This is a genomic window from Rhizobium sp. WYCCWR 11146, from assembly GCF_013591995.1.
In the GTDB taxonomy this organism is placed as follows: domain Bacteria; phylum Pseudomonadota; class Alphaproteobacteria; order Rhizobiales; family Rhizobiaceae; genus Rhizobium; species Rhizobium indicum.
The window spans coordinates 226,932-283,482 of sequence record NZ_JACCEY010000009.1 but is presented as its reverse complement, the minus strand read 5'-3'; the positions used below and the strand labels follow the sequence as shown (position 1 = coordinate 283,482).

Here is a 56,551-nt window from a genome sequence, read left to right as displayed (position 1 = left end):
CTTGTGATATTGCCGATGCGATGGGAAATGCAGAGCTGCGCGCAAGCACTTCCGATTTCGCGGGCTCTCAATTCCCGGCCATCAGCCAGAGAAGCTCGATGCGCTGGGCTTCCTCGTCGGCATCATCGGCGAACACGGCTTCGGCTTTGACCAGCGCTTGCCGCCGGTCTTCCTGCTGGCGGAAGATGATGATGTCGAGCAGATGCGCTAGGTCGTCATTGCGGGTGAAGAGCTGCGGTTCGGCCTCGACCAGTTCGGAGAGCACGGTGAGATCGTGGATGTGGCCGAGATCCTCGACGAGTTCCTTGGCCGCATCGCGCTTGGCCTTCATCGCGCCCGGCCAGACGTCACGCAAAAGCGCATGGTAGAGCCGATAGTCGTAGGTGCGTTTGCGCAGATCGTGGAAGTCGTCGGCCGATGCCTCGCCGTGGCAAGCCGCAAGCGCGGTCTTGGCCTTCCGCGCGGTACGGCGCCAACTTTTTGCCAGCATGCGTGCATTCTTGCGGTGGCCGCGATCAAAGGAGACGGCGTCCAAGGCGGCGATTGCCTCCTTCAGAACGTCGGAGGTTTCCGCGAGCCGCTGTTCCAGGCCGCTTTCGGCTTCCGCCATCCAATCACGGCGCCCTTCGAGAATGGTGACGATGCGGCCGAGCGCCTCGCTCTCCTCGTTCCCGCGGGCTGCATGCTGCAGATACTGCGCGGTGCCGATGAGGGCTGCAGCATCGCGGATCGCCGAAAGCGAGCGTGCGGCATCGCGCAGCCTCGCATTTTCCTGGGCCTGAAAATCCGGCACCTCGCGGGCCACGAGGCGGTAGAGCGAGCGTAGTCGCTTCAGGTTCTTGCGGAAAGAATGGATCGCCTCATGCGCGCCGTCCGGGCGTTCCCCGAGGACAGTGATAGCGTGTTCCAGCTGCTTGGTCGCAGCGTTACGGAACGCTTCGGTGAAATCGGCGTCAGGCCGAATGCGATAGGCCATGCCTGTCGTGCCCGTATTCTGTGGCAAGGGCCTGGTTGGAATAGCGGAAATCTCCGGTCACTTCGCGGCCGAGCCAGGTGGGCAGGGCCGGATCGTCGGTTTCCGCCGCCATCTCCACCTCGGCAATCACCAGTCCGCGATGCTCGCCGGTAAAGACGTCGACTTCCCAGACGAAGTCCTCATGCGGAACGCGATAGCGCGTCTTCTCGATGACGACGCCGATCGCGTTCTGCAACAGCTCTTCGGCATCGGCGATCGGGATGTCGTATTCGAATTCGTCACGGGTGATGGTGCTGCGGCCGATCTTGATCGTCAGTTTCGCATTCCTGCCGTCGAGGATGCGCACGCGCACGGAACGATCGTCCATCGAGGCAATGTAACCCTGCCTGAAGACAGATTTCGTCTCGACGGCGGAACGCCATCCATCGCTGCGTACAAGAAACTTCCGCTCGATCTCTTTCGCCATGCCGGTGAACCTTTTGTGACGATTGCGGCACGGTAGCCCAATTTCCAAGCATTTCATACCCTTCTCGTCATGCGGTCCGGTTTTATCTCGACAAGGTTCCGCGGGGGCGTTATTCGGGGTCCGAATTCAATCGTTTCAAGGAGGTCGCGCGACCATGGGCGAGAAAACAGAGAAGCTCCTTTCCATCCTGAAACTCCAGCCTGTCGTTCCGGTATTGATCGTCGACGATGCGAAGACGGCGGTGCCGCTGGCCCGCGCGCTCGTCGCGGGCGGCCTGAAGGCGATCGAGATCACCATGCGCACGCCGGCAGCGCTCGAGGCCGTGCGCGCCGTCGCCGCAGAGGTCGAGGGGGCCGAAGTCGGCGCCGGCACGATCCTCAATGTCGCCCATTGGGAAGCCGCCGTCGAGGCCGGTTCGAAATTCATCGTCAGCCCGGGCACGACGCAGGAACTGCTTGATGCCGCTGCCGATTCCGACGTGCCGCTGCTTCCGGGGGCTGCGACCGCCAGCGAAGTCATGGCACTGCGCGAAGAAGGCTACCAAGTGCTGAAATTCTTCCCGGCGGAGCAGGCCGGTGGCGCCGCCTATCTCAAGGCGCTGTCCTCGCCGCTTGCCGGCACGCTGTTCTGCCCGACCGGCGGTATTTCGCTGAAGAACGCCAATGATTATCTCTCGCTGCCGAACGTCATTTGCGTTGGCGGCTCGTGGGTGGCGCCGAAGGAACTGGTCGCGGCCGGCGACTGGGCTGGCATCACCAAGCTCGCGGCAGAGGCGGCGGCGCTGAAGGCCTGAGTTTCGGCTGGGGCGGGTGAGTCTCATGGCTCAATCCCGCTCCCCCTATTTGTATTTCACCCGTCGCAAACCTATGTACTCCTCCAGTTTCAAATAGGGAGATGACGAGGAATGTTCGACGCAAAGAAGCTTCTCGACCAGTTTTTGGGTTCGCAGTTGCCAGGTCTTGGCGGTTCGGTCCGCGACAGGGCCGGTGACGCCGTGCAGACGGCAAAGAACAATCCGCTGGCGACAGGTGCGATTGCAGCCGCGCTTCTCGGCACCAAGACCGGTCGGGGTATTGCCGGCAATGCACTAGCGATCGGCGGTCTTGCCGCGATTGCCGGCCTCGGCTACCAGGCCTACAAGAATTACCAGGCGGGGCAGGCGCCCGCAGCCCCCTCGGATGCACCGTCGGCAAACAATCCGGTCCTTCTGCCGCCGCCTGTCGAATCTGGTTTCGGGCCGACATCGCCTGCCGGCAGCAATGAATTCGTGCTGGTGCTGATCCGCGCGATGATCGCCGCCGCCAAGGCCGACGGTCATATCGACAATGCCGAACGCGCCCTCATCATGGACAAGGTCAAGGCCGCCGACGTCAGCGGCGAGGCTGCGGCCTTCATCGAGCATGAACTCGCTTCGCCGACGGACATCGATGCGCTCGTTGCCGCCGCGACGACGGAAGAACAGCGTGTCGAGCTTTACACCGCCTCGCGGCTCACTATCGAGCCGGATTCGCGTGCCGAGCGCGGTTATCTCGATCTGCTTGCCGGCCGCCTCGGCCTTGCCGACCAGTTGGTGGACCATATCGAGGCGACGGTGTCATCGGCCAAGACGACCTTGTCACAGTGACATCTAAAGCATGTCGCGCAAAAGTGTGCAGCGGTTTTGCGACAACGACATGCGTTGGAAATAAGGCCTAAAGCGCGACGCGCTTTAGGCCGGTTGCCTTTGCCGGGCGGCTGGCCTATCCACTCTTCGGAAAAGAGGAGTGAACATGCGCGATCTTGCAAATTTCAACGGCTGCCCGGCGCCGAAGCCGGTCACGCTGAAGGGCCGCTTCGTCACCGTCCAGCCCTACCGGCGTGAGGAACATCTCCAGGCGTTATGGGATGGCCTCGGTGGCATGGGCATCAACCCGTTGCTTCTCTATTTCGCGCAGGACGATTTCTCCGGTATCAACGATTTCGCCAACTGGCTGGAAACCGTCTATACCAAGTCCGGCTGGCTCACCCATATCTTCCGCGACAACGCCACCGGCAAGATTGTCGGCATGGCGAATTACATGCGCGCCGACCCGGCAAACGGCGTCGTCGAGATCGGCGGGGTGGCGCACGGGGCCGAGATGAAGCGGTCGCCGCTGTCGACCGAGGCGCATTACCTGATGGCTAAGCACGTCTTCGAGGATCTCGGCTACCGCCGCTACGAATGGAAATGCGACAATAAGAACGAGGCGAGCAAGACGACGGCTGCGCGTTACGGCTTCAGCTTCGAAGGGGTCTTCCGCCAGCATATGATCTCCAAGCATCGCAACCGCGATACCGCCTGGTTCTCGATGATCGATGCCGAATGGCCGATGATCAACGATGCCTTCGAAGCCTGGCTCTCGCCGGAGAATTTCGACGCCGAGGGCAACCAGATCCGTCGTCTGCAGGACATCCGCGCCGATCTTGAAAAGGAAAGGCTGGTATGAGCCCAGAAAGCCGCTCGCAGGCGACCGCCGCCGGCATTATCCTGCTCAGTGCCGCCTTGGTTATCTATTTCCTGCCGACCATTGTGCTGTGGATTGGCAATTTCTCGCCGACGCTGGCGATCGTCGTCGGCGTCTGCCTGATCATGGCGTTTTTCGCAGTCTTCTGGCTGCGGGCGCGTTACCAGCGCCGCCGGGGAAAGTAGTTTTATCCCTGCAGCGAGGCCCCGAGCAGCAGGGCGCCCATCAGCATGACAAGCACGGCGCCGAGGATTTCGATGGCATTCCCGACCCAGATCGAGGCGGTCGAGCCGCGTCCGGAGAGGCGGACGGCCGCACTCTTGGCCGTGACGGCAAGTGTGGCAAGCAGCGAAACGGTGATCGCCGTGCCGAGCGACATGGCGGCGACCGAAAGCACGCCGCCGAGATAGAGCCCGTTCAGCAGTGAGAAGGTCATGACCAGCAATGCGCCGGAACAGGGGCGCAGACCGACGGCAACGATCGCCGACCAGGCCTCGCGGGCGCTGAATCTGTCGCCGCCGAGCAGGGCCGGATCGGGCACATGGGCATTGCCGCAGGTCTCGCAGACCATGCCGGGAACGAAGGTATGGCCGGCTTCGACAGGCTGCGCCTTGCCGTTGAAGGCATAGGCTTGGCGTTCGGCCGCGTTGTCCTTCCAGTCGAGCATCATGCTGACCGGACCGGCAGGCGTCGCCATCAGCCGGCGGCGCGGCATGTTGCCCACCAGCGAGCGCAGTTTGCGGAACAGCAACCAGCCGCCGAAGAGGATGACCATGACGAAGCTTGCGATCTCCATCGCGTGGGTCGCCGCCGTCAGCGTAATGCCGGTGCCGCGCAGCACCAGCCAGGCGCCGCCGACCAGCGCCACCGCCACCACGCCCTGGACGAAGGCAGAAATGAAGGAAATCACCACGCCGCGCTTCAGCTCGACCTCATTGGCGATCATGTAGGAGGAGATGACCGCCTTGCCGTGGCCGGGGCCGGCGGCATGGAAGACGCCATAGGCGAAGGAGAGGCCGATCAGCGATGCCAACTGCCAGGGGTCTTGGCGCATCGCCTTCAAGGCGCCGGTCAGTGCCCGATAGAAGGCCTGCTGCTCGTAATTGACGTAGAGAAATAGCGGCGCAAACGGCCCGCCGGTCGGCTGGAAGCTTGGTTCCGCCGTGCCGATGCCGAGCGGCGATTGCGCATGGGCGAGGCTTGCCGCCGTCACGAGCGCGAAGACGGCGGCGGAAAGGATGAGGGGAAGGCGTTTCGTCAGCATGTGACCTCCAGCCGGGTGGCGAAGAGTTTGGACATGTTGGTGCCGGTGGGATCGTTGAAGAAGGCGTCCGTCAGCGACTGCTTGTTTTCCGAGATCACTTGGTCGGCATCCGGCCGCACCACCTGATGTTTGCAAGCCTTGAAGCCGTCTCCGACGATGGCCAGCTCGGTGTCGGTGGGGAAATCGATCGAGGTGTAGAGCGTCGGGTCATAGACGCCGAAGGTGAGCCTGCCCTTGAGCGGCATCTTCTCCACCGGCTTTACCGCAAAGAACATCAGCAGCTGGCCATCCTTGTAGTCGACATGGATGATGTCGGGCTTCTGGACGGTGATGTTCTTCCCGTTGATCGTCAGGTTCATGTAGTAGTCGTAATCGGCAAGAGACTTCTTGACCGTGTTGCCGACCTCGGTCAGTTCGTTCGGCTCCAGCTTCAGGTCGGTGTTCTTGTCGAAATCCATGACCACGGAGGACGAAAAGACCTCGTCGAAGCGCCAGACATTGCGCAGTTCCTCGACACTGCCGTCCTTGCCGGCCACGACTTCGAGGCGCGCTTCCACGAAGATGTGCGGATGCGCAAAGGCGGCGGCCGGCGCCAGCGAAAGAAGCGCGGCCATCAGTATTGTTGAATGTCTCATCTATCCCGCTGCCTTGTTCGCTGCCCCTGACTTCTTGCCAGAAATTGGGACGGAATTGGGACCGGGCTCGGCATCGGCTTCGCGGGGCAGGATGCCACTGCATAATTCCTTAAATCGGAATCGATTCAAGGATAAAATTATGCAGCATTTAAAGTGCTACAGTGTCCTTTGCGCGTCTGAAAAGACGCGCGGCGCTGTAGAGCGGGGCGGAATGTCGCATCGCTTCGCAAGGGCGCCGGCTTACGGATGCTTCTTGAACCAGTTGTGCAGGTAATCGACGAAGATTCTTACCTTGGCCGGCAGGTAGCGCCGGTGCGGGTAGACGGCATAGATGCCGCGGTCGGTCGGGGTGTAATCGTTGAAAAGGGTCACCAGTTCGCCGCTCTCGATCGGCTTGCGGGCGATGAAATCTGGGATGAAGGCTACGCCGATGCCGGCCAGTGCTGCGCGTAATGTCGCATGCGGGCTGTTGACCTCTATCGGTCCGGAAACGGCGACGGCAAACGAGGTGTTGTCAGGATTGTGGAAGCGGATGCTCGCCTGGGTGCGCGCATTGGTATCGACGATGAAGGGGACGCTGGAAAGGGCCGTTGGGTGATCGAGATCGGGATAACGCTCGAGAAATTCAGGGGTGGCGCAGATATGGATGCGGAAATCCGAGATCTTGCGGGCGATCATGCCGGAATCTTCGAGCTTGGTGATGCGGATCGCCACGTCGAAGCCTTCCTCGATCAGATCGACGAACCGGTCGTCGGCGGCGATCTCCAGCGAAAGGTCGGGGTTCTCCTTGGCAAAATCGATCAGCGACTGGCCGACATCGGCATCGACGAAGGTGCGCGGCACCGAGATGCGTAGCCGTCCCTTGAGCTGTGCATTGTTTTCGCGCACGAGATCGGCGAGGTTATCGATCTCCTTCAGAATATCGGAGGCGGTACGGTAATAGGTATGGCCGGCCTCGGTCATCGAGAACTGCCGGGTGGTGCGGTTGAGCAGCAGGGCGCCGAGCTCGTCTTCCAATTCGCGCACATATTTGGAGAGCAGCGCCTTGGAGCGGCCGGTGCGCCGTGCCGCGGCGGAGAAGCCTTCGGCCTCGACGACATCGATGAAGGCGCGTATGCGGGTCAAGGTATCCATGGCACCCCTCAGGCTGTTTCGGAATGTTGAACAAATTGGCTCGTCTTGTTCAATAATTTTTTTAGCCTTGAGATCAAAAAATCGCTTGATTATGAAGGCGAATATTCTTATTTCCCACTCAGCCCAAAGTCGCACGTGCCCATGGGTGTCCGCCGAACCCTCGAATTGGTGAGGAAATCGGTAAGGTACCTGGAATTAACCCCTCCAGTCGCTATTCCGGCCAACCGGAAAATGCGAGGACGCCTGAAGCAACGACGGTGCGGGCCTTTTTGTTCTCTCCCTGCTTTCCATCAGCGGGGGTTACTGAAGAGGCACACCATCATTGCCGGAAGTGCGGTTGGGATTCTCCCTCCAATCCATGGCAGACAAAGCCGAACTTACACCGCATCGCGGCGTTGGTTCACTATCTGCGCATCGAGCGCTTGCTATGGTTCCGGGGTCTCCACCGGCTGGTTCCAATGCGAGCTATCGTATGCCCTTTGTCCTCCGGTTCATGCCGGAGCTCTGGAATTGGAAGAGGGAATCGATATGACCACCCAGCGCATCCGCGACTTTCTCGCAACCCGACGTCCCGACGGTCCCTGCCTCGTGGTTGACCTCGACGTCGTTCGCGACAATTTCCACGCCTTCCGTCACGCCATGCCGGACAGCGCCATCTATTACGCCGTCAAGGCCAACCCGGCCCCGGAAGTGCTGAAGCTGCTCGCAGGCCTCGGCTCCAATTTCGATTGCGCATCCGTTGCCGAAATCGAAATGGCGCTCGAAGCCGGTGCGACCGCCGCCCGCATCTCCTACGGCAACACGATCAAGAAGGAACGTGACGTTGCCCGCGCGCATGCGCTCGGCGTCAGCCTCTTTGCCGTCGACAGCCACGAGGAAGTCGAGAAGATCTCGCGCGCCGCTCCCGGCGCCCGTGTCTTCTGCCGCGTGCTCACGGATGGCGAAGGCGCCGAATGGCCGCTGTCGCGCAAGTTCGGCTGCGTTCCGCAGATGGCTGTCGACGTTCTCGTCTACGCCCATCAGCTTGGCCTGCAGTCCTATGGCGTCTCGTTCCATGTCGGTTCGCAGATGACCAAGGTCGATGCCTGGGATTCGGCGCTTGCCGATGCCAAGCGCGTCTTCGTATCGCTTGCCAAGCAGGGCATCCACCTGCAGATGGTCAACATGGGTGGCGGCTTCCCGACCAAGTACCTGCGTGACGTTCCGTCCGCAGAAGCTTACGGCAAGTCGATCTACCAGGCGCTGCGCACGCATTTCGGCAACCAGATCCCGCAGACGATCATCGAGCCGGGCCGCGGCATGGTCGGCAATGCCGGTGTCATCAAGGCGGAAGTCGTTCTGATTTCGAAGAAGTCGGACAATGACGATGCCCGCTGGGTCTTCCTCGACATCGGCAAGTTCGGCGGTCTCGCCGAGACGATGGACGAAGCCATCCGCTATCCGATCCGCACGGATCACGACAGCGACGAGATGGAGCCCTGCGTCATTGCCGGTCCGACCTGCGATTCGGCCGACGTGCTCTACGAGAAGAACCTCTATCCGCTGCCGATCTCCCTTTCGATCGGCGACGAGGTCCTGATCGAAGGCACCGGCGCCTATACGACGACCTATTCGGCGGTCGCTTTCAACGGTTTCGACCCCTTGAAGGCCTACGTCATCTAAGGTCGTTTCCGCCGGCCCCGTAACCAGCCGGGGCGGCAACTTCACAATTTTCCTTCATCGCCGCTGATAACGGTATTGGGTACGGGAGGCCAAGATGGCCGCTGTTCTTGATTCTGTCCGCGCATTCTTTGCGCCCACCACTTTCGCCATCGACGCCGAAAATCCTTCGGATGTCGTTGCGCGTGAAAACCTGCTCGACCGCGTCATGGGCCCGGATCGCCGCAAGAAGTCGTCGGAGAAGATCCGCCGCAACCGCGTTCCGGCCGAGGGTCTTGCGCTCGTCGCGCGCGATCGCGACGGCCATGTCATCGGCTCGGTGCGGCTCTGGAACATCGAGGCCGGCGTCAATGACGAAGGCACGCCGATCAATGCGCTGCTGCTTGGACCGCTCGCCGTTGCGCCCCATCAAGGCGGCAAGGGGATCGGCTCGGCGCTGATGCGCGCGGCGATCCTCGAAGCGAAGAAGCGCGGACACGGTGCCGTTTTGCTCGTCGGCGATGCTGCCTATTACGAGCGTTTCGGCTTCTTTGCCGAAAAGGCTCGCCATCTCGTCATGCCGGGTCCGTTCGAACGCTCGCGCTTTCTTGCGCTCGAGCTCACGGAAGGCTGGCTTGACGGCGCGGCCGGCATGATCGTCCCCTCGGGACGCATGCTGGCCAGCGCGCCGGTTCGCCGCGCAGCCTAGAACAGGATGATTTTAGGCCGGGTCGGCCTAAAATCTGACTCCTGTTCTAAATTAAAGAGTTAGAGCATGATGTCGTCCGAAAACCGCTTACACTTTTCGGCATCATGCTCTAGCGCATCGACCCGAAAAGACGCACGGACTGTAAGGCTGCGCCGACCGGCCGGCCAGGTTGGGAATTTTCCCCCGGCTGGTAATATCCGCGCCGTTTGACCACGCAGGCAGGCGGGCCTGGTGTGGTTGCGGCGCGGATTGTCTTTCTGGCGGGTGAAGCGGCGCGGTCGCTAGCTCCCCGACGCACGCGGAAACACAATCGCGTGAAATGGGTCGCCGGCACGCGAACATATCGCGGCGATATCCTATCTTGCATCGCATGATCCGCCTTCTTTCCCTTCTGCTTTTCTTCTGCCTGTCGCTTGCCGCTACGGGGCCGGCTGCTGCCCAGAGCACGGCTCCCGCCGTCGGCGGGCTTGGTCCGCGTCTCGATCGCGCGGCGAGCGATCCGGCGATGCGGCCTTTGAAGACGGTGATTGTTGCTCGCGATGGGCGCGTGCTCAGCGAACGTGGGTTCCATGGTCATTCGCCGTCGGAATCGACCAATATCAAATCCGCTTCGAAGTCGATCATCTCGGCGTTGGTCGGCATCGCCATCGACAAAGGCATGCTGACGGGGCCGGATCAGAAGATCGCGCCGATCCTGAAGGCCGATCTCCCTCTAACGCCCGACCCGCGCATCAACGACATCACCATCGGCAATCTTCTCTCGATGCAGGCTGGGCTCGATCGCATGTCGGGGGCGAACTACGGCCGCTGGGTCTCGTCGCGCAACTGGGTGCGCTTTGCGCTGTCGCAGCCTTTCGTCGATCAGCCCGGTGGCGAGATGCTCTATTCCACCGCATCCACGCATCTGCTGTCGGCCATTCTCACCAAGGTCGGCCGGCGGCCGACGCTGGTGTTGGCGCGCGAATGGCTCGGCCCGGTCGACGGTTTCCGCATCGGTGCATGGGAGCGCGATCCGCAGGGCATCTATCTCGGCGGCAATCAGATGGCGATGAGCGCCCTGTCCCTGCTTGCCTTCGGCGAACTCTACCGTAACGGCGGCAAGACCGCCGACGGCCGCCAGATCGTACCTGCCGACTGGATCGCCCAGTCGTGGCAGCAGCGCACCAACTCACGCTTCTCCGGCGATGAATATGGCTATGGCTGGTTCACGCGGCAGATCGGCGGCGAGCAGGTGCACTTCGCCTGGGGTTATGGCGGGCAGATGCTCTACATCGTGCCGTCGCTCGATCTCACCGTCGTCATGACCTCGGAAGAGAGCGGTCCGTCTGCCCGAAATGGCTACAGGGACTTGCTGCACGGTCTGTTGGCGGACATCATCGGCTCGGTGCGGGCCGCTTGACGACAGGGCCGCGTGTCTTTCACACGCGCCAAGGGTGCTGTAGGATTTTGAATGATGCAGCGGGGAAAAACCCGCGATCGTTAAATTTTTAGCGAAGGCTCCAATCAAACCGCAAAACGCTTCCTGTAAGTTCCGCGAGAATTTCGGGAAAGCGCCATGCTGCTGGATCTCAGGACGATCTATTTCATTGTTGCCGTGAGCTGTTTCGTGCTGGGCATTCTCCAGCTTGCAGCCTATGCGACGGGTCGCTTCGAGAGGTGGCCGCTCTGGTGGGGCTTGAGCAACCTTCTTGTCGGCGTCGGCTCGTTTCTCGTCGCGCTGCGCAATCTCGTTCCCTACTCCGTCTCGGTCGACGGCGGCAATATCGTCACCATCGCCGGCTACATGCTGATGTTCTTTGCCGTGCGCGTGTTTTCGGGACGAGCGCTCGACCAGCGCACTTTCTGGCTTGCCATCTTGCTCGTCAGCGTTCCTGTCGTCCTCATCGTCAGCGATCCATCGGCAGTCTCGGCGAGGCTCCTCTACGTCTCCGTCATCTGCTGCCTCTGCGATCTTGCCGTCGCAAGGGAGGCGATCAGCATTGTCCGGCGCGAGAGGCTTTATTCGGCAGCCTTGCTTGTCGGCCTCTACGCCTGCACTGCCGCGATCTTTGCGGTTCGCAGCATTCTCGCGGCGACCGGTGAGATCGGTGGGCCGGATCCTTTCGGCGGCAGTGCAATACACAGCTGGATCGCGGTATCGGCGGTCGCGTTCATCATGCTGCGGAGCATGGCCATGGTGCTGATGGCCGCCGAGCGCAGCCGAAATCAGCTAACCGAACTCGCTCACCACGATCCGCTGACCGGCGCGCTCAATCGCGGTGGCCTTGCCCAGCATCTGCCGGCTCTCGGTTCCCAGCCGGTATCGCTGCTGATCATCGATATCGACCATTTCAAGCAACTGAACGACAGGCATGGCCATGCCGCCGGCGACGACATCCTGCGGCTTTTCGCCAGTGTTGCGAGAGGCATCATGCGCTCCGGCGATCTGCTCGCCCGTCAAGGTGGGGATGAGTTCCTGGCAGTGCTGAAAAACGTTTCCCGGGAAGATGCCGCGGCAATTGCCGAGCGCATCCGTCTCGCCTTCGCCGCCGCCGTCATGCAGCGGCCGGATCTGGCCGTCTTTCCGACGCTGAGCGTCGGCGTTGCCGCGCGTGCGGAAAGCGGTGGAGACTTTGAACGGCTGATGCAGAAGGCCGATGAGGCGCTCTATCGTTCGAAGCGCGAAGGACGCAACCGGGTCGAAGTCTTTGGAGAAAATCAACAAGCTGCGTAGGAACGGGGCAAACTCGTCTATCTCAGAATGATCCTAGATATTCTGGTCCATCGTCTCAGCCGGGATTTCGTCGGCGCGGTGGACGCGCACGAGCGTTGCCGGCACGCCGGCGACCGTGCAATGCTCGGGGACCGGCTTCAGCACGACACTGCCGGCCGCGACTTTGCTGAAGGCACCGATTTCGATATTGCCGAGGATCTTGGCGCCCGCGCCGATCATCACGCCGTGGCGGATCTTCGGGTGGCGGTCGCCGGTCTCCTTGCCGGTGCCGCCGAGCGTGACATTCTGCAGGATCGACACTTCATCCTCGATGACAGCCGTTTCGCCGATGACGATGCCCGAGCCGTGGTCGAGCATGATGGATGCGCCGATCCGTGCCGCCGGATGGATATCCGGGCCGAAAACCAGTGAAACGAGATTGGCGAGCCAGCTGGCGATCTCCTGACGGCCGGCGATCCAGAGCGCATGGGCGATGCGATGCGTCTCAAGCGCATGAAAGCCCTTGAGATTGAGAAGCGCGTGCAGAAATGTCGTGCAGGCCGGATCGCGCTCGCGCACGGCGATGAGATCGGCCTCGACCTTCCGCATGATATCGTCATCAAGTGTGGACAGGATGAGATCGACCAGATCACCCGTTTCCACCTGCGCTACGGAGAGCCGCGCGGCCAGCACGCGGGCGATGATCTCATCGTTGTCGGCAGTGTCCGTTACCTGAGCGGCAAGCAGCCGCTGCAATATCGGCTCGCGCGCGGCAAGCTCGGCCGCCTCGGCGCGGATCACGGTCCAGACGGATGCGTCGCCCAATGGCTGCGGCTGTTGCTCGGCCAAACCGAGGCCGGTCGATTTCGGCATTCCCGTTTCCTTTGTCAGCCTGGGCGTCGCGCAAAGCGCCTCCGTGCGGCTCATGTTTCGCCCGGGCAAGGCATTTGGCAAGCCCTGAGCATATTCTAGCCGCCAGACGGTTGCAGGCGAAGTGTCAGCTCCGGAAGCCGGCGCCAATGGTAGAGCACATCAGGCTCCCGTTCTTCGTTGTCGGCGCCATCGGTCTCCTCCTCGGCGGTAAAACCATGCTGTTCGTAGAAGCTGCGAGCGCCTGCATTACGCTTAAACGTCCAGAGCCTGATCTCGTTCATCTCTTCCTTGGCGCAGCCGAGGAGGGAAGAGCCGATGCCCATGCCCTGGAAACCGGGGAGAACGTAAAGCTGCTCTATCCAGTTGTCGCCATAGGCGATGACGCCGACCAGCCGGTTACCCATGGCAGCGCCAAGGATGGTGCAGTTCGGCAGCAGATGCATGCGCCAGTATTGCTCGTCTTCCTCGGGCGTATGCACATCCGGCAGCCAGGGCAGCCTTTGCCACAGGGCGACACGTCTGATTCCGGCCGCGGCTTGCATGTGATCGGCCGTGAGCGCCACGATTTCAGGTTCCGTCAGGGCGTCGTCCATTGCCGGCAACGGGTCTCAAGCCGAAATATCGATGACACCACAATCGCCGGCTTCGGAACCGAAGGCGAGCAGCTTGCCGTTTTTGCTCCAGCTCATCGCTGTGATCGCACCCTTGCCGGGTCGGCGCAGCAGCGCTTCCTTGCTGTCGGCGATGCGTACGGCCAGGATCATGCCGTCGATGAAGCCGATGGCGAGGATGTCTTCGAGCGGATGGAATTTCACCGCGGTTGCCATGATATTGGCGCGAGTGCCGAGCTCCAGCGGCGCCTTGCCCATCGGCCCATCCTTGCCCTGGAAGGGCCAGACGATTGCCGCGGGCGCGCCTGAAGACGCGAGCCACTTGCCCTTGACCGACCAGGAGAGCGATTTCACCTTGGAGGGGTAGCCGGTCATGCGCATGTGGCGGGCTTCGGTGCCGGGCTTGATATCGAGCTTCCAGCCGTGCAGTGCGTTTTCCTGCATCGAGGTGACGAGGAAATTACCATCAGGCGAGAAGGTGACGCCGGTATGCGCACCCTTCCATTCCAGATCGATCGGCTTGGCATTCATGCCGATCCAGTGCAGCGACACGCCGTTATAACGCGCGGCCGCGATGCGCAGGCCTTTCGGTGCAAAGGCAAGGCCTTCGACCGTGCGCTCTTCGGGGAATTCCTTGGTCGTGCCGTCGGCAAGGCGCACGAGCGAACTCTTGCCGTAGGAATAGGCAACGGCGCCCTGCGGGCCGGCTGCCACTTGCGAAATCCATTTGCGCGGCGCGGTCGCGATCTCGCTGACGCTGCCGTCGGCGGCAATGCGCAGCACCTTGCCGTCTTCGCCGCCCGAAATCAGGCTCTCGCTGTAGGGATCGCGGATGGCGGTGAGCATGCCCTGGTGGGCTTCAGAAACCCTGTCGCCGCCGTCCAGCCGGTGGAATGTACCGTTTGCGCTTGCGAAGAAGGGAACATCACCTAAAAATTCGACGGCCAGAACGTGGCCGTCGAGATCAAGCGGTGCAACTGTCGGCATCAGGCGGCTGCCTCGCAGGCCTTGAAGGAGGTTTCGAGCTTCTCGCGGTCGAGTTCGCGGCCGATGAAGACGAGACGGCTCTCGTGCTTTTCGCCTTCCTTCCACGGCCGCTGATGGTCGCCCTCGATGATCATGTGCACACCCTGAACGACGTAGCGCTCAGGATCGTCCTTGAAGGCGATGATGCCCTTGAGACGCAGAATATTCGGCCCCTGCGTCTGGGTGATCTTCTGGATCCAGGGGAAGAAGCGCTCCGGGTTCATCTGGCCGCCGCGCAGCGACACCGACTGCACCGTCACATCGTGGATCGCCGACATCGCGCCATGGTTATGGGCGCCATGGTGATGATGGTCGTGGCCGTGCTCATCATGCTGATGACCGTGATGATCGTGATCATGGTCATGATGGTGGTGGTCGTGATCGCAATCGGGGCCGCAGACATGGTCGTCATGGCCGTGCTCGAGGAAATGCGGATCGTTTTCGAGCGCGCGTTCCAGGTTGAAGGCGCCCTGATCGAGCACGCGGGCGAGGTCGACGCCAGAGCGGCTGGTCTTGTAAACGCGGGCAGCCGGGTTGATGGCGCGGACGATATCCTCGATCACATCAAGTTCTTCCGGGGTCACGAGGTCGGTCTTGTTGATGATGACGACGTCGGCGAAGGCGATCTGGTCTTCTGCCTCGCGGCTGTCCTTCAGGCGCAGCGGCAGGTGCTTGGCATCGACGAGGGCGACGACGGCGTCGAGCTCGGTCTTGGCGCGCACATCGTCATCCATGAAGAAGGTCTGGGCCACCGGCACCGGATCGGCAAGGCCGGTCGTTTCGACGATGATGCCGTCGAAGCGGCCGGGGCGGCGCATCAGGCCTTCGACGACGCGGATCAGGTCGCCGCGCACCGTGCAGCAGACGCAGCCATTGTTCATCTCGTAGATTTCTTCGTCCGACTCGACGATCAGGTCGTTGTCGATGCCGATTTCGCCGAATTCATTGACGATGACCGCATATTTCTTGCCGTGATTTTCGGAGAGGATGCGGTTGAGCAATGTCGTCTTGCCGGCACCGAGGTAACCGGTGAGCACGGTAACGGGAATGGGCTTCTGGGTGGAGATCGCGTCGGTCATGAGAACCTCTAGGATTAGGCGTGCGGCCGAGCGGCTTGGGATCGGCTGCTTGAACGGTTGGTCTCATATAATGGCTTGAGCGTGGCAGTTCAAAGGGTTTTATAATGTTATAAGATCACATCGTTTGCGCGGCGCAGGCCCACCTTCACCGGAGCTGTTCGACGTCGAAGGCATCGACATCTTCGAGCAGTTCCGTCAGTCCCTTCACCGCATGGGTAATCAGTGCCTCACCCTTCTCTGCCGTCGCGGCCGCGGCGTTGCCCGCAGCGCCTTGCGTGTTGAGATCCGACATCTTCCAGCCAAAGGCGTGCGGCCCGTAGGCGCGCAGATGCTTGAAGCGCACGGCGAATTCCGTCTGTCGCGAGGAAAAGTCCGCCGCCTTCGCCATATCCACCTTATCGGGATGAAGCGCCAGCATCACCGAGGTCTCGATATCGCCGCCATGGATGCCGATCGCCTTTTCCTCCGGCGTGACCACGCCATCCGGCGCGCCGAAACGGGTCCAGCTCGTCGCCACCGCCAGCATGGCAAAGCGGACCCGCGCCTCGGTCGCGACAATGGTCATGACGGGCGAATTGCCGCCATGGGCGTTCAGCATCACGAATTTGCCGATGCCCTGCTTTGCCAGCCCCTCGGCGATGCCGAGCCAGCGGTTTACCGCTTCGTCGAAGGCAAGCGTCTTCGTTCCTTCAACATCCATATGCTCTATGGAATAGCCGACAGATTCGGCGGGCAGGAAGGTGACCGGCAGGCCGGCGGGCAAGGCCATCTTCAATCGTCCGGCGATACCTTCGGCAATCAGGGTGTCGGTTTCGAAGGGCAGATGAGGGCCGTGCTGTTCGTGGGCGCCGAGCGGCAACACGGCGATCAGATGGCGCCCGTCAGGTGCAAAGGCCGGGTTGCTGTCCTCGAAGCGCGGCGAAGGCGTCATCATCCGGTGGTTGCCTCTTGTTTATGACGAGATCCTGAGCAATGTCATATCGCAGCGGCGTCGGGGCTTAAAGATCAAAGGGATGGCTATGGGAAAGAAGCACAAGGACGGCAAAAAGAACAAGTCCAAGAAGAAGGACCAGACCGAGTATACGCTCGTCGATCTCTCCCCGGCCCTGACCCAGGCAGCGCGTTCCATGCGGACGGTGCTTTCGCGCAACCTGCTTGAAAGCGGCCTCTATGCCGGCCAGGACGGCGTCATTCTCTCGCTTGCCGAGAGCGACGGCATGACGGCAGGCGGTCTTGCCCAGAAGCTCGGGGTCAAGGCGCCGACGATGACGCGCACGATCGGCCGCATGGAGGCGCAGGGCTTTCTCGAGCGCAAGCCCGATGCCGAGGATGCGCGGCTCACCAAGGTCTATCTCACCGAACTCGGCCGCGGCAGCGTTCAGGGGATCGAGATGGCGGCCTCGGCCTGCGACAGGCTGGCGACGCAGGAGTTCTCCGAGAAGGAAATCCGCAATCTCGTCCGCCTGCTGAAGGCGATCGATGCCAATCTGCAGGCTGAAGCCATTCATATCGAAGAACCGGACGAAGACTGAAATTTCCCCGAAAGACGAATTGCTTCCACCGATTAAATCTTTTAATTAAACATTTTAAGGGCCGCGCCGGTTTGCTGGCGGGGTCTTGCTGCTTACGTGCTGCCTGGAGGAGGACACGTGGTCCAGAAGATCAAGCTTTCGACAATCGCCGAAACGCTCGGCATTTCAACGGCGACCGTATCGCTTGCCTTACGCGACAGTCCGCTCGTCGCCGGCAATACCCGGGAGAAGATCAAGGAACAGGCGCGCGCGCTCGGCTATATCTACAATCGCCGTGCTGCCAGCCTTCGGACCTCGCGCTCCGGCATCATCGGCGTCGTCGTACACGACATCATGAACCCCTTCTACGGGGAGATCCTGAAGGCGATCGAAAGCGAACTCGACCGCAGCCGCCACACCTTCATCCTTTCCAACCATTACGACAATGTCGAAAAGCAGCGCACCTTCATCGAGACGCTGCTGCAGCTCGGTGGCGACGGCGTCATCATGTCGCCGGCGATCGGTACGCCGCCGGAAGACGTGCAACTGGCGGAAGACAACGGCATGCCGGCGATTCTGGTCGCTCGCTCGATGGAAGGGCAGGACCTGCCGACCTATCGCGGCGACGACAGCTACGGTATCTCGCTTGCCACCAACCACCTGATCGGCCTCGGTCATCGCTCGATCGCCATGATCGGCGGCACGGACCAGACATCCACCGGCCGCGATCGCTACCAGGGCTATGTCAATTCACTCCGGAAGGCCGGCATCGAGGTCGATCCGAACCTGCGCATTCCCGGTCCGCGCTCGAAACAGGGCGGTTTCGAGGCTGCAGTGCACTTCCTTTCGCTGCCGCAGAAGCCGACCGCAGCCGTCTGCTGGAACGATCTCGTGGCAATCGGCCTGATGAACGGCATTGCGCGCGCCGGCCTGGTGCCGGGACGCGATATTTCCGTCACCGGCTACGACGATCTCGAGGAGGCCTCGATCGCCACGCCTGCGCTAACGACCGTCTGGAACGGTCAGGCCGAGGTCGGGCGCCTGGCCGCCCGGGCACTGCTCGATCGCCTTGCCGGCAGCCATGAGCCTGACGGTATGCATCTGATCAAGCCGGAAATGCGCATTCGCCAGTCCACCAGTCCCCATCGGCCGCGCGCCTGAACCAAGACCGCCATCCAAGAGGAAAAGCTATGTCCCGCATCGCCATTCTCGTTCCTGGGAAGATACACGAGCGTGTTCTCGAAAGGTTGAAGGATCGTTTTGAGATTATCGCCGTCCCGCGCGAGGAGAAGCTTGCGCTCGACGGCGAGATCGCCGGCCGCATCCGCGGCGTCGCCGTGTCCGGTTCCTTCCCGGGCGCCTGGATGGACCAACTGCCGCATGTCGAGGTTGTCGCCAATTTCGGTGTCGGTTATGACGGCGTCGACGTGAAACATGCCGCCGAAAAAGGCATTGTCGTCACCAATACGCCTGATGTGCTGAACGATGAGGTCGCCGATACGGCGATCGGCTTGCTGCTGAACACAGTCCGCGAACTGCCGCGGGCCGAAGCCTGGCTGCGTGCGGGCAACTGGAAGCCGGGCACGGCCTATCCGCTGTCGCGTTTCTCGCTCAAGGGCCGTCATGTCGGGCTTTATGGCCTTGGCCGCATCGGCCTCGAAATCGCCAAGCGGCTGGAGCCGTTCAAGGTGAAGATCAGCTATCACACACGTTCACGCCATGCCGACGTGTGCTACGATTATCACCCGACGTTGAAGGGGCTGGCGGACGCGGTGGATACGCTGATCGCCATCGTTCCGAAGACGCCGCAGACGCACAAGACGATCGATGCCGATGTTCTGGCAGCACTCGGCCCTGACGGCATTCTCGTCAATGTCGGCCGCGGCTGGACGGTGGACGAGGAGGCGCTGAGTGCCGCGCTCACTACCGGCGCGCTTGGGGCTGCCGGTCTCGACGTCTTCTATGAAGAGCCGACCGTGCCGGCCGACCTGCTTGAGCCGACCAATGCCCTGCTGCTGCCGCATGTCGCCTCCGCGTCCGTGCCGACACGCAATGCAATGGCCGATCTCGTCGCCGACAATCTCATTGCCTGGTTCGAGAAGGGTGCGGCGCTGACGCCGGTGCCGGAGACGCCGCAGAAGGCTTAGGCGTAGCTGGATCGGCGGGCGATGCTTGCCGAGCAACAGACATAGCGCTTCTCGGGCGCCTGGAGTCAGGCGGTCGCCTGCGCTGACATGACCGGCAGTTTGGCCGCGGCATAGCTGCGGACGGCGTCGCCAAAAGCGGCGAACAGCTGGTTCGATGACTTGTCGGTTTCAGCCCAATATTCCGGATGCCATTGCACGCCGACGGCGAAGGCCTTGGCGTCGATAACGGAAACGGCCTCCACCGTGCCGTCCTCGGCGATGGCTTCCACCTGCAGGCGTGGGGCGGTCCTGGCGATTGCCTGGCGATGCAGGGAATTCACGCGGATCTCGCCCGGACCGAGAATGCCGGCGATGCAGGAACCTTCCTTGACGTGGACGATCTGGCGAATGGCGTACATGCCGTCCCGGTCGACGCCTTCCGGCCGGCGATGGTCCCAGATGCCGGGCTGCTCCTGGATCTCGCTTGCCAGCGAGCCGCCGAGGGCGACATTCAGCTCCTGGATGCCGCGGCAGATGGCGAGCAGCGGGATAGCGCGGTCAATGGCGCGGCGGATGAGCGGCAGGCTGGTGGCGTCGCGGGCGGGGTCGAAGGGGCCGTCCTTGTCATTCGCCTCGGCACCGTAGAGCGAGGGATGAACATTGCTGGCCGAACCGGAGACCAGCAGGCCGTCGACGCGGTCGAGGATCGCGTCGGTATCGTAGCCCTCCTCGAAAGCGGGGATGATGAAGGCCATGACACCGGATGCGTTCAATGCGGCGCGCAGATATTGATGCTGCACGGCATGCCAGGTCGCGCCGTCGAAGCTACGGATATCGGCAGGAATGGCAACGATCGGTTTCGTCATATCAGCCCCGGTGAAAATCTTTATTCTCGTCGTTTCTTCCGCCTGAACGGCCGTCAAGTCAACGCTTGGCTGCATCAGGCGGCCAAATTGCGACGGAAGCGGCGCCCTGCCTTTCCGGTTTACCGCTAAGCCGCTGATTCTGATGGATACGTGCGCGTTGCCTTATTGCCGTCTTGATGCCAAAGGCTAATAGACTAAAGCTTGAATCGCGGCTTCCGCCATGCTTAGCTTTGCCCTTGCTGCGGGTAGGGGTGAGATTGGCCGCGCAGTGTCATCTATATGGGAGGTTTTTGATGGATCGTCGTTCGTTTTTCAAGAAGGCGGGAACCGCCAGCGCCGGTGCGGTCGCCGCAACGGCATTGGCAGCGCCTGCGATCGCGCAGGAGAATCCGAAGATCGCGTGGCGCTTGACATCGTCGTTTCCGAAGAGCTTGGATACGATCTATGGCGGAGCCGAGGATATCGCCAAGCATGTTGCCGCCGCGACAGATGGCAATTTCACGATCCAGCCCTTTGCGGCCGGTGAAATCGTGCCGGGTTTGCAGGCTGTCGATGCCGTTGCCGCCGGCACGGTCGAGGCAGCCCATACCACCTCCTATTATTTCGTCGGCAAGGACCCGACTTACGCCATCGGAACGGCCATTCCGTTCGGGCTGAACAGCCGCCTGACCAACGCCTGGTACTATGAAGGCAACGGCAATAAGCTGATGAACGAATTTTATGCCACGCAGGGCATGTATGCGCTGCCGGCAGGCAATACCGGTGCGCAGATGGGCGGCTGGTTCCGCAAGGAAATCAACACGCTCGATGACCTCAAGGGCGTCAAGATGCGCATTGCCGGTCTCGCCGGCCGCGTCATGGAGAAGGTCGGCGTCATCCCGCAGCAGATCGCCGGCGGCGATATCTATCCGGCGCTGGAAAAAGGCACGATCGATGCGGCGGAATTCGTCGGCCCCTATGACGACCTGAAGCTCGGCTTCCACAAGGTGGCGAAGTACTACTATTATCCGGGCTGGTGGGAAGGTGGCCCGACGGTGCACGGGTTCTTCAATCTCGAAAAATGGAGCAGCCTGCCCAAGCATTATCAGGCAGCGCTGACCGACGCCTGCGCTTTCGCCAACACCAACATGCTGGCGAAGTACGACACGAAGAACCCGACCGCGCTGAAGCAGCTGGTCGCGGAAGGTGCGACGCTGCGCCCGTTCAGTCAGGAGATCATGGAAGCCTGCTTCCAGGCGGCGACGGGCATCTACAGCGAAATTTCGGGCACGAACCAGTATTTCAAGAAGATCTACGACGACCAGACCGCCTTCAAGCGGGATGCCTATCTGTGGATGCAGCTGTCGGAGTACACCTTCGATACGTTCATGATGATCCAGCAGCGGGCCGGGAAGCTTTAAGGCTTTCAGCCGGCAGGCTCGGCGCTTTAGACGAACGCGATACCAGAACCCCGGATTTCCGTCCGGGGTTTTGTTTTTGCTGGACTATTTCGCCGGTGGCGGCGGTGCTCCCGGCAGGCCGTTCAGTGGCGGCAGGGTCAGGCCGGGGATCTGCGGTGAGCCATTGCCACCGCCCAGCGGCGGCAGGCCGAGCTGGCCGCCGAAGCCCGGGACTTCGATCTTGATCGAGTTCGGGTCGACCTTCGGACCGTGATCCAGCCAATAGGTTACCGATTGCGGCCAGAAGATCACGATCGCCACCAGGATCAGCTGCATGCCGACCCAGGGGAGCGCACCCATGTAAATATCTGAGGTCTTGACGTCCTTGCTGGCGATCGAGCGCAGGTAGAAGAGTGCGAAGCCGAAGGGCGGATGCATGAAGCTCGTCTGCATGTTGACGCAGATCAGGACGCCGAACCAGATCAGGTCGATGCCGAGACTGGAGGCGACGGGGGCGAGCATCGGGATGACGATGAAGGCGATCTCGAAGAAATCGAGGAAGAAGGCGAGCACGAAGATGAAGATGTTGACGAAGATCAGGAAACCGACCGGGCCGCCCGGAATGCCCGACAGCATGTGCTCGATCCAGCGCGAGCCGTCCATGCCCTGGAAGACCAGGCTGAAACAGGTGGAGCCGATCAGGATCATCACCACCATGGATGTGATGTGCGTGGTCGATGACATGGCTTCGCGGATCAGCGGCCAGGTGAGGCGGCGATTCATGGCGGCAAGTACAATGGCGCCGACGACGCCGAGCGCGCCTGCTTCGGTTGGCGTCGCAAGGCCCATGAAGATCGTGCCGAGCACCAGGAAGATCAGCACGATCGAGGGCACCATGCCCATCAGCACCTTCACGAGCAGCGCCCAGTTGAAGTCGCCGCGCACCTCCTTGGGCAGCGGCGGCATCGATTTCGGCCGGACGATCGACAACACCAGGATGAAGAGCACGAAGATCGTCACCTGCAGGATCGAGGGGCCGATCGCGCCGAGATACATGTCACCGACCGACTTGCCGAGCTGATCGGCAAGAACGACGAGCACGAGCGAGGGCGGGATCACCTGAGTGATCGTGCCCGAGGCGGCGATGACGCCGGTGGCAAGGCGCGGATTGTAGCCATAGCGCAGCATGATCGGCAGCGAGATCACCCCCATGGTGATGACGGAGGCCGCCACGGTGCCGGTGATTGCGCCGAGCACGGCGCCGACGAGGATGACGGCATAGGCGAGGCCCCCGGGTATGCCACCGAAGAGTTTGCCGGTGCCTTCGAGCAGGTCCTCTGCTAGCCCGCAACGCTCCAGCACCGCGCCCATGAAGGTGAAGAAGGGGATGGCGAGCAGGAGGTCGTTGGAAAGGATGCCGAAGAAGCGCGGCGGCAGCGCTTGTAACCAGACCGCGCCGAAATGGCCAGTGACGATGCCGATAATGCCGAAGAACAGGCCGACGGCGGCGAGCGAAAAGGCGACCGGAAAGCCGTAGAGCATGAAGATGACCATGCCCAGAAACATGGCCGGCGGGATGATGCCGAAATCAAACAAGTCCGTTTCTCCCAGCCCGCCCTACTGCAGCGGTTTTTCGTATTTTGTATCGATGCTGATATGGCCGGTAACGGCTGCGATCCGCTTGATCAGTTCGGAAACGCCCTGAAGGGAAAGCAACGCGAAACCGGCGACGAGGATCAGCTTGACGGGCCAGCGGATCAGCCCGCCGGCGTTGCCCGATATTTCCCCTTGCCGGTAGGACAGTGCAAAGAACGGCCAGCAGACCCAGGTGAGGAAGACGCAGACGGGGAGGAGGAAGAGGATGAGGCCGACAATGTCGATCCAGATCTTCGCCCTGTCGGAAACCGAACCATAGATCAGATCGACGCGGACATGCTCGTTGTTGCGCAGCGCATGCGAGGCGCCGAGCATGACGACGAAGGCGAAGAGATACCACTGGATCTCAAGCCAGCCGTTCGAACTGTAGTTGAAGGCATAGCGGACGATGGCGTTTCCGGCGCTGATCAGACAGCAGAACAGCACCATATATTCGGAAATTTTGCCCATGAATTGACTGATCGAATCGATCAGCCGGCTTGCTGCCAGAAGTACCGACATTCGCCTCCCCTTGTTCTTGTCCCGCCGGTTTTCCGGCAGTTTTCCCACTTGCAATCGATGTAGACCACGGCCTTTGAAATTGGAAGGATAAATGCCTCGCGTTGGAGTATAGTCTTAGACGCATCGGCCTCGACGTAGGGCCGTCAAATATTTCAACAACCCAGGCGTGGATAAATTATTTCAGTAATCTCGCCGGTAGGCTGCATTAACTCGCGTAGGCTGTGCAGTTCACCCTGTGGTTTTAGAAAATTTGACCAAATGTTTGATTCCATTGAAATCAATTTTTAAAGGGTTGGGCTTAGAATTCCCGCGCACAGGGAAAGTGTGGATGAAGCCAGATAACCCGAACAGGGTCCCAATAGATGTGTATCTGTCGTTTGTGAGTTCCCTCTCCGGGAATCGCATGACGCTACTTGTTGGCGTGATTGTACATGTTGCGACGTGCCTTGCCGTGGCTGCCAAGACACAATACTCCATCTACATCCTGCTGTCGGTCGCCTTCCTTCTGGTCTTCGGCGCTCGCATGGCCATCTTCCGGCAGTTCGATCGTGTCGACAAGCAGAGCCTGTCGCACGCCGGAATCGAACGGTGGGAGCGGGTTCTCGTTGCCAGTGGAGCCTGCACCACGGCGCTCCTCGGCATCGCCAGCGGCTACGCCATCTTCGTCGTGCGCGATTCCTTTGCGGAGCTTGCCTGCATTTCCGTCACCATGGCAACCATGGTTTCCGTCGTCGGCCGCAATTACGGTTCGCGCTTCGCAGTCGACCTCCAGACGTTCTTCTGCTGCCTGCCGATGATCGTCTGCAGCCTGCTGGTGCTAGATTTCTATCGCGGCGTGTTGTCGATCCTCCTCATTCCTTTCTGGCTGACGACGCGGGCCATGGCAAACGGCGTGCGCGATTTTCTCTATGAGAACGTCATTGCGCGCCGGGAAATCACCATCATTGCCGACCGTTTCGATACGGCGCTCAACAACATGCCGCACGGCCTCGTCATGGTCGATGCCGAAAACCGCATCCAGGTGGTCAATCGCAAGGCCTGCGAGCTTCTGAAGATCGGTGCGCCGGAGCGGCTGAAGGACCGCGACCTCGGCGCCGTGCTGCGCTACGGCGCGCGCTACAGCTTCATGGATGCCTCGCAGCCGGAGCTCATCCTGCGCCAGCTCACCCAGGTCGCCGAGGGCAGCCTGTCGCGCACGCTCATTCATTTTCCCGAGAGCCTGTCGCTCGAATTCTCCGCCAGCCGCAGGGCCGACGGCGGCGCCGTGCTGATCTTCGAGGACGTGTCAAGCCGGGTGAAGGCGGAGCAGAAGATCCTGCACATGGTGCGCTTCGACGCGCTGACCGGCCTGCCCAACCGGCAATATTTCGGCCAGTTGGTGCAGGAGTATTTTGCCAAGTATCCGAAGAAGAACGGGCCGCTCGGCTTCATGGTGCTCGATATCGACGAGTTCAAACATGTCAACGACATGCGCGGCCATGTGACCGGCGACCATCTGCTCTGCGCTATCGCCGCCCGCATCAAGCAGGCTTCCGGTAATGCCATCCTCGGCCGGCTGATGGGCGATCAGTTCATTCTGTTCTTCCCGCGTGCGAAGGAGCAGGTCTCGCTCGACCGCGAAATCCGCCGCGTTCATGCCGCGATTCAGGGTAACTACGAGGTCGACGAAGTGACTTTTCTCGTTTCGCTCAGCGCCGGCTACGCGATTCTCGAAAGCGACGCGTTCGCGATGGACGAATGGAGCGTCAAGGCGGATCTTGCTCTGTTCGAAAGCAAGTCGCGCTTCAAGGGCGGCATCTCAGGATTCGAGCGGGAGATGGACGGCCGCTATATCGAGCAACAGAAGCTGAAGGCGGATCTGCGCGACGCGGTCTCGGCGCAGGCGCTGCATCTCGTCTTCCAGCCGATGTTCCGGGCCGACGGCTCGCGGATCGAATGTGCCGAGGCCTTGGCGCGCTGGGTGCATCCGGAGAGGGGCTCGATCCCCCCCGATGTCTTCATCCGGCTCGCCGAAGATATGGGCATCATCTCCGACATCACCCGCTTCGTGCTGTTCAAGGCGTGCAGCGAATGCATGAACTGGCCGGAACATATCGCCGTTTCGGTCAACCTTTCGGCGCGGGATCTGCGCGATGCCGACATCCTTTCGGTGGTTGCCGAGGCGCTTGCCCATTCCGGCCTCGCCGCGGCACGACTGCATCTCGAAGTCACCGAGAGCTGCCTGATCGACGAGCCGGCGGCGGTGCGCGCCATCCTGGCGGAGCTCAGGTCCCGCGGCATCACCATTGCCATCGACGATTTCGGCACCGGTTTCTCCAGCCTCAGCTATCTCGACACGCTGCCGCTTGACATCGTCAAGATCGACCGGTCCTTCGTGCGCAACATCGTCGAGGATGCGCGCCGCCTCAAGCTCTTGCGCGGCACAGTCAATCTCGCCCGCGAACTGGGCCTGAAGATTGTCATCGAGGGCGTTGAGACCGAGGAGCAGCTGGCGCTGCTCAACAAGCACCGCAGCGCCGATCTCGTGCAGGGTTACGTTTTCTCGCGGCCGGTGCCTTCCCAGAACATCACGCTGCTACAAGAGGGCATCGGCCGCCGCACCGTCCAGCGCCGTCGCAACAAGGTCGCCTGAGCCGCCTGCAAGTGACTGGTTATCCAGCCGAAAATCTTGCGCCCCGTTAACCTTAATAATTTAAATCCAACGCAAATTCTTAGATTTTCTTGCCTATATGCCGCCGGTATATGATTAATGATCCGTTAACGAGCGGATCGAGAGAATGTCAGACACACTTTTTACGCGTGGCGATTTCAGCAGGAAAATCCTGGAAATTCTGGATAATGTAGAGTATCGCCGCGTCGAAAGCGGCGAAGACATGGAGGAAGTGGAGCGGCTGCGCTACAAGGCCTACAGGGCCCACGGCGCGCTGTCGCTTGCCCCGGAAGGGCTATTGGATGATGTCGATTTCGACAGCCATGCCTATATCTTCGGTCTGTACTATTATGGCGAACTGGTCAGTACGATCCGAATTCATTATGTGACGCCGGAGCATCGTATCAGCCGGTCCGGAGAGGCCTTTCCCGAGGCGATGGATGAGCTTTTGGACGCCGGGCTGACCTTGATCGACCCGGCGCGTTTCGCGGCCGATCCGGAGTTCACCGCCGACATGCCATGGGTTCCCTATCTGACGCTGAGACCCGCCATCGTTGCGGCAGCGTATTTCCGGGCGGACCGCGTTATTCAGTCCGTCCGGCCCCCGCATGCCGCCTTCTACAAGCGGGTCTTCTATGCCGATACCATCGTGCCCGGCCGGCTGGCGGAGAGTTACGGGGTTGACGTGACGCTGATGGCGACGAACGTGATCGAGGTCGGGCGCAAGCTGTTGACGCGCTATCCTTTCTTCATCTCCAGCGCCAGCGAGCAGCGCATGATGTTTTCGCGCAATCCCAACGACACGCTGCCGCCGCTCACCATCATTCCGACGGCGCGTTTCGTGCCGCCAGGCGAACTTGGCACCGATCTGCCGCTGTGATTTCCCTTTCTCCGCGATAGAGAGGCGATGCCGTCAGGGCAGATGAGGGGTGGACGACAGGCGAAAACCGCATCTGTCGCCGGATCTCCTTTCATCCGACCGTTGAGGTCGTCTTCTCGTCCGGATGAGGTCGCTGCGAGGCGCGCCTGCGGCATTCTCATGCATTGCGCTTTCGCCTGTCATTGTGTAATCCCTGCACGCAGGGATTTCCCTCGCCTAGAGGGAAATTAGGCAGCGCAGAGGCATTTCAGGGAGACGATATTTATGGCCGAACATCATACCGGACCGGTCGAGACCGGCGCGCCGATGGATTACAAAGAACATGAAAAGACCTACGACATGTTCATCGCCAGCGCGAAATACGGCTCGATGCTTCTCATCGTCCTCCTGCTTGCTATGACCGCCGGTTTCTTCGGCGGCGCCGGCCTTCTCGGCGGTCTCTTCGTCTTCATCATTCTACTCGCTGCCGGCATCTTCCTGCTCCGCTGATCGCGTAGATTCAGAGGGTCAGAGCGTCTTTTGTGCGTCCGAAAGGACGCACGGCGCTTTGAGGGGAGGAGAGCTTCTCCGAAGCTTTTTGAATGAGGTGCTTGGCCTGCGCAGGGAAGCCTGCGGCGGTCTGGCTGACCCGGAGGAGGGGGCAGTTGGGCAATATCGTTTTCGTTGCAAGGGAAAACACGGGCGAGGAGACGCGCGTCGCCGCCTCCGCTGAGACCGTGAAGAAGATGAAGAGTTTCGGCTTCGACGTCGTCGTCGAAGCCGATGCCGGTGCGGCTTCGCGCATTCCCGACGGGGAGTTCGAGGCCGCCGGTGCCAGGATCGGCAGTTTTGCGGATGCAGCCTCGGCCGACGTGGTGCTGAAGGTGCGCCGTCCCAGCGGATCGGAAATCTCCGGCTATAAAAGCGGCGCCGTGATCATCGCCATCATGGATCCCTACGGCAATGACGAAGCGATCGCGGCACTGGCAAGTGCCGGGCTTTCGGCTTTCGCGATGGAACTGATGCCGCGCATTACCCGCGCCCAGTCCATGGACGTGCTGTCGTCCCAGGCCAATCTCGCCGGTTACCAAGCCGTCATCGAGGCAGCGGCGGTTTATGACCGCGCCATGCCGATGATGATGACGGCAGCCGGCACCGTGCCGGCTGCCAAGGTCTTCGTCATGGGCGCCGGTGTCGCCGGTCTTCAGGCGATCGCGACCGCGCGCCGCCTCGGCGCGGCGGTCTCGGCCACCGACGTTCGCCCTGCCGCCAAGGAACAGGTCGCTTCGCTTGGCGCCAAGTTCATCGCCGTCGAGGATGAAGAGTTCAAGGCGGCGGAAACGGCCGGCGGTTATGCCAAGGAAATGTCCGCCGACTATCGGGCGAAACAGGCGGTTCTGGTTGCCGAACACATCGCCAAGCAGGATATCGTCATCACCACCGCGCTGATCCCCGGTCGTGCGGCGCCGCGCCTCGTTTCGCGCGCCATGCTCGCCTCGATGAAATCAGGTGCGGTCGCCGTCGACCTCGCGGTCGAGCGCGGCGGCAATATCGAGGGCGTCGTCCCCGGCGAGATCGCCGATGTCGAAGGCGTCAGTGTGATCGGTTTCGCCAACATGCCGGGCCGGGTTTCGGCCAGTGCCTCGGCGCTCTACGCCAAGAACCTCGTGACCTTCCTCGAGACCATGGTCAACAAGGAAACCCGGAGCGTCGTCGTCAATCTCGACGACGAACTCGTCAAGGCGACGATGCTGACCTATGCCGGCGATGTCGTTCATCCCGCCTTCGGCGGCGCGAAGAAGGGAGACATGTGATGGCCAGTGAAGCAATGGACAGAGCGCTGGAGCAGCTCGACCAGGCGGTGACCGCCGTCATCACGGCGGCGGCCCAGGCACCGGAAGCGGCAAGTGCTGCGACCGGCGGGGCGATCGATCCCTTCGTCTTCCAGCTCGCGATCTTCGTATTGTCGATCTTCGTCGGCTATTACGTCGTGTGGTCGGTGACGCCGGCGCTGCATACGCCGCTGATGGCCGTCACCAATGCGATCTCCTCCGTCATCGTCGTCGGCGCGCTTCTGGCGGTCGGCATCTCGACCAGCGGGCTTGCCACCGGCTTCGGCTTCGTCGCCCTGGTGCTCGTCTCGGTGAACATCTTCGGCGGTTTCCTCGTCACGCAGCGGATGCTTTCGATGTACCGCAAGAAGGACCGGTGAGGGACTGATGACCAATATCGCAGCCTTCCTCTACCTCGTCTCCGGCGTGCTCTTCATCCTGGCGCTGCGCGGCCTGTCGCATCCGGCCACCAGCCGCAAGGGCAATCTCTACGGCATGATCGGCATGGGGATCGCGATCCTGACGACGCTGGTGCTGGCAACCCCTGACTTCGGCGGTTTCGTGCTGATCGTCCTTGGCCTTGCCATCGGCGGCAGCGTCGGCGCCTATGTCGCCCGCACCATCCCCATGACCTCGATGCCGCAGCTCGTCGCCGGTTTCCATTCGCTGGTCGGCCTCGCCGCCGTGCTGGTCGCAGCCTCCGCGCTCTACACGCCTGCTTCCTTCGGCATTGGCGAGATCGGCCAGATCCACACCGAGGCGCGCGTCGAGATGGCGCTCGGCGTGGCGATCGGGGCGCTGACCTTCACCGGCTCGATCATCGCCTTCCTGAAACTCGATGGACGCATGTCCGGCAAGCCGATCCTGCTGCCCTACCGGCATGTGATCAATGCGAGCCTGCTGGTGCTGATCGTGCTCTTCATCATCGGGCTTGCCGCCACCGAGAGCCATTTCGACTTCTGGGCCGTCGTCGCGCTGTCGCTGGCGCTCGGCGTTCTGCTGATCGTGCCGATCGGCGGGGCCGATATGCCGGTCGTCGTGTCGATGCTGAACTCCTATTCGGGCTGGGCCGCGGCCGGCATCGGCTTCACGCTCGGCAATCTGGCGCTGATCATTACGGGCGCGCTCGTCGGCTCCTCCGGCGCGATCCTCTCCTACATCATGTGCAAGGGCATGAATCGTTCCTTCGTCTCCGTCATCCTCGGCGGTTTCGGCGGTGAGACGGCGTCCGGCGGACCGGATACATCAGACAGGGCGGTCAAGCTCGGCTCGGCCGAGGATGCGGCCTATCTGATGGCCAATGCATCGAAGGTCATCATCGTGCCGGGATACGGCATGGCGGTCGCCCAGGCCCAGCATGCGCTGCGCGAGCTCGCCGATAATCTCAAAAAGAACGGCGTCGAGGTGAAATATGCAATCCACCCGGTCGCAGGCCGCATGCCCGGCCACATGAACGTGTTGCTCGCCGAGGCGAATGTTCCCTACGACGAGGTTTTCGAGCTCGAAGACATCAACTCGGAATTCGCCCAGGCCGACGTTGCCTATGTCATCGGTGCAAACGACGTCACCAATCCGGCGGCGCGCGACGACAAGACCTCGCCGATCTACGGCATGCCGATCCTCGACGTCGACCGGGCAAAGACCTGCCTCTTCGTCAAGCGCTCGCTCGGCTCGGGTTATGCCGGCATCGACAATACGCTGTTCTACAAGGACGGCACGATGATGCTGCTGGGTGACGCGAAGAAGATGACCGAGGATATCAACAAGGCGCTCGCGCATTGATCTACGCCAATGCAGCCGCCCTTCGGGCGGCTGTTTGATTTATGCGGCACGCCACTGCTGTCTGCCTTCTGGCCGGCCGCTTTTTGTCAGGTCTCTCCCGGCACGAGTGTCATCTTTTCGACGCCGATCGCCAGGTTCAGGCCTTCCTGAGCCTGGACGTTCAATGGCTGCAGCATGAAGGCCTTGTCGGTGCCGCCGGCGATGATCTTGGCGCCGGCGCCTGCACCGATGCTCGCATCGGCGCCGATCCCGTAATATTCGCCGGCAAGGGCGAATTGCGGGATATCCGTGCCGGTCTTTGCCAGCACCTGCCAGATCATGACGCTCTTGCCGGTCTGGCCGATATCGAGGCCGAATTTCTCGATTTTGCCGGCATAGACCGCCCTCGCGCCGCCGGCCGATGGCGTATAGGTACAGATAAGGTTCTTCTGCGAGGTGACGATCAGGCCCTGGCCGCCATCCGATCCGCAGACCAGACGGCCAAGCGTGACATAATTTTCCGCGCCCGCCGGGCTCGCCCAGGCAGCGGCCGTCAGTGCCGCGGCTGCGATCATCGTTTGCTTGAACATGGTCTTTCTCCTTTGGAACGACCTGTCCGAAACGGGTGGAGCTAGCGATTGTTCCGGGACTCTTATTCCCGCTCCAGCGTGGCGCGCTGCGCCGTCAGCACCCATAACAGGCCTTCGGGCCGGAAATCGATCTCAACCGTCCCGCGAAAGGCGGAGGCGGCATGAGCCTTGATAACGGTCGTGCCGAAGCCCGAGCGCGATGGCTCGGTGACCGGCGGGCCGCCGCGCTCTTCCCAGGTGAAGCGGAGCAGGGCATCCGGCTTGTCCTCCTCGCTGACGTCGAGCCATTCGAAGCGGACACGGCCTTGCGGTACGGAGAGCGCACCGTATTTCACCGAATTGGTGGCGAGCTCATGCAAGGCGAGACCGAGATTCTGCACGGCATCCGGTTTCAGCACGAAGTCTTCGCCGCTGATGTCGATCTGCTCGCGCGATTGCGGGAAGGCGTGCAAATGGATGTCGACGACCCGCCGCAGCGATACCCCTCCCCATTGTTCGCTGGTCAGGAGTTCGATCGAACGCACCAATCCCTCAAGGCGGTCGGCGACCGCGGCGCGGAAGGTCTCGACGCTGTCGGACTGCTTGGCGAGCTGGCGCATCATTGCCTGGGCAAGCGTCAGAAGGTTTTTGGTGCGGTGGACAAGCTCGTGCATGACGAAACGGAGCCGGTCCTCGGTCTCGCTGCGATCGAAAGAGGCATTCGAAAGGGCAATCGCCACCTGGTTGGCCTCGATGACGCTGGTCTCGACCGGCGAGACGATATGGCCTTCGCCCATGCGGTTCGCCATGTCGGCGATATCGCGGATGGTGGTGCGCACCTGTCTTGCGACGGCATAGGCACCCAGCACGGCGACGAGCACCAGTGCCACGCCGCCGATGATGAGGAAACGCCAGGTGCTGAGGATCGAAGCCTGGGCGATAGGTCCCCAGATCACCGTCTTCCAGGACCAGCCGGGGATCTGGGCATAACCGAGGAGCATGTGCGGCAGGATCGTCTCGTCCTGGAAGACACCGCGGGACGCGATGAGTGCCGGCAGAATGCGCGGATCGAATGGCGTGCCGGGTTCGAGATTGGCGGGGCCGGTGGCCGCGACGACGTGGCCGCTTTCATCGATGACGGCGGCCGACCAGCCGGAGGCAAGACCCTCGGTGGTCACGAGCTTGCCCAGATCCTTCGCGTTTTGCGTGATGATGAGGGCTGCGACGGGCTCATTCTTCCGCGGCAGGGTGACGTTATAGACCCATTCGCCGCTGGTCCGGCCGCGAAAGACGTCGGAGGCTTCGATGCGACCGGACGCCATGACCGCCTCGAGGGCGGGGATGTTCGCCGTCTTGCCGAGCGGTGTGCCGAACGCACGGCGCGTGTTCAGGAGCTGCTGGCCGGTGTGGTCAACGGCGATGACGAAAAGCGTATTGTCTCTGAGGGCCGTTTCGGTGCGCTCGTGGAAGGAGGCGAGATTGCCGTTTTCCAGCTCCGGTGAACTCGAAAGCAGCCGTAGCGTCGTTGCCATATCCTGGAGCTGGCGGTCGATGATGCGCGAAAGGGCGAGAGCATCCTGAGCCGTTTCGCGCCTCAGCGTCGAGCGCTGGTTGTCCTCCAGCTGCAGCAGAAGCAGCGTCACAAAGGCGAAGATCGGCAGTGCGATTGCCACCGCCATGGCGACGAGGTAGGTGCCGATCGAAGCCTTGGGAAAGAACAGCGCAACCAGCTTCATCTGCCGACCCACATGGCAGGCGCCACTGCAAAATCGCTTGAATCGAAACGATTTAAGGGTGAAATTGTGCAGGGATTCAAAATGTGACAGCGCCCTTCGCGCTTCAGAAAAGACGCGCGGCGCTGTAATGCGCGTGGCCCGCAACGGTTTTCGCTTGCGGCCAGGAAAGCAAAGATCCGCATCTCTCGCAAACCGCCCCCAACACGTGTTCGAACATCCGATAGCGGGCTATCGAAGCAGGTCCATGTTAGGGGGAGCAGGAGCAGGTTGCAACACACTATGACAGCCATCGACGATGATGAACGCTTTTTCGGCTTCGCTTTGCAAGGCACTACGGCCGGCTTTGCGGCAGCGTCGTTTCCTCCGCCCGGCAAGGCACGATTCACCGCGATGATATCTAACGGCCGGAAGATTCGTTTAAACCATCAGAGACTTGGCCGCAGCCCCAATGGTTGGCGCGACCGGCAAGAGGCGGTTGCGAGCCGCCCGATGCTTCGGGCCGCCCGATGATGTCCTTAGCCGGCTGGGGCGACGCCGACGCGAGCAAGGCCGTCACGAGCCGGCTGGTACTTGGGATCGAGGCCGATCGCGTGACGATAGGAGCGGGCAGCCTTCGCCTTGTCGCCGCGGCGTTCGTAGACCAGCGCCTGGTTGGCCCAGGATTCGGCGATGTTGCCGTTAAGCTCGATTGCATGGTTGAAATCGGCAAAGGCGTTGTCGTCGTCGTTCAGCGCGATATAGGAAATGCCGCGGCCATTATAGGGCTCGGCCGAATTCGGCGCGAGCGAGATCGCTTTCGAGAAATCGTCGATCGCCTTATCCTGCTGATTGCGCTTCTGATAGATCAGGCCGCGATTGTGGTAGGCGCGGCCATCGGTCGTGCCGAGCTGGATCGCCTTGTCGAAATCGTTGAAAGCCTGATCATCCTGGCCGGCCATGCGATAGACATTGCCGCGGCCGATATAGGCGACGTCGTAGCTCGGATTGATCTGCAGGGCGGCATTGTAATCGGAAATCGCCTGGGCCTGCTGGCCCATGTTGCGATAGACGAGAGCGCGGTTGGCGTAAGCCTGGAAAAACCGCGGATTGATCTGCAATGCCGTGTTGAAATCATTCAGCGCCGGGCGGAACTGGCCGGCGCGGCCATAGGCGGAACCACGGACGTTGTAACCTTCGGGATCCCTCGGATTGGCGTTGATGACCGCCGTCAGCGACGCGATGTTCTCTTCCGAACCCTGCGCCTTGTCGATGCGGATTACGGCATCCGTGGTATTGGTCGTCTCGCAGCCGGCGAGGCCAAACATTGCCGCCAGCGTCAAAGCGGGCAGGAATGCCGTTTTCTGCAAGCGCAAAGCGCGGGACGGATTAAAGGTGTTGACAGCCATTCGGGCTCGCTTTCCCCATGCGGCATATCCGGTGCGCGGATATGCGATCTCTCAGCGGCAAACTAAAAAAGGCGGCGGCGAACCGATCGCCCCCGCCACAATGCATCTGAAAACGTCGAAAAAACGACGGAAACGCTCAGCGTGCTGCGACCAGACCTTCGCGCTGGGCGCGCTTGCGGGCCAGCTTGCGAACACGACGAACAGCCTCGGCCTTTTCGCGAGCACGCTTCTGCGACGGCTTCTCGTAATAGTCGCGCATCTTCATTTCGCGGAAAATGCCTTCGCGCTGCATCTTCTTCTTGAGAGCGCGGAGAGCCTGATCAACATTGTTATCGCGGACAAGTACCTGCACGAGAATCACGTTCCTTTGGTTGGTTGATGCCGGAGGCGGCGCAGCGGCCTGAGGCAAAACAATAACGTTCGCGCGGCCGGAGCCTTGCGATTGGTGATGCGAAATAGCAGATCGGGTACGGGAAGTCCAGATGGATATGGAAGGCGGGCGGAAAAATCACGCTTCGCCTGATCCAGTCATGATCCGGCCGGTTCGGGCGCGGCTTCATCCAGCGCGGCGATTGCCTCCTTGAGAGCCGTCCTGACCCTCAGGCGATCGGCAGACTCAACCCGGCTCATATCCAGGTGCTCGCTGAGGACGCGGCTCTTGTGGTCCGCACCGAGTGTCAGCCCATCCACCATAGGGCACGATCTCGCGCTGTATGCCCTTCATTGTGATCGGCGGCAAGGGGTGAGCGTAGACGATTTCGTTCACCAGCGCATAGGTTTCGTAGCTCAGGATGCTGAAAAGACAGCGACCCTGATGCATCTGCGAATGGCGTTTGAACCGAAAGCGGCGTAGCCTGTCTGCCGGCAGGTGCGGGCCGTTCTGTCGGCCGTCGGGGGGCAGCCGGTGAGATCATGACGCGCGTGCAGCAAATCGGTGTCGTTATCGGCCTGGCGATCGTGGCTATGCTGACGATCCTCCGGGCAGGCGATCCCGGGATTTTCAAGCTGATCCGGGGCGTGACTTTCGACGAGTATCAGCGGCTGGTTCCCAGGACCTTCGAGCCGATGCCCGTCCGCGTGATCGACATCGACGAGACGTCGTTGCGCGAATTCGGCCAGTGGCCGTGGCCGCGGGACCGCATGGCTCTGCTGGTGGACCGGCTTTCCGAGATGGGTGCCTCAGCCATTGCCTTCGATGTTCTCTTCGCCGAGCCGGACCGGCTGTCCCCGCGCAACGTTGTGCGCGACGTTGCCGGGGTGGATCCTTCCTTGGCCGAGAGGCTGCCCGACAATGACGAGATATTCGCCCGTTCGATTGCCGGAAAACCCGTCGTGCTCGGCTTCGGTCTTTCCAACGAGGGCAACTACCGGCCGCCCGTCAAGGCGGGCTTCGCCTTCACCGGCGAAAGCCCTGTCTCGGCTCCGCCCTATCTCGGCGCCTCGACGCCGCTCAGACCGCAATTGGAGGCCAATGCGGCGGGGCTCGGCCATATCAGCCTCAACCCCGGCAATCCCTCGCCGGTGGTGCGGGCGGTGCCGCTGTTCCTGACAGACGGTGAACAGCTCTATCCGAATCTCGCGATCGAGGCTCTGCGCGTGGCGCAGGGGGCGTCGACCTATGTGCTATCGGGCGCGCCCGATCGCGCCGGCATCATGACATCGGCAAAGATCGGGGATTTCGTCGTGCCGTTGACGGCGGCGGGCGAACTCTGGCTTTATGTCAGCCCCGACCGGGCCGAGCGGTACATATCCGCCCGTCAGGTGCTCGCGGTCGACGGGGCCTCTCCCGAGGTCGCGGCCGCCATCGACGGCAGCATCGTCTTCATCGGCACATCGGCGGCCGGCCTGCAGGACATCCGCGTCACCGCGCTCGGCGAGAATGTTCCCGGCGTTTCGCTGCATGCGCAGGCCGTTGAGCAGATCCTCTCCGGCCATTTCCTGTCGCGGCCCGACTGGGCCGACGGGCTGGAAATCCTGCTGATCGCGGTGCTCGGCTGCCTGCTCGTCGTGGTGACGACCTTCGTCAGCCCCGCCGTCGCTCTGATCTGCGGGCTGCTGATCACGGCCATGGCGCTGGTGGCGTCCTGGCTCTCGTTTCTTTATGCAGGGCTTCTCTTCGATCCACTGGCTCCGATCGTCAGCGGATCGATCATCCATTTTGCCGCGACCTCGTTCAAGATCCTGGTGATCGATCGAGAGCGACGCGAGGTGCGGCGCGCCTTCGGACATTATCTTTCCCCAGCGCTGCTCCACCGTATCGAGCATAATCGCGACGCATTGCGTCTCGGCGGAGACGACCGCGAGTTGACGATGATGTTCGTCGACGTCAGGAATTTCACCGAAATGAGCGAGCGGCTGGCGCCGACGGATGTCGTCGCTTTCCTGAACACGCTGCTCGATGCGTTGAGCCGCCATGTCGTGGCGAATGAGGGCACGCTCGACAAGTTCATCGGCGACTCGATCATGGCATTCTGGAATGCGCCCGTCGATGTGGCGGATCACGAAGCCAAGGCTGTTCGCGCAGCGCTTGCCATGCGCGAGACACTCGCCGAATTGAACGCCGGCGACGCCTTTGGCTTCGGGCCTGATCAGGAAGTCAGCATCGGCATCGGCATTCATACTGGCCTTGCCTGCGTTGGCAATATGGGCGCCAAGACCCGCTTCAACTATTCGGCTGTCGGAGATGCCGTCAACGTTGCGGCTCGAATCGAGTCCTCCTGCAAGGAGGTCGGCTTCGATATCCTCATTTCCGACAGCACGGCACGGTCAGTGCCGGGAATGGCGCTGATCGAGGCCGGCGCGCTCCCGCTAAAGGGGAAGAGCAGCCGGACACAGATCCTCGCCGTTGTCGGCGATGAGCGGGTCGCAGCATCTCTGGAATTTGCCGCGCTCAAGGTCGTCCACAATCAGTTGATGCAGGCCCTGCAATCACACTCAAGGAATAGCCGAAAGCTTATCGGTACGGCAAAGCTCAGGGCTGTGCAGGTGATCGGCGGTCTGGCTGAGTTCTACGAGCGCGTATCCCGCAGAGCCGATCATTTCCGCGACGTGCCGGAGGAGGTCGAAAAAAGCGCCGCAGATTGACAGGGCTCAGCGACCGCGATTGAAATTATGACCCCTGTCGCGGTTCCGATCGTTGTCGTGATCTCGATCTCGATCTCGATCATGGTGGCGCTCGTGCCCCCGATGATCCAAACCGTGATTTCCGGGCTTGCCATCATCGTCATGCCGGCCGTGGCCATCATGCTTGTCGGGCCTATCCGGCTTGTCATGATGGGGCTTATCGTGGTGCGGCCTGTCATGATGAGGCTTGTCGTGATGCGGCTTGTCGGGCTTGTTCGGCCGCTCCTTTTGCGGCTCGGCCTGTCTCTGTGGCGGATCCTGCCTTTGCGGAGCAGGCGCAACTGCCGGCGGAGGCCGCGTTCTGTCTTTTCTTTCCGGCGCGGCTGAGGCCATATTGCAGCCGCCGAGCATGCCGATGCCGCCCGCAAGTCGCTGATTGCCGGAGAGGAAGGGTAGGGCGCGCTGATTTCCGAGCGTCGCGAGGATGCTGGGGTCGACCCGGCGTGCCGCGGACATATCGCCATTCGGCTTGGCCACCACGCAATCGCAGCGTTGCTGTAGTTGCCGGCAGCCGCCCGGGCCGCAGAAACGGGCAGCACCATTCAGCAGCACGACGGCGGTCGTACCATCCGGGCCGACGTAGAAATCGAAAGCGGTGCCACGCACGCCGATCGTGCCGGCGGGAGTCAGGATCTGGTAGGCCGAGGAATTGGAATTGCCGCTGACCCAGCGGAATGTGCCCTTTGCCGCCCTGATCGTCAGTTTCTTGACCGATTGGGAATCATCGAAGACATATTTGTCGATCACGACCGACGAACCCCAGCCGACCGCGAGCTTCGTGCCGTCACGAAACACGAATTGGCCAAGCCCCGATTGCGATGTCTTGATGCGTTCGTTGCGATGGACGCGGGTGTCGACCTCGATCGGCCCGCTCTGTCCCGTCACCTGTGTCTTGATGACGACGGCCTGGCCGACCGGCTCGGCGGCGAGCGCCGGCCATGCGCCGTTTAACGCGATGCAAAGCATCGCGACCGATACTGCGCGCCAACCCCACATGATACACGTACCCCCGGGAACAGGCGATTGTTAACATTTTAGCAATTGCTTGTCTTCTAACCCTCTTGGGTTAGGGCCGGGCCGGCGGCTAAGCGGAAATGCAGACGCTTGGGTCATCGGCCTGGAAGGGCATTCTCATCAGCGTGTCGAAAGCAAAGCTCTCGTGCGTCGCAAAAGAACCGTTGTGCCGCATTTGGATTTGCGATTTGTATGAGCGCGGAGAACAGGCCCTTTCCCGAAGGAGAAGAAGGCGGATGCGGAAATATTCGGTTTTTGCCGTGGCACGGGAGGCCCTTCGCGGCCACAAGGGCTGGGAGAAGCAGTGGACTTCGCCTGAGCCGCGCGCCGAATATGACGTCGTCATCATCGGCGCCGGTGGCCACGGGCTGGGTGCCGCCTATTATCTCGCCAAGGAGCACGGCATCACCAATGTGGCGGTGATCGAGAAGGGCTGGCTCGGCGGCGGCAATACCGGGCGCAACACCACCATCATCCGCTCGAACTATCTCTACGAAGAGAGCATGCACATCTACGAGCATTCGATGAAGCTCTGGGAGGGGCTTTCCCAGGAGCTCAACTACAATGTGATGTATTCGCCGCGCGGCGTAATGATGCTCTCGCACAATATTCACGACCAGCAGTCCTTCAAACGACATATCCATGCCAACCGGCTCTACGGCATCGACAATGAATGGCTGACGCCGGAGCAGGCGAAGGCCTATTGTCCGCCGCTCGATATCTCGGCCAGCGCGCGCTACCCGATCAACGGCGCAGCACTGCAGCGGCGCGGCGGCACGGCCAGGCACGACGCGGTTGCCTGGGGTTATGCACGGGCGGCCTCAGACCGCGGGGTGCACATCATCCAGAATTGCGAAGTGACCGGCATCCGGCGCGGTCCGGACGGACGGGTGACCGGGGTTGAGACCTCCCGCGGCTTCATCGGCGCCAGGAAGGTCGGCGTGTCGGCGGCCGGCCATACGACGACAGTCATGCAGATGGCCGGCGTGCGCGTGCCGCTGCAATCGAGCCCGCTGCAGGCGCTGGTTTCCGAGCCGCTGAAGCCGATCTTTCCCTGCGTCGTCATGTCGAACACGGTGCATGCCTATATCTCCCAGTCCGACAAGGGAGAGCTCGTCATCGGCGCCGGCACCGACCAATACAATTCCTATTCCCAGACGGGCGGGCTGCAGATCATCACCCATACGCTGGATGCCATCTGCGAGCTCTTCCCGATGTTCCGCCGCGTCAAGATGATGCGGCAATGGGGCGGCATCGTCGACAATACGCCGGATCGTTCGGCGATCCAGTCGAAGACGCCGGTTCCCGGGCTTTACGTCAATTGCGGCTGGGGCACCGGCGGCTTTAAGGCGACGCCGGGCTCGGCCAATCTCTTCGCCCATCTGATTGCTCGCGACGAGCCGCACAAATTCAATGCCGGGCTGACGCTGGAGCGCTTCCGCAGCGGCCGGCTGATCGACGAGGCGGCGGCGGCGGCGGTGGCGCACTGATGTGGACGGCGGCTCTCCTGACGATCGGGATCAGCGGCGCGGCAATGCCGGCCGGTGACGTCTTTCCCGGCGTCGGAGATTTCCGCCTGCAGAAGATCCACAGGGCTGCCGGCGAAAGCGAATGGCCCTTCGTTGCCGAGAGCGGCACGCTGCTTTGCGCGATGGTCCTGCGCCAACCAGCCGTCTATTTCGTGCCCGAGGTCGCCGGAACGCCGGGACGTGCCTTCGTGATCGACAACGATATCACCATGATGGCTTTTGCGAATATCGGCATGACCGGTGTGCTGGAGCCCTACGACAATTTCGAACAGCTTCTCAAGCGCCTCGTTCCCTATGTGACGATGGGAAAGCGCCTTTGCAATCAACCTCCCGGAACCAATGTTTCCGGATCGGAACTCTAAGACGGGTAACACATGCTGCTGATCTATTGCCCCTACTGTCAGGAAGAGCGCTCCGAGCTCGAATTTCGTGGCGCGGGTGACGCGCATATCGCGCGGCCCGCCGATATCGCCTCGATTTCGGACGAGGACTTCGAGTCCTATTTCTTTATCCGCGACAATCCGAAGGGGCTGATCTTCGAACGCTGGCGGCATATTCACGGCTGCGGGCGCTTCTTCAATGCGGCGCGCGATACGGTGACCGACAAGTTCATCGTGACCTACAAGGCGGGTGAACCGAAGCCTGAGATCGGTGCGGCGGTCCAGCAGCATGGGCCTGTCGAGACATATGAAGCCGTGGAAGGAGAGGCGCAATGAGCGGCGCGAACCGTATCGCCGGCAAGGGGCGCCTGACACCGGCCAGGACCGCGCGCTTCAGCTTCGACGGCAAGAGCTATACAGCGCTCGAAGGTGATACCGTGGCCTCGGCGCTGATCGCCAACGGCGTGCATCTTCTGGGACGTTCGTTCAAATATCACCGGGCCCGCGGTATTCTGTCGGCAGGGGCCGAGGAGCCGAACGCGCTGATCGACGTTTCCCGCGATGTGGCGCGCAAGCAGCCGAACGTGCGCGCCACCGTGCAGGAAGTCTTCGACGGCATGATCGTCAGCTCGCAGAACCGCTGGCCCTCGCTTGCCTTCGACATCGGCGCGGTCAACAATCTGATGTCGCCGTTCTTCGCCGCCGGTTTCTACTACAAGACCTTCATGTGGCCGCGCGCCGCCTGGAAACACGTCTACGAACCGCTCATCCGTCGCGCTGCCGGCCTCGGCGTCGCACCGACGGAGGAGGATCCTGACCATTATGCCAGCCGCTATGCCCATTGCGACGTGCTGGTGGTCGGCGCCGGTGTTGCCGGGCTCTCGGCGGCGCTGGCTGCGGCCGAGACCGGCGCGCAGGTGATCCTTTGCGACGAGCAGGCGGAAGCTGGCGGCGCGTTACGCTACGATCTCGGGGTAAGGATCGACGGACAGGACGGCAATAGCTGGGCACAGAAGGCTGTGGCGCGTCTGAAGGCGATGGACAATGTCGAAGTGCTGGTCCGCACGACCGCCTTCGGCTACTACAACCACAATTTCGTCGGTCTTGCCGAGCGCGTCACCGATCATATCGCCAAGCCTTCGCGCGATCTGCCGCGCGAGCGGCTTTGGCAGGTCCGGGCGAAGCGCGTGATCCTCGCCACCGGCGCGATCGAGCGGCACATGGTATTTCCGAACAACGACCGGCCGGGCATCATGCTCGCCTCGGCGGGGCGGATGTATCTCAATCATTACGGCGTTGCGGTCGGGACCAAGGTCGGCATCTACACGGCGCACGACTCGGCCTATGAGGCGGCCTTCGATCTGAAACGATCAGGTGTTTCGATCGCTGCCATCGTCGATAGCAGGCAGGCGCCGGGAGCGGCAGTGCTGGCAGAGGCGCGGGCGCTCGGCATCGATGTTCTGGCCGGCCAATCGGTCGTCAACACGTCGGGGCGACTGCGCATCTCGTCGATGACGGTGGCGCGCAACGGCGGCGGCTCGCCGCGCAAGATCGCGGTCGATGCGCTGCTGGTTTCGGCCGGCTGGACGCCGTCCGTCCATCTGTTCTCGCAGTCGCGCGGCAAAGTGGCCTTCGATGCAGAAAGCCAGCGTTTCCTGCCCGGCTCCTATGCGCAGGACTGCCTCTCGGTTGGCGCCTGCAACGGCACCGACGACCTGCAGCGAACGATCGAGGAATCGCTTGCCGCCGGCGAGCTGATGGCGCAGGCCACCGGCAGAAGCAGCGGCGAGAAGATCGCAATTTCGGCCGAGCAGGCCTATGAGTGGACGGGCGGCATGATCGGCGCTGCCGAAGGCGCCGGGCCGAAGACCAACGCCAAAGCCTTCATCGATTTCCAGCATGACGTCTGCGCCAAGGATATCCGCCTTGCCGTGCGCGAAGGCATGCATTCAATCGAGCATATCAAGCGCTTTACGACCAACGGCATGGCCTCGGACCAGGGCAAGCTGTCCAACATGCATGGCCTGGCGATTGCCGCTGAAATGCTCGGCAAGGAGATCCCGCAGGTCGGGCTCACCACTTTCCGTGCACCCTATACGCCGGTCACCTACGGTACGCTGATCGGCCATTCGCGCGGAGAGCTGTTCGATCCGACCCGGAAGACGCCGCTGCACGGTTGGGAAGAAGCCCATGGCGCGGTCTTCGAGGATGTCGGCAACTGGAAGCGTGCCTGGTTCTATCCGCAGGCCGGCGAGACCATGCACCAGGCGGTCGCTCGCGAATGCCGGACGGCACGCGAGGCGGCCGGTATCTTCGACGCCTCGACGCTCGGCAAGATCGAGGTGGTGGGGCCGGATGCTGCGGAATTCCTCAACCTCATCTACACCAATGCCTGGGATACGCTGAAGCCCGGCAAGGCCCGCTACGGCATCATGACCCGCGAGGATGGCTTCGTTTATGACGATGGCGTTGTCGGACGCCTGGCGGACGACCGCTTCCACGTCACGACGACGACCGGTGGCGCGCCGCGTGTTCTCCATCATATGGAAGATTACCTGCAGACGGAATTCCCGCATCTGAAGGTATGGCTGACCTCGGTGACCGAACAATGGGCTGTCATCGCCGTACAGGGGCCGAAGGCGCGCGAGATCGTCGCGCCGCTGGTCGAAGGGCTCGATCTTTCGAACGAGGCCTTCCCGCATATGAGCGTTGCCGAGTGCACGGTCTGCGGCGTGCCGGCGCGGCTCTTCCGCGTCTCCTTCACCGGTGAGACCGGCTTCGAAATCAATGTGCCGGCCGATTACGGCCAGTCGGTGCTCGAAGCGGTCTGGGCCAATGCCCAGCCGCTCGGCGCCTGCGTCTACGGTACGGAGACGATGCACGTTCTTCGCGCCGAGAAGGGCTACATCATCGTCGGGCAGGATACCGATGGGACGGTGACCCCCGATGACGCCGGACTTTCCTGGGCGGTTTCGAAGAAAAAGACGGATTTCGTCGGCATTCGCGGGCTGAAGCGGCCGGATCTCGTCAAGGACGGGCGCAAACAGCTCGTCGGCCTCGTCACCAAGGACCCGAAGCTGGTGCTCGAAGAAGGCGCGCAGATCGTCGCGAGCCCGAACGAGCCGAAGCCGATGACCATGCTCGGCCATGTCACATCAGCCTATTGGTCAGAAAATTGCGGCAGGTCGATCGCCTTCGCGCTCGTCGCCGGCGGCCGGGCGCGGATGGGCGAGACGCTCTATGTGCCGATGCCGGACCGGATGATCGCCGTCGAAGTGACGGATCTGGTATTCTTTGACAAGGAAGGGGGCCGCATCCATGGCTGATGTCGCAATTCGCAAACCGGCGCTTGCCGGACGTCTCGGCGGCTCCGCAGCGGTACGGCTGACGACCGCTCCCACTGCCAGCCGGGTGGCGCTGCGCGCGCCGGCGGAATCGCTTGCAGCAATTTCCTCTGCTCTCGGCCTGGCGCTGCCGGATGCCCCGAAGACATCCGGCCGGGCCGGCGCCCGATCGGCGCTCTGGATCGGGCCGGACGAGTGGCTGGTGATCGACGAAGCCGGCGCCGATCTGATGGCAGCACTTTCCGGCGCCGGCACGTTGCATTCGGCGACCGAGGTTTCCCACCGCAATGTCGCGATCATCGTCTCGGGACCGGGTGCTGAGGCAACGCTTTCGGCCGGTTGCCCGCAGGATCTGTCACTTTCTTCCTTTCCGGTCGGGGCCGCATCGCGCACGGTCTTCGGCAAGGCGGAGATCGTGCTTTTCCGTACGGAAGAAGACACGTTCCGGGTGGAGTGCTGGCGGTCGTTTTCGGATTATGTCTTCGGGCTGCTGAACGAGGCGGCTCATGACGCGGGGCACTGAGTCTCAGCAAATCGCGGGCGTGCGCTCATTCAAGGGGTAAGCGAATGCTGCACCATGCCTCCCTCGGCGTTTCCGACATCGAGCGGTCGGCGGCATTTTATGATGCTGCCCTTGCTGCGCTCGGTTATATCAGGGTCTGGGACGATATCAGGCCGGGGCAAACAGGGCAGGCAGTCGGCTACGGTCCTCCCGGCGGCGGGGACAAACTGGCGATCAAGCATCGCCCGGACGGTCAGCGTGCGCACGGGCCGGGTTTTCATCTGGCGTTTGCCGCGCCGAACCGCCAGGCGGTCGATCGGTTCTATGCGGCGGCAATCGCGCATGGAGGAAGCGACAATGGCCGTCCCGGCCTGCGGTCTCATTACGGTGAGCACTATTATGCGGCGTTCGTCATGGATCCCGACGGACACGCCCTCGAAGCTGTGTTCAATTCGGCCGAGTAACAAAAGCCGTTTTGCTCAGACGTCGTCGGGACGGTCCTTCGGGTCGAATTGGATGATGGTGATCCATTTTGCCGTCAGCGCCGGTTTCTTCTCGTTTTCGATCTCGATCGTAACGTCATAGGTGGTCATCAGCATGCCGGCGCCGCGGAAGCGGGCTTCGGAAAGCAGGAAGCGGCCGCGGACGCGGGCGCCGCTTTTCACCGGCGTCATGAAGCGGACGCGATCGAAGCCGTAGTTGATGCCGAGGGTCTGCTCGCGCACTTTCGGCAGGCAATTGTAGTTCATCGTCGACAGCAGAGACAGGGTCAGGAAGCCGTGGGCGATGGTGCCGCCGAACGGGCTCTCGGCCGCCGCGCGCTCAGGATCGACGTGGATGAACTGATGGTCGTCGGTCGCCGACGCGAAGGCGTCGATCATCGTCTGGTCGACGGTGACCCAATCCGAAAGGCCCGTTTCCATGCCGATCAATCCCCGCACGTCGGAGAGTGAAATTTCCGTGACCATGAATTCCTCGTGAAACAAGCCGCCGCGGCAAAGCCTTATCGTGCATTTGTGACGATTGCGACAAGGATTTGCGCGAGGGAGGGGAGGCGGTCAATTTTCTACGAAAAAGGCAATCGAGCGCGGCTCGACGGTTGCGCGGCCACCGGTTTTATTTGCTCCATCAGGGGTCAATTGGCGCCAGCCCGGTTCGCCCTCAGAAGGCAGCGTGAAAAATTGGCGGCTCCCCGAGCGATTGAAAAGCACGCCGAGCCGGGTCTGCCTGCCGCGAGAGGAGCGGTCACCGGTCGATAACAGCATGCCGAGGGTGGAAAGCGACGGCGTCTCCCATTCGGCAACGGTCATCGGCTCGCCGGAGAGCGAAATCCATTCGACATCGCCGTTTCCTGACAGGAAGTCCGTTTCGGAGAAGACGGTGAAGCGGCGACGCAACCCCGCAACGAAGGCGGTGTGGGCGATGAGATCCCCGTCCAACGCTTTCCAGTCCAGCCAGGTGATCTCGTTGTCCTGGCAATAGGCGTTGTTGTTGCCGTGCTGGCTGCGGCCGCCCTCGTCGCCCGCCGTCAGCATGATGCTGCCGCGGGTGGCAAAAAGCGTTGAGATCAGCGCCATCACATCGTCCCGGCGACGCTTCCGGATCGTCGGATAGACGGTTTCCCCCTCGACGCCGTTGTTCCAGGAGTGGTTCTCGTTATGGCCGTCGCGATTGTGTTCGCCGTTGGCGTCGTTGTGCTTTTCAGCATAGGAGACGAGATCGATCAGCGTGAAGCCGTCATGGGCGGCGAGGAAATTAACGCTGCGCGTCTCCTTGCCGTCGTTGCGGGAGAAGATGTCGGAGGAGCCTGCGAGTGCGGTTGCCAGCGCTCCGGTCTTCCAATCGTCGCCGCGCCAGTAGCAGCGCAGGTCGTCGCGAACCCGGTCGTTCCATTCAAGGAAGGGCGGCGGGAAATTGCCGAGCTGGTAACCACCCGGGCCGATATCCCAGGGTTCGGCAATCATGATCCGGTCGGCAAGCACATCGTCGGAGAGGATCGCGGCCAGTGTTCCGTCGCGTTCGAAGCCCGTCGCGGTGCGGCCAAGCACCGGGGCGAGATCGAAGCGAAAACCGTCGACGCCGGCGTTGAGCACGAAATGGCGCAGGCTGTCGATGACGAGGCGGCGAACCTCGGGATGATCGCAGGCGAGGGTGTTGCCGGTGCCTGTGTCGTTGACGAGTTCGCCCGGGCAATTCTGGGCGTGGCGATAATAATGCAGGTTGTCGAGGCCACGCAGCGACAGCGTCGCGCCGTAACGGTCGCTCTCGCCGGTATGGTTGAAGACGAGGTCGAGGATGACGGCGATGCCTTCGGCATGGAGGGCCGCGACCGTCTCGCGCAGCTCCGTCATGCCGCCGGGGACGAGCCGCGGATCGAGCGCCATGAAGGCGATGGGATTGTAGCCCCAGCCGTTGGTGAGGCCGAGCGGCGGCAAATGGCGTTCGTCGATCCAGGCAGTGATCGGCATCAGTTCGACGGCATCGACGCCGATCCGCTTCAGATGCGCGACGACGGAGGGATGGGCAAGGGCTGCGACCGTGCCGCGCTCAGCCTCCGGGACGTCGGGATGGAGCATGGTGAAGGGCCGTACCGCCACCTCGTAGATAAAGCCGCCCGGCTTGAACAGCGGTTTGCGGATCGCCGCTCGGGTATCGGTGGTGACGATCGCCTTCGGCATCAGATCCTGGCTGTCCTCGCCATAGATGCCGAGGCGGGGATCGTAGCGGAACGGCCTGTCGATCTCCTTGGCGTAGGGATCGATCAGCAGTTTGGAAGGATCGTACCAGAGGCCGTTATCGGGCGCATAGATACCGTCGGCGCGATAGCCGTAGCGCGCGCCCTCCTTCAGTCCGTCAACAAAGAGGCGATGGAAGTGGTTGCTGTCGCGCGCCATCGGCAGGCGCGCGAATTCCCTGTTGCCGTCATCCTCGAAGAGGCAGAGTTCGATCTGGGCGGCATGATGCGACCACACGGCAAATTCGACGCCGGTCTCGAAGACGATCGCGCCGGCTTGCGCCGAACTGTTCCCCCGCATGTTCCCCCCGGATCAGGTGATCACGGTTGGCGCATCGCGTCCCGTGCGTTCACGAATGTTGGCTATGCTTTCGGCGGCGGCGATCAGATCGGCGAGCGCTTCCTGCGTTTCGATGTTGTGGCGAGTCGAATCCGGCTCGTAGCGCTCGATATAGACACGCAAGGTTGCGCCAGACGTGCCGGTGCCGGACAGGCGGAAGACGACGCGGGAGCCGCCCTCGAAGAGCACACGGACACCTTGATGCTCGCTCACCGATTTGTCGATCGGATCGTGGTAGGCGAAGTCGTCGGCCTTCTCGACCTTCAGGCTGCCGAAGCTCTTGCCGGGCAGAGTGGGAAGCTGGCTGCGCAGATTGTCCACCAGGCCGTTCGCCGCATCGGTGTCGAGGCCTTCGTAATCATGGCGCGAATAATAATTGCGGCCGTAGGTCTGCCAGTGCTGGGTGACGATATCGGCGACGCTTTCGCCGCGCACGGCAAGAATGTTCAGCCATAGCAGCACGGCCCAGAGGCCATCCTTTTCACGGACGTGGCTGGAGCCCGTGCCGGAGCTTTCCTCACCGCAGATCGTCGCCATGCCGGCGTCGAGCAGGTTGCCGAAGAACTTCCAGCCGGTCGGCGTTTCATACATGCCGATGCCGCGCTTTTCGGCGACGCGGTCGGCAGCACCCGATGTCGGCATCGAACGGGCGATGCCGGCAAGGCCGCCGGAATAGCCGGGAGCGAGATTGGCGTTGGCGGCAAGGATCGCCAGGCTGTCGGAAGGCGTGACGAAGATGCCGCGGCCGATAATGAGGTTGCGGTCGCCGTCGCCGTCGGAAGCGGCGCCGAAATCGGGCGCGTCATCGCCCATCATCTCATCGAAGAGTTCCTTGCAGTGCACCGGGTTCGGGTCCGGATGATGGCCGCCGAAATCCGGCAGCGGCATGAAATTACGCACCGAACCTGAGGGAGCGCCGAGACGATTTTCGAAGATTTCCTTGGCATAGGGACCGGTGACGGCGCTCATCCCATCGAACGCAATGCGGAAGCCGAGGCTGATCAGATTGCGGATCGCACCGAAATCGAACAGCTCTTCCATCAGCGCGGCATAGTCCTCGACCGGGTCGATGACCGAGAGGATCGTGCCGCCGGGAAGCTCGTCCTTGCCGATGCGGTCGAGATTGACGTCGGCGAAATCGGCGATCTTGTAGCTGTCGATCGTCTTGGAGCGCGCATAGATCGCGTCGGTGATCTTTTCCGGCGCCGGGCCGCCATTGTTGATGTTGTATTTGATGCCGAAGTCTTCGGTCGGGCCGCCGGGATTGTGGCTGGCGGAGAGGATGATGCCGCCGAAAGCCTTGTATTTGCGGATGATGTGGGAAGCGGCCGGCGTCGACAGGATACCGCCCTTGCCGACCATGACCTTGCCGAAACCATTAGCCGCGGCCATCTTGACCGCCTTCTGGATAACTTCGCGATTGTAGTAGCGTCCGTCGCCGCCGATGACGAGGCACTTGCCCTGATAGCCTTCCAGCGAATCGAAGATCGACTGGATGAAGTTCTCCGCATAGTTCGGCTGCTGGAAGACCGGAACCTTCTTGCGCAGGCCCGACGTGCCGGGCTTCTGGTCCAGATAGGGCGTGGTGGGGACGGACTTGATCATTTTAGGTCACATGCCTTTCGAGACGAGGCTTGAATAGAGGGCAGCGTAGCGTTCGGCGCTCTTCTCCCAGGAGACATCCGATTTCATGCCCTGCTTTTGCAATTGGGTCCAGAGCTTTCGGTCCTGATAAAAATGCATCGCACGGCGGATTGCCTGTAGCATGCCTGTTTCTGTCACGGGGGCAAATTGTATGCCGGTTGCGACTTTTGCTGCAAGTGCGGCGTGATTGGCGTCGATCACGGTGTCGTTCAACCCGCCCGTGCGGGCGACGATCGGCACGCAGCCGTAACGCAGGCCGTAAAGCTGGGTCAGGCCGCAGGGTTCGAAGCGCGAGGGGATGATGATCGCATCGCAGCCGGCCTGCATCAGGTGCGACATCGGCTCGTTATAACCGATCGAAACGCCGATGCGGCCGGGGTGGCGGCTGGCGGAGGCGAGCAGCGCGCCTTCAAGGGCGGCTTCGCCGGAGCCGAGCACGACGAGCTTACCGCCCATGGCGACGATCTCATCGGCGACGTTGGCGACGATATCCATTCCCTTCTGCCAGGTGAGACGGCTGATGACGCAGAAGATCGGGGCGTCGTCATTGTCGAGACCGAAGAATTCGGCGATCGAGCGCCGGTTCTCCTCGCGGTTCTTCAGCGTCGTCTGGCCATAATGGGTGTGGACGACAGGATCGGTCGCCGGGTTCCAGATATCGGTGTCGATGCCGTTGACGATGCCGTGCAGATCGTCGACGCGGCTGGCGATGACGCCCTCGAGCCCCATGCCGAATTCCGACGTCAGGATCTCATCGGCATAGGTGGGGCTGACTGTCGTGATCGCATGCGCGGTCTTGAGGCCGCCCTTGAGGAAGCCGATAGTGCCATAATATTCGATGCTTTCGGTGGCGAAGGCATGGGCAGGCAGGCGCAGGCCGGGAAAGATCTCGGAACCGAACTGGCCCTGGAAGGCAATGTTGTGGATGGTCAGCACGCTCGGCAGTTCCGGCGTCGGGTAATAACGCATATAGACCGACGTCAGCGCCGCCTGCCAGTCGTGGGTGTGGACGAGATCCGGCCGCCAGCCGGGCAGCAGGCCGGCGGCGATCTCGGAGGCGGCGAGCGACAGAGCGGCGAACCGACGCCAGTTGTCGGGATAGTCTTTGCCGAGCGGATCGAGATAGGGCCCGCCCGGCCTGTCGTAATAGGCCGGCGCATCGAGGACGAGCAGATCGAGGCCCTCGTGCTGGACCTCGAGCACGGTCGCCCGCTCGCCGAGCAGGTCGGGGAATTCGAGCCTGACGACGGCGTCGCGAATGACCTTCATGACGGCAGGATAGCCGGGGAGAAGGGTCTTGGTCTCGACTCCGAAGGCTTTCAGAGCAATGGGCAGGGCGCCGGACACATCGGCCAGACCCCCTGTCTTGATCAAAGGGAAGACTTCGGACGAAACCGAAAGAACTTTCATAAGTCAGATATCCAGCTTGTCGATCATCGGTTGCGTGATCAGGCAGATGCCGCTTTCCGTCCGTCGGAAGCGCTTGGCATCGAGCTCGGGATCCTCGCCGACGACCAGGCCTTCCGGAATGACGACGCCATGGTCGATCACCACATTCTTGAGCTGTGCGCGTCGCCCGATCTTCACGTTCGGCAGGATGACTGCCCCTTCCATCTTGGAGAAGGAGTTGGCCCTGACACCTGTGAAGAGCAGGCTGTTGTTGAGCATGGCGCCCGAGATGATGCAGTCGCCTGACACAACGGAGGAGGTGGCCGAGCCGCGTCGATCCTCGTCGTCATGGACGAATTTCGCCGGCGGGGTGATCTCGGCATAGGTCCAGATCGGCCAGGACTTGTCGTAGATGTCGAGCTCCGGAACGATCGCCGTCAGGTCGATATTGGCCTGCCAATAGGCGTCGATCGTGCCGACGTCGCGCCAGTAGGGTTCGTGCTCGAAATCCGAACGGACGCAGGACTTGGCGAAGCGGTGGGCGACCGCCTTACCGTTCTTGACGATATAGGGGATGATGTCCTTGCCAAAGTCGCGGCTCGAGGTCGGGTCGGCGGCGTCGCGGCGCAGCGCATCGAGCAGGAACTTGGTGTGGAAGACGTAGATGCCCATCGAGGCGAGGGCGAAATCCGGCTTGTCGGGAATGGGCGGCGGATCGGCCGGTTTCTCGACGAAGGCGATGATCTCGTCCTTCTCGTTGACATGCATGACGCCGAAGCCGACCGCTTCCATGCGCGGCACTTCCAGGCAGCCGATAGTCACGTCGGCGCCGGAATCGACGTGCTGCTGCAGCATCCATTCATAGTCCATCTTGTAGACGTGATCGCCGGCAAGAATGACCATGTATTCGACGCCGTAATCCTGGATGATGTCGATGTTCTGATAGACGGCGTCGGCCGTGCCCTCATACCATTGCGTCTCGGAGACGCGCTGGCTGGCGGGCAGAATATCGAAGCTTTCGTTGCGCTCGGGGCGGAAGAAGTTCCAGCCGCGCTGCATGTGGCGGATCAGCGAATGCGCCTTGTATTGCGTGGCGACGCCGATGCGGCGGATGCCGGAATTCAGGGCGTTCGACAGGGCGAAATCGATGATGCGGGCCTTGCCGCCAAAATAGACGGCCGGCTTGGCACGCCGGTCGGTGAGTTCCTTGAGACGGCTTCCCCTACCGCCCGCCAGAACATAAGCCATTGCATCGCGGGCAAGTGGCTGAACGCGCTTTTCTACCATTTTCTCCTCCCACCAGTCACTAATTTTCAGGTTCAAGCATGATTGTCGCCAAGGGCGGCAAGGTAATCGAGCAGGTGATGTTGCCGCCGGCATCGACGGCCTGCACGCGCCCGCCATTGCCCTTGCCGCTGCCGCCGTAGATGTCGGCATCGGTATTCAAGATTTCCCGCCAGCGCCCTGCGGACGGCAGGCGGATCGAGTAATTCTCGCGATAGACAGGGGTGAAATTGGTGATGACGGCGACCGGCTTCTGGCCCGGCGCCTTGCGCAGCCAGGCAAAGACGGAATTCTGGTGGTCGTCGGCGACCAGCCATTCGAAACCTTCGCCCTCGCAGTCACGCTCATGCAGCGCCGGCTTGCTGCGATAGGTAAAATTAAGGTCGCGCACCAGGCGCCGCATGCCCTCGTGCATACGATATTGAAGCAGGTTCCAGTCGAGTGCCTTCTCTTCGCTCCACTCGCTCCACTGGGCGAATTCCTGGCCCATGAACAGCAGCTTCTTGCCGGGATAGCCCCACATATAGGCGTAGTAGGCCCGCAGATTAGCGAACTTCTGCCAGTCGTCGCCCGGCATCTTGGCGATCAGCGAGCCTTTTCCGTGCACAACCTCGTCATGCGAGAGCGGCAGCACGAAATTTTCCGAATAGGCGTAGAGCAGGCCGAAGGTGAGTTCGTTGTGATGGTGCCCGCGATAGATGGGATCGCGGCTCATGTAGCTCAGCGTGTCGTGCATGAAGCCCATGTTCCACTTGAAGCCGAAGCCGAGGCCACCTTCATGGACGGGTTGCGAGACTTTCGGCCAGGAGGTCGATTCCTCGGCGATGGTCATGACGTTGGAATTTTTGCCGTAGATGCGGATGTTGAGATCCTGCAGAAAACGGACCGCTTCGAGGTTTTCGTTGCCGCCATATTCGTTCGGGATCCATTCGCCGTGCTTGCGCGAATAATCGAGGTAGAGCATCGAGGCGACGGCATCGACACGCAGACCGTCGAGGTGGAATTTTTCGGCCCAGTAGAGCGCGTTGTTGACGAGATAGGAAACAACTTCGGTACGGCCGAAATTGTAGATCGCCGTGCTCCAGTCCGGGTGGAAGCCCTTGCGGGGGTCTTCGTGCTCGTAGAGTGCCGTGCCGTCGAACCAGCCGAGGCCGTGTTCGTCGGTCGGGAAATGCGCTGGCACCCAGTCGAGGATGACGCCGATGCCGACCTTGTGGCAGCCGTTGACGAAACGGGCAAAACCCTCCGGCTCGCCGAAACGAGCGGTCGGCGCGTAGAGGCCGGTCGTCTGGTAACCCCAGGAGGGGTCGTAGGGGTACTCGGTGATCGGCAGGAATTCGATATGGGTGAAGCCCATGTCGGCGCAATAGGGGATGAGGCTGGAGGCGAGCTCGTCCCAGGACAGCATCGTGCCGTCCTGCCGACGTTGCCAGGAGGCGGCATGCACCTCGTAGATCGAGATCGGCTGGCGGCGCTTGTCGGTCTCGCGCCAGTGCTTCAGATGGGCCTCGTCTTCCCACTCCTGCTCCAGCTCGGCGGCGGTGACCGAGGCGGTCTTCGGTCGCAGCTCGCTGCGGCGCGCAAAGGGATCTGCCTTCAGCGGCAGCAATACGCCGTCCTGGCCGCGGATCTCGAACTTGTAGGCAACGCCGACCGGTACGTCAGGGGCAAAGATTTCCCAGATGCCGCTATCGGCACGGAAGCGCATCACGTGGCGCCGGCCGTCCCAATTGTTGAAATCACCGACGACGGAGACGCGCTGTGCGTTCGGCGCCCAGACGGCGAAATGGATGCCCTGGGCGCCGTCATGCTTGATGAGGTGGGCGCCCATCTTGTCGAACAGGCGCAGGTGCGAACCCTGGCGGGCGAAATAATCGTCCATCGGTCCGAGCACCGGACCGAAGCTGTAGGGATCGGTGACTGCCCATTCGGCATCGCCGCGCCGGGCGCGGTAACGCACCGGCAGGAGTTTGGTGAGGGAAACCGGACCGGCGAAGACGCCATCGGCATGGAGCTGCTTCAGTTCGCCGATGACGCCGCCGTCGAGCGTCATGGCGGTCACCTCCTCCGCGCCCGGGATGAAGCACCGGGCGACGAAAGCGTCGCCCGCCTGGTGCACACCGAGGACGGCAAAGGGATTGGAATGCGAGCCGGCAAGGATTGCCGTGATTTCATCTGCCGAAATTTCCCAGGAAAGCTTTACTTCAGGGACGGTTTTCGGCGTTTTCATCCGGCTCTCCAGATTTCGTCTGCATATTGTCTGATCGTACGGTCGGAAGAGAACCAGCCCATCCGCGCCGTATTGTTGATCGTCTTGGTGTACCAGGCGGACTGGTTGGTCCAAATCTGGTCGACTTCGCGCTGGGCCTGGGCGTAGGCGTCGAAATCCGCCGCGACCATGAACCAGTCGTGCGAATAGATGCCGTCGATCAGCGACGTATAGCGGTTGCGGTCATCGGGCGAGAAGACGCCGGAGCCGATGGCGGCAAGCGCTTGGGCGAGTTCGCGCGATCCCTCGATGATGGCGCGCGGATTGTGGCCATCACTGCGGACTTTCGAGACCTCGTCGGCCTTGAGACCGAAGATGACGATGTTGTCCTCGCCGACATTGTCGCGCATCTCGACATTGGCGCCATCGAGCGTGCCAATCGTCAGTGCGCCATTGAGGCCGAACTTCATGTTGCCGGTGCCGGATGCTTCCATGCCGGCGGTCGAGATCTGCTCAGAGAGGTCGGCGGCCGGAACCATGACTTCGGCGAGCGAGACATTGTAGTTCGGGACGAAGACGATCTTCAGCAGGCCGCGTACCGACGGGTCGTTGTTGATCGTGCGGGAGACGTCGTTGATCAGCTTGATGATGAGCTTGGCATTGTAATAACTCGGCGCCGCCTTGCCGGCGAAGAGTTTCACGCGCGGCACCCAGTCGAGCTCGGGATGCGAGCGGATCTGGTCGTAGAGCGCGACGGCCTCGATGATATTCAGCAGCTGGCGCTTGTATTCGTGGATGCGCTTGATCTGGATGTCGAACATCGCCGACGGGTCGAGCTTCACGCCCATGCGGCTGGCGACGAGGTTGGAGAGTGCCACCTTGTTGGCGCGCTTTATCGCTGCGAATTTCTGCTGGAAAGCCGGATCGGAGGAATGCACGTCGAGCGCACGCAGCTTTTCGGCATCATCGAGGAATTCGTCGCCGATCGCTTCGCGGATCAGGCCGGTGAGGCCGGGATTGCACTGCTGCAGCCAGCGGCGCGGCGTGATGCCGTTGGTCTTGTTGTTGATGCGGTCGGGATAGAGCTTGTGCAGATCGGCGAAGACCGTGACCTTCATCAGGTCGGTGTGCAGGGCCGAGACGCCGTTGATCGAATGCGAGCCGACGAAAGCGAGGTTGCCCATGCGCACGCGGCGGTCGCCGCTTTCATCGATCAGCGAGATCGAGCGGATTTCCCCATCGGAGAAGTTCTTGCCCTTGCGAGCGTCGATCAGGATCTTGGCATTGATCGCATAGATGATCTGCATGTGGCGGGGCAGCAGACGTTCGAACAGCGGCACCGCCCAGCTTTCCAGCGCTTCGGGCAGCAGCGTGTGGTTGGTGTAGGAGAAGGTGCGGCGGGTGATGTCCCAGGCCTGGTCGAAATCCATCCCGTGTACGTCACAGAGCAGACGCACGAGTTCGGCGACCGAGACGGCGGGGTGAGTGTCGTTTAGCTGGATCGCCACCTTGTCCGGCAGCGAAGTGAAATCGTCATATTGCTGCAGGTGGCGGCGCAGGATGTCCTGCAGCGAGGCCGACGAGAAGAAGAATTCCTGGCGCAGGCGCAGTTCCTGGCCGGCCGGGGTGGCGTCGGCAGGATAGAGAACCCGGGTCAGGCTTTCAGCCTTGTTGCTTTCGCGGAGCGCCCCGATGTGATCGCCGGCGTTGAAGGCATCGAGCAGGATCGGATCGATCGGCTGCGCCGACCAGAGGCGCAGCGTGTTGACACGTTTGCCGCGCCAGCCGACGGCCGGCGTGTCGAAGGCGGCGGCGATGACGCGCTCTGCCGGTTTCCAGACGTAGCGCGGCTGGTCGTCATGGGTGGTGATGAATTCGACGGCGCCGCCGAAGCCGATTTCATAGGCGCTTTCGCGGCGCTCGAATTCCCAGGGATTGCCGTGGGCGAGCCAGTTTTCCGGCAGTTCCACCTGCCAGCCGTCGGCCAGCTGCTGGCGGAAGAGGCCGTGGACATAGCGGATGCCGTAGCCATAGGCCGGAACCTCGACCGTCGCCATGCTCTCCATGAAACAGGCAGCCAGTCGGCCGAGGCCGCCGTTGCCGAGTGCGGCATCCGGCTCCAGGCCGGCGATGACGTTGACGTCGACGCCGAGCGAGGCGAGCGCATCGCGCACCTCCTCCATCAGGCCGAGGTTCGAGATGGCGTCGCGCATCAGGCGGCCGATCAGGAATTCGAGAGAAAGATAATAGACGCGCTTGGCGCCGGTCGCATAAACCTCGCGGGTGGAAGCCATCCACTTGTCGATGATGCGGTCGCGCACCACCAGGATCGTCGCGGTCAGCCAGTCATGCGGCTTTGCCACCTTGGCATCCTTGCCGATGCGGTAGGTCAGACGTTCGATAATTTCTTCAGCGAGAATTTCCGGCCTTGAACTGCGAGGGGCGGGGGAGGGGATGATCGGCTTGGAAACAGTGTTCATCGTCAGGTCTCGCCAATTTTAATTTGGTTTCAGGATGTTATGCCTGATTCAATCAATTTGTCGCTTGCGCCGCCGACAGTTTATGCATCGTTACTAAGCACTTGCAACAAAGGATTTGGACAAACAAAAAATTTGCGAAAGCTTCATATTCAAGCGGGCCGA

Annotated in this window: 50 protein-coding genes and 1 pseudogene; 25 read left to right on the top strand and 26 right to left on the bottom strand. The window is 61.8% G+C overall.

Going from position 1 to position 56,551, the window contains the following annotated elements; translation table 11 throughout:
* Positions 1-67 precede the first annotated feature (67 nt).
* Positions 68-976, bottom strand: coding sequence for a CHAD domain-containing protein (locus HX899_RS05660; protein WP_181291808.1), 909 nt, complete (start codon positions 974-976; stop codon positions 68-70).
* Positions 954-1,442 carry a CYTH domain-containing protein gene (locus tag HX899_RS05655; protein WP_138333279.1) on the bottom strand — a complete coding sequence of 163 codons (489 nt, stop codon included), beginning with the start codon at positions 1,440-1,442 and terminating at the stop codon, positions 954-956. Before HX899_RS05655 ends, HX899_RS05660 begins: the two co-directional genes overlap by 23 nt.
* A 154-nt stretch (positions 1,443-1,596) precedes the next feature.
* On the opposite strand from HX899_RS05655, the gene HX899_RS05650 reads away from it, so the two are divergent.
* From HX899_RS05650 to HX899_RS05635, 4 genes are all read left to right on the top strand, one after another.
* A complete protein-coding gene (locus tag HX899_RS05650; protein ID WP_003543005.1) occupies positions 1,597-2,235 on the top strand; it encodes a 2-dehydro-3-deoxy-phosphogluconate aldolase in 639 nt (212 codons plus the stop codon).
* 111 nt (positions 2,236-2,346) lie between these two features.
* The gene (locus HX899_RS05645; RefSeq protein ID WP_181291807.1) at positions 2,347-3,066 is read left to right on the top strand and encodes a tellurite resistance TerB family protein; all 720 of its coding nucleotides are present in this window, start codon (positions 2,347-2,349) and stop codon (positions 3,064-3,066) included.
* Between the two features lie 145 nt (positions 3,067-3,211).
* Positions 3,212-3,907, top strand: coding sequence for a GNAT family N-acetyltransferase (locus tag HX899_RS05640; RefSeq protein ID WP_180196434.1), 696 nt, complete (start codon positions 3,212-3,214; stop codon positions 3,905-3,907).
* Positions 3,904-4,110, top strand: coding sequence for a hypothetical protein (locus HX899_RS05635; RefSeq protein WP_012759018.1), 207 nt, complete (start codon positions 3,904-3,906; stop codon positions 4,108-4,110). Before HX899_RS05640 ends, HX899_RS05635 begins: the two co-directional genes overlap by 4 nt.
* 2 nt (positions 4,111-4,112) lie before the next feature.
* Here HX899_RS05635 and HX899_RS05630 read toward each other — a convergent pair whose 3' ends face one another.
* The 3 genes from HX899_RS05630 to HX899_RS05620 form a co-directional block, all read right to left on the bottom strand.
* Entirely contained in the window at positions 4,113-5,189 is a 1,077-nt protein-coding gene (locus tag HX899_RS05630; RefSeq protein ID WP_181291806.1) for a nickel/cobalt transporter, read from the bottom strand.
* On the bottom strand, positions 5,183-5,824 hold the full coding sequence (locus tag HX899_RS05625; RefSeq protein ID WP_138390594.1) for a DUF1007 family protein: 642 nt from the start codon (positions 5,822-5,824) through the stop codon (positions 5,183-5,185). The genes HX899_RS05630 and HX899_RS05625 overlap by 7 nt, the downstream gene beginning before the upstream one ends.
* A 240-nt stretch (positions 5,825-6,064) precedes the next feature.
* Positions 6,065-6,958: a LysR family transcriptional regulator gene (locus HX899_RS05620; RefSeq protein WP_003542994.1), complete on the bottom strand. Its 894-nt coding sequence runs from the start codon at positions 6,956-6,958 to the stop codon at positions 6,065-6,067.
* Positions 6,959-7,486: 528 nt separating this feature from the next.
* On the opposite strand from HX899_RS05620, the gene odc2 reads away from it, so the two are divergent.
* The 4 genes from odc2 (at position 7,487) to HX899_RS05600 (ending at position 12,018) form a co-directional block, all read left to right on the top strand.
* The gene (gene odc2 / locus HX899_RS05615; protein ID WP_138390593.1) at positions 7,487-8,620 is read left to right on the top strand and encodes an ornithine/lysine decarboxylase; all 1,134 of its coding nucleotides are present in this window, start codon (positions 7,487-7,489) and stop codon (positions 8,618-8,620) included.
* Between the two features lie 94 nt (positions 8,621-8,714).
* The gene (locus tag HX899_RS05610) at positions 8,715-9,305 is read left to right on the top strand and encodes a GNAT family N-acetyltransferase (protein ID WP_020051676.1); all 591 of its coding nucleotides are present in this window, start codon (positions 8,715-8,717) and stop codon (positions 9,303-9,305) included.
* 370 nt (positions 9,306-9,675) lie between these two features.
* Positions 9,676-10,704 carry a serine hydrolase gene (locus HX899_RS05605; protein ID WP_181291853.1) on the top strand — a complete coding sequence of 343 codons (1,029 nt, stop codon included), beginning with the start codon at positions 9,676-9,678 and terminating at the stop codon, positions 10,702-10,704.
* A 156-nt stretch (positions 10,705-10,860) separates the two neighbouring features.
* Positions 10,861-12,018, top strand: coding sequence for a GGDEF domain-containing protein (locus HX899_RS05600; protein WP_181291805.1), 1,158 nt, complete (start codon positions 10,861-10,863; stop codon positions 12,016-12,018).
* A gap of 33 nt (positions 12,019-12,051) precedes the next feature.
* Here the strand turns inward: HX899_RS05600 and cysE are convergent, their stop codons facing one another.
* The 5 genes from cysE to HX899_RS05575 form a co-directional block, all read right to left on the bottom strand.
* Complete coding sequence (cysE, locus tag HX899_RS05595) at positions 12,052-12,870, bottom strand: serine O-acetyltransferase (protein ID WP_181291804.1); 819 nt, start codon at positions 12,868-12,870, stop codon at positions 12,052-12,054.
* Between the two features lie 95 nt (positions 12,871-12,965).
* Positions 12,966-13,463 (bottom strand): GNAT family N-acetyltransferase, encoded by a 498-nt coding sequence (locus HX899_RS05590; protein ID WP_181291803.1) that lies wholly within the window; start codon positions 13,461-13,463, stop codon positions 12,966-12,968.
* A gap of 15 nt (positions 13,464-13,478) precedes the next feature.
* Positions 13,479-14,468, bottom strand: a complete 990-nt coding sequence (locus tag HX899_RS05585) for a WD40 repeat domain-containing protein (RefSeq protein ID WP_065281295.1) — start codon at positions 14,466-14,468, stop codon at positions 13,479-13,481.
* On the bottom strand, positions 14,468-15,586 hold the full coding sequence (locus HX899_RS05580; RefSeq protein ID WP_171600675.1) for a GTP-binding protein: 1,119 nt from the start codon (positions 15,584-15,586) through the stop codon (positions 14,468-14,470). The genes HX899_RS05585 and HX899_RS05580 overlap by 1 nt, the downstream gene beginning before the upstream one ends.
* Positions 15,587-15,731: 145 nt before the next feature.
* The gene (locus HX899_RS05575; RefSeq protein ID WP_138390587.1) at positions 15,732-16,520 is read right to left on the bottom strand and encodes a creatininase family protein; all 789 of its coding nucleotides are present in this window, start codon (positions 16,518-16,520) and stop codon (positions 15,732-15,734) included.
* 85 nt (positions 16,521-16,605) lie between these two features.
* Between HX899_RS05575 and HX899_RS05570 the strand changes: the two genes are divergently transcribed.
* From HX899_RS05570 to HX899_RS05560, 3 genes are all read left to right on the top strand, one after another.
* Positions 16,606-17,118, top strand: coding sequence for a MarR family winged helix-turn-helix transcriptional regulator (locus HX899_RS05570; RefSeq protein ID WP_025396056.1), 513 nt, complete (start codon positions 16,606-16,608; stop codon positions 17,116-17,118).
* 117 nt (positions 17,119-17,235) lie between these two features.
* The gene (locus HX899_RS05565) at positions 17,236-18,258 is read left to right on the top strand and encodes a LacI family DNA-binding transcriptional regulator (protein ID WP_003542973.1); all 1,023 of its coding nucleotides are present in this window, start codon (positions 17,236-17,238) and stop codon (positions 18,256-18,258) included.
* A 29-nt stretch (positions 18,259-18,287) separates the two neighbouring features.
* Positions 18,288-19,244: a 2-hydroxyacid dehydrogenase gene (locus HX899_RS05560; RefSeq protein ID WP_181291802.1), complete on the top strand. Its 957-nt coding sequence runs from the start codon at positions 18,288-18,290 to the stop codon at positions 19,242-19,244.
* Positions 19,245-19,309: 65 nt separating this feature from the next.
* Here the strand turns inward: HX899_RS05560 and HX899_RS05555 are convergent, their stop codons facing one another.
* Positions 19,310-20,089, bottom strand: coding sequence for a gamma-glutamyl-gamma-aminobutyrate hydrolase family protein (locus tag HX899_RS05555; RefSeq protein WP_181291801.1), 780 nt, complete (start codon positions 20,087-20,089; stop codon positions 19,310-19,312).
* Positions 20,090-20,382: 293 nt separating this feature from the next.
* On the opposite strand from HX899_RS05555, the gene HX899_RS05550 reads away from it, so the two are divergent.
* On the top strand, positions 20,383-21,489 hold the full coding sequence (locus tag HX899_RS05550; RefSeq protein WP_018072760.1) for a TRAP transporter substrate-binding protein: 1,107 nt from the start codon (positions 20,383-20,385) through the stop codon (positions 21,487-21,489).
* 84 nt (positions 21,490-21,573) lie between these two features.
* Here HX899_RS05550 and HX899_RS05545 read toward each other — a convergent pair whose 3' ends face one another.
* Entirely contained in the window at positions 21,574-23,064 is a 1,491-nt protein-coding gene (locus HX899_RS05545; protein WP_181291800.1) for a TRAP transporter large permease subunit, read from the bottom strand.
* A gap of 21 nt (positions 23,065-23,085) precedes the next feature.
* Positions 23,086-23,625 (bottom strand): TRAP transporter small permease subunit, encoded by a 540-nt coding sequence (locus HX899_RS05540; protein ID WP_105007387.1) that lies wholly within the window; start codon positions 23,623-23,625, stop codon positions 23,086-23,088.
* A 328-nt stretch (positions 23,626-23,953) separates the two neighbouring features.
* Between HX899_RS05540 and HX899_RS05535 the strand changes: the two genes are divergently transcribed.
* From HX899_RS05535 to HX899_RS05510, 6 genes are all read left to right on the top strand, one after another.
* Positions 23,954-26,257 carry a bifunctional diguanylate cyclase/phosphodiesterase gene (locus HX899_RS05535; protein WP_171600672.1) on the top strand — a complete coding sequence of 768 codons (2,304 nt, stop codon included), beginning with the start codon at positions 23,954-23,956 and terminating at the stop codon, positions 26,255-26,257.
* A gap of 145 nt (positions 26,258-26,402) precedes the next feature.
* On the top strand, positions 26,403-27,155 hold the full coding sequence (locus HX899_RS05530) for an N-acyl amino acid synthase FeeM domain-containing protein (RefSeq protein WP_138390584.1): 753 nt from the start codon (positions 26,403-26,405) through the stop codon (positions 27,153-27,155).
* Between the two features lie 264 nt (positions 27,156-27,419).
* Positions 27,420-27,644 (top strand): aa3-type cytochrome c oxidase subunit IV, encoded by a 225-nt coding sequence (locus tag HX899_RS05525; RefSeq protein WP_003542954.1) that lies wholly within the window; start codon positions 27,420-27,422, stop codon positions 27,642-27,644.
* A gap of 155 nt (positions 27,645-27,799) precedes the next feature.
* Positions 27,800-28,948, top strand: a complete 1,149-nt coding sequence (locus tag HX899_RS05520) for a Re/Si-specific NAD(P)(+) transhydrogenase subunit alpha (RefSeq protein ID WP_138390583.1) — start codon at positions 27,800-27,802, stop codon at positions 28,946-28,948.
* Entirely contained in the window at positions 28,948-29,346 is a 399-nt protein-coding gene (locus HX899_RS05515; protein ID WP_003542949.1) for a proton-translocating transhydrogenase family protein, read from the top strand. The genes HX899_RS05520 and HX899_RS05515 overlap by 1 nt, the downstream gene beginning before the upstream one ends.
* A 7-nt stretch (positions 29,347-29,353) precedes the next feature.
* On the top strand, positions 29,354-30,748 hold the full coding sequence (locus tag HX899_RS05510) for an NAD(P)(+) transhydrogenase (Re/Si-specific) subunit beta (protein WP_138390582.1): 1,395 nt from the start codon (positions 29,354-29,356) through the stop codon (positions 30,746-30,748).
* An 86-nt stretch (positions 30,749-30,834) separates the two neighbouring features.
* On the opposite strand, the gene HX899_RS05505 is transcribed toward HX899_RS05510, so the two are convergent.
* From HX899_RS05505 to HX899_RS34965, 5 genes and pseudogenes are all read right to left on the bottom strand, one after another.
* On the bottom strand, positions 30,835-31,317 hold the full coding sequence (locus HX899_RS05505; protein ID WP_181291799.1) for a DUF992 domain-containing protein: 483 nt from the start codon (positions 31,315-31,317) through the stop codon (positions 30,835-30,837).
* Between the two features lie 62 nt (positions 31,318-31,379).
* Positions 31,380-33,032 (bottom strand): sensor histidine kinase, encoded by a 1,653-nt coding sequence (locus HX899_RS05500; protein ID WP_181291798.1) that lies wholly within the window; start codon positions 33,030-33,032, stop codon positions 31,380-31,382.
* 515 nt (positions 33,033-33,547) lie between these two features.
* On the bottom strand, positions 33,548-34,417 hold the full coding sequence (locus HX899_RS05495; RefSeq protein ID WP_138390578.1) for a tetratricopeptide repeat protein: 870 nt from the start codon (positions 34,415-34,417) through the stop codon (positions 33,548-33,550).
* Positions 34,418-34,553: 136 nt separating this feature from the next.
* Entirely contained in the window at positions 34,554-34,769 is a 216-nt protein-coding gene (gene rpsU, locus HX899_RS05490; RefSeq protein WP_003542939.1) for a 30S ribosomal protein S21, read from the bottom strand.
* A 176-nt stretch (positions 34,770-34,945) separates the two neighbouring features.
* A pseudogene (locus HX899_RS34965) lies at positions 34,946-35,210 on the bottom strand (adenylate/guanylate cyclase domain-containing protein); the annotation flags it as partial.
* 119 nt (positions 35,211-35,329) lie between these two features.
* Here HX899_RS34965 and HX899_RS05485 point away from each other — a divergent pair.
* Positions 35,330-37,501, top strand: coding sequence for a CHASE2 domain-containing protein (locus HX899_RS05485; RefSeq protein ID WP_181291797.1), 2,172 nt, complete (start codon positions 35,330-35,332; stop codon positions 37,499-37,501).
* Between the two features lie 6 nt (positions 37,502-37,507).
* Here the strand turns inward: HX899_RS05485 and HX899_RS05480 are convergent, their stop codons facing one another.
* Positions 37,508-38,536, bottom strand: a complete 1,029-nt coding sequence (locus tag HX899_RS05480; protein ID WP_181291796.1) for a FecR domain-containing protein — start codon at positions 38,534-38,536, stop codon at positions 37,508-37,510.
* A gap of 254 nt (positions 38,537-38,790) precedes the next feature.
* Here HX899_RS05480 and HX899_RS05475 point away from each other — a divergent pair, with 254 nt between their 5' ends.
* Genes HX899_RS05475 through HX899_RS05450 form a run of 6 tightly spaced genes read left to right on the top strand, consistent with a single transcriptional unit; the run spans position 38,791 to position 44,773 of the window.
* A complete protein-coding gene (locus HX899_RS05475) occupies positions 38,791-40,044 on the top strand; it encodes a sarcosine oxidase subunit beta family protein (RefSeq protein ID WP_003542921.1) in 1,254 nt (417 codons plus the stop codon).
* The gene (locus tag HX899_RS05470) at positions 40,044-40,445 is read left to right on the top strand and encodes a hypothetical protein (RefSeq protein ID WP_138333318.1); all 402 of its coding nucleotides are present in this window, start codon (positions 40,044-40,046) and stop codon (positions 40,443-40,445) included. The genes HX899_RS05475 and HX899_RS05470 overlap by 1 nt, the downstream gene beginning before the upstream one ends.
* Positions 40,446-40,457: 12 nt before the next feature.
* A complete protein-coding gene (locus HX899_RS05465) occupies positions 40,458-40,799 on the top strand; it encodes a sarcosine oxidase subunit delta (protein ID WP_138333319.1) in 342 nt (113 codons plus the stop codon).
* Positions 40,796-43,789: a sarcosine oxidase subunit alpha gene (locus tag HX899_RS05460; RefSeq protein ID WP_181291795.1), complete on the top strand. Its 2,994-nt coding sequence runs from the start codon at positions 40,796-40,798 to the stop codon at positions 43,787-43,789. Before HX899_RS05465 ends, HX899_RS05460 begins: the two co-directional genes overlap by 4 nt.
* Positions 43,782-44,330, top strand: a complete 549-nt coding sequence (locus HX899_RS05455; RefSeq protein WP_138333323.1) for a sarcosine oxidase subunit gamma — start codon at positions 43,782-43,784, stop codon at positions 44,328-44,330. Before HX899_RS05460 ends, HX899_RS05455 begins: the two co-directional genes overlap by 8 nt.
* A 44-nt stretch (positions 44,331-44,374) precedes the next feature.
* Positions 44,375-44,773 carry a VOC family protein gene (locus HX899_RS05450; RefSeq protein ID WP_138333325.1) on the top strand — a complete coding sequence of 133 codons (399 nt, stop codon included), beginning with the start codon at positions 44,375-44,377 and terminating at the stop codon, positions 44,771-44,773.
* A 15-nt stretch (positions 44,774-44,788) separates the two neighbouring features.
* Here the strand turns inward: HX899_RS05450 and HX899_RS05445 are convergent, their stop codons facing one another.
* The 7 genes from HX899_RS05445 to HX899_RS05415 form a co-directional block, all read right to left on the bottom strand.
* Entirely contained in the window at positions 44,789-45,277 is a 489-nt protein-coding gene (locus HX899_RS05445) for a MaoC family dehydratase (protein ID WP_011653528.1), read from the bottom strand.
* A gap of 90 nt (positions 45,278-45,367) precedes the next feature.
* Positions 45,368-47,344, bottom strand: a complete 1,977-nt coding sequence (gene glgX, locus HX899_RS05440) for a glycogen debranching protein GlgX (protein WP_138333327.1) — start codon at positions 47,342-47,344, stop codon at positions 45,368-45,370.
* Between the two features lie 12 nt (positions 47,345-47,356).
* Complete coding sequence (locus tag HX899_RS05435) at positions 47,357-48,988, bottom strand: alpha-D-glucose phosphate-specific phosphoglucomutase (RefSeq protein WP_181291794.1); 1,632 nt, start codon at positions 48,986-48,988, stop codon at positions 47,357-47,359.
* 6 nt (positions 48,989-48,994) lie between these two features.
* Positions 48,995-50,437, bottom strand: a complete 1,443-nt coding sequence (glgA, locus tag HX899_RS05430) for a glycogen synthase GlgA (protein WP_181291793.1) — start codon at positions 50,435-50,437, stop codon at positions 48,995-48,997.
* 3 nt (positions 50,438-50,440) lie between these two features.
* Positions 50,441-51,703: a glucose-1-phosphate adenylyltransferase gene (glgC, locus tag HX899_RS05425; protein ID WP_020051642.1), complete on the bottom strand. Its 1,263-nt coding sequence runs from the start codon at positions 51,701-51,703 to the stop codon at positions 50,441-50,443.
* Positions 51,704-51,722: 19 nt separating this feature from the next.
* Positions 51,723-53,930: a 1,4-alpha-glucan branching protein GlgB gene (gene glgB, locus HX899_RS05420; RefSeq protein ID WP_181291792.1), complete on the bottom strand. Its 2,208-nt coding sequence runs from the start codon at positions 53,928-53,930 to the stop codon at positions 51,723-51,725.
* Positions 53,927-56,389: a glycogen/starch/alpha-glucan phosphorylase gene (locus HX899_RS05415; protein WP_003542904.1), complete on the bottom strand. Its 2,463-nt coding sequence runs from the start codon at positions 56,387-56,389 to the stop codon at positions 53,927-53,929. The genes glgB and HX899_RS05415 overlap by 4 nt, the downstream gene beginning before the upstream one ends.
* Between the last annotated feature and the right edge of the window lie 162 nt (positions 56,390-56,551).

Excerpts from the sequence above, each read along its gene's own strand:
- HX899_RS05660 (WP_181291808.1), bottom strand. The coding sequence starts at position 976 with ATGGCCTATCGCATTCGGCCTGACGCCGATTTCACCGAAGCGTTCCGT.
- HX899_RS05655 (WP_138333279.1), bottom strand. The coding sequence starts at position 1,442 with ATGGCGAAAGAGATCGAGCGGAAGTTTCTTGTACGCAGCGATGGATGG.
- HX899_RS05650 (WP_003543005.1), top strand. The coding sequence starts at position 1,597 with ATGGGCGAGAAAACAGAGAAGCTCCTTTCCATCCTGAAACTCCAGCCT.
- HX899_RS05645 (WP_181291807.1), top strand. The coding sequence starts at position 2,347 with ATGTTCGACGCAAAGAAGCTTCTCGACCAGTTTTTGGGTTCGCAGTTG.
- HX899_RS05640 (WP_180196434.1), top strand. The coding sequence starts at position 3,212 with ATGCGCGATCTTGCAAATTTCAACGGCTGCCCGGCGCCGAAGCCGGTC.
- HX899_RS05635 (WP_012759018.1), top strand. The coding sequence starts at position 3,904 with ATGAGCCCAGAAAGCCGCTCGCAGGCGACCGCCGCCGGCATTATCCTG.
- HX899_RS05630 (WP_181291806.1), bottom strand. The coding sequence starts at position 5,189 with ATGCTGACGAAACGCCTTCCCCTCATCCTTTCCGCCGCCGTCTTCGCG.
- HX899_RS05625 (WP_138390594.1), bottom strand. The coding sequence starts at position 5,824 with ATGAGACATTCAACAATACTGATGGCCGCGCTTCTTTCGCTGGCGCCG.
- HX899_RS05620 (WP_003542994.1), bottom strand. The coding sequence starts at position 6,958 with ATGGATACCTTGACCCGCATACGCGCCTTCATCGATGTCGTCGAGGCC.
- odc2 (WP_138390593.1), top strand. The coding sequence starts at position 7,487 with ATGACCACCCAGCGCATCCGCGACTTTCTCGCAACCCGACGTCCCGAC.
- HX899_RS05610 (WP_020051676.1), top strand. The coding sequence starts at position 8,715 with ATGGCCGCTGTTCTTGATTCTGTCCGCGCATTCTTTGCGCCCACCACT.
- HX899_RS05605 (WP_181291853.1), top strand. The coding sequence starts at position 9,676 with ATGATCCGCCTTCTTTCCCTTCTGCTTTTCTTCTGCCTGTCGCTTGCC.
- HX899_RS05600 (WP_181291805.1), top strand. The coding sequence starts at position 10,861 with ATGCTGCTGGATCTCAGGACGATCTATTTCATTGTTGCCGTGAGCTGT.
- cysE (WP_181291804.1), bottom strand. The coding sequence starts at position 12,870 with ATGCCGAAATCGACCGGCCTCGGTTTGGCCGAGCAACAGCCGCAGCCA.
- HX899_RS05590 (WP_181291803.1), bottom strand. The coding sequence starts at position 13,463 with ATGGACGACGCCCTGACGGAACCTGAAATCGTGGCGCTCACGGCCGAT.
- HX899_RS05585 (WP_065281295.1), bottom strand. The coding sequence starts at position 14,468 with ATGCCGACAGTTGCACCGCTTGATCTCGACGGCCACGTTCTGGCCGTC.
- HX899_RS05580 (WP_171600675.1), bottom strand. The coding sequence starts at position 15,586 with ATGACCGACGCGATCTCCACCCAGAAGCCCATTCCCGTTACCGTGCTC.
- HX899_RS05575 (WP_138390587.1), bottom strand. The coding sequence starts at position 16,520 with ATGATGACGCCTTCGCCGCGCTTCGAGGACAGCAACCCGGCCTTTGCA.
- HX899_RS05570 (WP_025396056.1), top strand. The coding sequence starts at position 16,606 with ATGGGAAAGAAGCACAAGGACGGCAAAAAGAACAAGTCCAAGAAGAAG.
- HX899_RS05560 (WP_181291802.1), top strand. The coding sequence starts at position 18,288 with ATGTCCCGCATCGCCATTCTCGTTCCTGGGAAGATACACGAGCGTGTT.
- HX899_RS05555 (WP_181291801.1), bottom strand. The coding sequence starts at position 20,089 with ATGACGAAACCGATCGTTGCCATTCCTGCCGATATCCGTAGCTTCGAC.
- HX899_RS05550 (WP_018072760.1), top strand. The coding sequence starts at position 20,383 with ATGGATCGTCGTTCGTTTTTCAAGAAGGCGGGAACCGCCAGCGCCGGT.
- HX899_RS05540 (WP_105007387.1), bottom strand. The coding sequence starts at position 23,625 with ATGTCGGTACTTCTGGCAGCAAGCCGGCTGATCGATTCGATCAGTCAA.
- HX899_RS05535 (WP_171600672.1), top strand. The coding sequence starts at position 23,954 with ATGAAGCCAGATAACCCGAACAGGGTCCCAATAGATGTGTATCTGTCG.
- HX899_RS05530 (WP_138390584.1), top strand. The coding sequence starts at position 26,403 with ATGTCAGACACACTTTTTACGCGTGGCGATTTCAGCAGGAAAATCCTG.
- HX899_RS05525 (WP_003542954.1), top strand. The coding sequence starts at position 27,420 with ATGGCCGAACATCATACCGGACCGGTCGAGACCGGCGCGCCGATGGAT.
- HX899_RS05515 (WP_003542949.1), top strand. The coding sequence starts at position 28,948 with ATGGCCAGTGAAGCAATGGACAGAGCGCTGGAGCAGCTCGACCAGGCG.
- HX899_RS05510 (WP_138390582.1), top strand. The coding sequence starts at position 29,354 with ATGACCAATATCGCAGCCTTCCTCTACCTCGTCTCCGGCGTGCTCTTC.
- HX899_RS05505 (WP_181291799.1), bottom strand. The coding sequence starts at position 31,317 with ATGTTCAAGCAAACGATGATCGCAGCCGCGGCACTGACGGCCGCTGCC.
- HX899_RS05500 (WP_181291798.1), bottom strand. The coding sequence starts at position 33,032 with ATGAAGCTGGTTGCGCTGTTCTTTCCCAAGGCTTCGATCGGCACCTAC.
- HX899_RS05495 (WP_138390578.1), bottom strand. The coding sequence starts at position 34,417 with ATGGCTGTCAACACCTTTAATCCGTCCCGCGCTTTGCGCTTGCAGAAA.
- HX899_RS05485 (WP_181291797.1), top strand. The coding sequence starts at position 35,330 with ATGACGCGCGTGCAGCAAATCGGTGTCGTTATCGGCCTGGCGATCGTG.
- HX899_RS05480 (WP_181291796.1), bottom strand. The coding sequence starts at position 38,536 with ATGTGGGGTTGGCGCGCAGTATCGGTCGCGATGCTTTGCATCGCGTTA.
- HX899_RS05475 (WP_003542921.1), top strand. The coding sequence starts at position 38,791 with ATGCGGAAATATTCGGTTTTTGCCGTGGCACGGGAGGCCCTTCGCGGC.
- HX899_RS05470 (WP_138333318.1), top strand. The coding sequence starts at position 40,044 with ATGTGGACGGCGGCTCTCCTGACGATCGGGATCAGCGGCGCGGCAATG.
- HX899_RS05465 (WP_138333319.1), top strand. The coding sequence starts at position 40,458 with ATGCTGCTGATCTATTGCCCCTACTGTCAGGAAGAGCGCTCCGAGCTC.
- HX899_RS05460 (WP_181291795.1), top strand. The coding sequence starts at position 40,796 with ATGAGCGGCGCGAACCGTATCGCCGGCAAGGGGCGCCTGACACCGGCC.
- HX899_RS05455 (WP_138333323.1), top strand. The coding sequence starts at position 43,782 with ATGGCTGATGTCGCAATTCGCAAACCGGCGCTTGCCGGACGTCTCGGC.
- HX899_RS05450 (WP_138333325.1), top strand. The coding sequence starts at position 44,375 with ATGCTGCACCATGCCTCCCTCGGCGTTTCCGACATCGAGCGGTCGGCG.
- HX899_RS05445 (WP_011653528.1), bottom strand. The coding sequence starts at position 45,277 with ATGGTCACGGAAATTTCACTCTCCGACGTGCGGGGATTGATCGGCATG.
- glgX (WP_138333327.1), bottom strand. The coding sequence starts at position 47,344 with ATGCGGGGGAACAGTTCGGCGCAAGCCGGCGCGATCGTCTTCGAGACC.
- HX899_RS05435 (WP_181291794.1), bottom strand. The coding sequence starts at position 48,988 with ATGATCAAGTCCGTCCCCACCACGCCCTATCTGGACCAGAAGCCCGGC.
- glgA (WP_181291793.1), bottom strand. The coding sequence starts at position 50,437 with ATGAAAGTTCTTTCGGTTTCGTCCGAAGTCTTCCCTTTGATCAAGACA.
- glgC (WP_020051642.1), bottom strand. The coding sequence starts at position 51,703 with ATGGTAGAAAAGCGCGTTCAGCCACTTGCCCGCGATGCAATGGCTTAT.
- glgB (WP_181291792.1), bottom strand. The coding sequence starts at position 53,930 with ATGAAAACGCCGAAAACCGTCCCTGAAGTAAAGCTTTCCTGGGAAATT.
- HX899_RS05415 (WP_003542904.1), bottom strand. The coding sequence starts at position 56,389 with ATGAACACTGTTTCCAAGCCGATCATCCCCTCCCCCGCCCCTCGCAGT.